This is a genomic window from Lysobacter sp. P5_B9, assembly GCF_054049835.1.
This window is the reverse complement of record NZ_JBFULP010000003.1, coordinates 165752-220350: the sequence shown is the minus strand read 5'-3', so window position 1 is coordinate 220350 and position 54599 is coordinate 165752. Positions and strand designations below refer to the sequence as shown.

At 67.4% G+C, this 54599-nt stretch carries 57 protein-coding genes, 2 tRNA genes and 1 pseudogene (2 of these 60 running past the window's edge); 28 read left to right on the top strand and 32 right to left on the bottom strand.

Annotation, left to right across the window (positions count from 1 at the left end; translation table 11 throughout):
* The 6 genes in view from ACXJJ9_RS08705 to ACXJJ9_RS08680 are tightly spaced (at most 54 nt apart) and all read left to right on the top strand, a layout consistent with a single transcriptional unit that may run on beyond the window.
* Nucleotides 1-181, top strand: partial view of a hypothetical protein gene (locus tag ACXJJ9_RS08705; protein ID WP_457096797.1) — the 3' portion only. It extends 47 nt beyond the left edge of the window; 181 of the gene's 228 nt are visible here — the last part of the coding sequence; its start codon lies off the left edge, out of view; it ends in the stop codon at nt 179-181.
* Nucleotides 182-224: 43 nt separating this feature from the next.
* Entirely contained in the window at nt 225-947 is a 723-nt protein-coding gene (locus ACXJJ9_RS08700) for an ABC transporter ATP-binding protein (RefSeq protein WP_457096796.1), read from the top strand.
* Nucleotides 948-957: 10 nt separating this feature from the next.
* On the top strand, nt 958-2280 hold the full coding sequence (locus ACXJJ9_RS08695; protein WP_457096795.1) for an ABC transporter permease: 1323 nt from the start codon (nt 958-960) through the stop codon (nt 2278-2280).
* A gap of 22 nt (nt 2281-2302) precedes the next feature.
* Nucleotides 2303-3529, top strand: coding sequence for an ABC transporter permease (locus ACXJJ9_RS08690; protein WP_457096794.1), 1227 nt, complete (start codon nt 2303-2305; stop codon nt 3527-3529).
* Between the two features lie 36 nt (nt 3530-3565).
* A complete protein-coding gene (locus ACXJJ9_RS08685; protein ID WP_457096793.1) occupies nt 3566-4912 on the top strand; it encodes a sigma-54-dependent transcriptional regulator in 1347 nt (448 codons plus the stop codon).
* Between the two features lie 54 nt (nt 4913-4966).
* Entirely contained in the window at nt 4967-6286 is a 1320-nt protein-coding gene (locus ACXJJ9_RS08680) for a sensor histidine kinase (protein WP_457096792.1), read from the top strand.
* A 12-nt stretch (nt 6287-6298) separates the two neighbouring features.
* Here ACXJJ9_RS08680 and glmU read toward each other — a convergent pair whose 3' ends face one another.
* A complete protein-coding gene (gene glmU, locus ACXJJ9_RS08675) occupies nt 6299-7669 on the bottom strand; it encodes a bifunctional UDP-N-acetylglucosamine diphosphorylase/glucosamine-1-phosphate N-acetyltransferase GlmU (RefSeq protein WP_457096791.1) in 1371 nt (456 codons plus the stop codon).
* A 57-nt stretch (nt 7670-7726) separates the two neighbouring features.
* On the opposite strand from glmU, the gene ACXJJ9_RS08670 reads away from it, so the two are divergent.
* Nucleotides 7727-9760, top strand: a complete 2034-nt coding sequence (locus ACXJJ9_RS08670) for a hypothetical protein (protein WP_457096790.1) — start codon at nt 7727-7729, stop codon at nt 9758-9760.
* Nucleotides 9757-10140, top strand: coding sequence for a GtrA family protein (locus ACXJJ9_RS08665; protein WP_457096789.1), 384 nt, complete (start codon nt 9757-9759; stop codon nt 10138-10140). Before ACXJJ9_RS08670 ends, ACXJJ9_RS08665 begins: the two co-directional genes overlap by 4 nt.
* 110 nt (nt 10141-10250) lie before the next feature.
* On the opposite strand, the gene ACXJJ9_RS08660 is transcribed toward ACXJJ9_RS08665, so the two are convergent.
* From ACXJJ9_RS08660 to ACXJJ9_RS08605, 12 genes are all read right to left on the bottom strand, one after another.
* On the bottom strand, nt 10251-10673 hold the full coding sequence (locus ACXJJ9_RS08660; RefSeq protein WP_310055523.1) for a F0F1 ATP synthase subunit epsilon: 423 nt from the start codon (nt 10671-10673) through the stop codon (nt 10251-10253).
* A gap of 98 nt (nt 10674-10771) precedes the next feature.
* Nucleotides 10772-12172: a F0F1 ATP synthase subunit beta gene (gene atpD / locus ACXJJ9_RS08655; protein WP_457096788.1), complete on the bottom strand. Its 1401-nt coding sequence runs from the start codon at nt 12170-12172 to the stop codon at nt 10772-10774.
* A gap of 67 nt (nt 12173-12239) precedes the next feature.
* Nucleotides 12240-13103, bottom strand: coding sequence for a F0F1 ATP synthase subunit gamma (gene atpG, locus ACXJJ9_RS08650; RefSeq protein ID WP_457096787.1), 864 nt, complete (start codon nt 13101-13103; stop codon nt 12240-12242).
* An 83-nt stretch (nt 13104-13186) separates the two neighbouring features.
* Nucleotides 13187-14737, bottom strand: coding sequence for a F0F1 ATP synthase subunit alpha (gene atpA / locus ACXJJ9_RS08645; protein WP_310055518.1), 1551 nt, complete (start codon nt 14735-14737; stop codon nt 13187-13189).
* 52 nt (nt 14738-14789) lie between these two features.
* On the bottom strand, nt 14790-15317 hold the full coding sequence (locus ACXJJ9_RS08640; protein WP_457096786.1) for a F0F1 ATP synthase subunit delta: 528 nt from the start codon (nt 15315-15317) through the stop codon (nt 14790-14792).
* Nucleotides 15318-15322: 5 nt separating this feature from the next.
* A complete protein-coding gene (locus ACXJJ9_RS08635) occupies nt 15323-15781 on the bottom strand; it encodes a F0F1 ATP synthase subunit B (RefSeq protein WP_457096785.1) in 459 nt (152 codons plus the stop codon).
* Nucleotides 15782-15896: 115 nt separating this feature from the next.
* Complete coding sequence (gene atpE / locus ACXJJ9_RS08630) at nt 15897-16160, bottom strand: F0F1 ATP synthase subunit C (protein ID WP_310055511.1); 264 nt, start codon at nt 16158-16160, stop codon at nt 15897-15899.
* 70 nt (nt 16161-16230) lie between these two features.
* A complete protein-coding gene (gene atpB / locus ACXJJ9_RS08625) occupies nt 16231-17055 on the bottom strand; it encodes a F0F1 ATP synthase subunit A (protein WP_310055509.1) in 825 nt (274 codons plus the stop codon).
* A gap of 10 nt (nt 17056-17065) precedes the next feature.
* A complete protein-coding gene (locus ACXJJ9_RS08620) occupies nt 17066-17434 on the bottom strand; it encodes an ATP synthase subunit I (RefSeq protein WP_457096784.1) in 369 nt (122 codons plus the stop codon).
* Nucleotides 17435-17728: 294 nt separating this feature from the next.
* Nucleotides 17729-19546, bottom strand: coding sequence for a dihydrolipoyl dehydrogenase (gene lpdA, locus ACXJJ9_RS08615; RefSeq protein ID WP_457096783.1), 1818 nt, complete (start codon nt 19544-19546; stop codon nt 17729-17731).
* A 56-nt stretch (nt 19547-19602) separates the two neighbouring features.
* Complete coding sequence (locus ACXJJ9_RS08610; protein WP_457096782.1) at nt 19603-20265, bottom strand: hypothetical protein; 663 nt, start codon at nt 20263-20265, stop codon at nt 19603-19605.
* Nucleotides 20265-21842 carry a dihydrolipoyllysine-residue acetyltransferase gene (locus ACXJJ9_RS08605; RefSeq protein WP_457096946.1) on the bottom strand — a complete coding sequence of 526 codons (1578 nt, stop codon included), beginning with the start codon at nt 21840-21842 and terminating at the stop codon, nt 20265-20267. Before ACXJJ9_RS08605 ends, ACXJJ9_RS08610 begins: the two co-directional genes overlap by 1 nt.
* A gap of 112 nt (nt 21843-21954) precedes the next feature.
* Between ACXJJ9_RS08605 and ACXJJ9_RS08600 the strand changes: the two genes are divergently transcribed.
* Nucleotides 21955-22149: a hypothetical protein gene (locus tag ACXJJ9_RS08600; protein ID WP_310055494.1), complete on the top strand. Its 195-nt coding sequence runs from the start codon at nt 21955-21957 to the stop codon at nt 22147-22149.
* A 99-nt stretch (nt 22150-22248) separates the two neighbouring features.
* Here ACXJJ9_RS08600 and ACXJJ9_RS08595 read toward each other — a convergent pair whose 3' ends face one another.
* From ACXJJ9_RS08595 to ACXJJ9_RS08585, 3 genes are all read right to left on the bottom strand, one after another.
* Nucleotides 22249-23091, bottom strand: a complete 843-nt coding sequence (locus ACXJJ9_RS08595; RefSeq protein ID WP_457096945.1) for a DMT family transporter — start codon at nt 23089-23091, stop codon at nt 22249-22251.
* Nucleotides 23092-23129: 38 nt separating this feature from the next.
* Nucleotides 23130-24122 (bottom strand): MBL fold metallo-hydrolase, encoded by a 993-nt coding sequence (locus ACXJJ9_RS08590; protein ID WP_457096781.1) that lies wholly within the window; start codon nt 24120-24122, stop codon nt 23130-23132.
* 70 nt (nt 24123-24192) lie between these two features.
* Nucleotides 24193-24717 carry a DUF1453 domain-containing protein gene (locus ACXJJ9_RS08585; RefSeq protein ID WP_457096780.1) on the bottom strand — a complete coding sequence of 175 codons (525 nt, stop codon included), beginning with the start codon at nt 24715-24717 and terminating at the stop codon, nt 24193-24195.
* Between the two features lie 211 nt (nt 24718-24928).
* Here ACXJJ9_RS08585 and ACXJJ9_RS08580 point away from each other — a divergent pair, with 211 nt between their 5' ends.
* Genes ACXJJ9_RS08580 through ACXJJ9_RS08570 form a run of 3 tightly spaced genes read left to right on the top strand, consistent with a single transcriptional unit; the run spans nt 24929 to nt 26385 of the window.
* Complete coding sequence (locus ACXJJ9_RS08580; RefSeq protein WP_457096779.1) at nt 24929-25411, top strand: YajQ family cyclic di-GMP-binding protein; 483 nt, start codon at nt 24929-24931, stop codon at nt 25409-25411.
* A 45-nt stretch (nt 25412-25456) separates the two neighbouring features.
* Nucleotides 25457-25849, top strand: a complete 393-nt coding sequence (locus ACXJJ9_RS08575; RefSeq protein ID WP_457096778.1) for a VOC family protein — start codon at nt 25457-25459, stop codon at nt 25847-25849.
* Complete coding sequence (locus tag ACXJJ9_RS08570; protein ID WP_457096777.1) at nt 25846-26385, top strand: DUF1415 domain-containing protein; 540 nt, start codon at nt 25846-25848, stop codon at nt 26383-26385. Before ACXJJ9_RS08575 ends, ACXJJ9_RS08570 begins: the two co-directional genes overlap by 4 nt.
* Nucleotides 26386-26470: 85 nt before the next feature.
* Here ACXJJ9_RS08570 and ACXJJ9_RS08565 read toward each other — a convergent pair whose 3' ends face one another.
* From ACXJJ9_RS08565 to ACXJJ9_RS08550, 4 genes are all read right to left on the bottom strand, one after another.
* On the bottom strand, nt 26471-27289 hold the full coding sequence (locus tag ACXJJ9_RS08565; RefSeq protein WP_457096776.1) for a transporter: 819 nt from the start codon (nt 27287-27289) through the stop codon (nt 26471-26473).
* Between the two features lie 101 nt (nt 27290-27390).
* The gene (locus ACXJJ9_RS08560) at nt 27391-28257 is read right to left on the bottom strand and encodes a hypothetical protein (RefSeq protein WP_457096775.1); all 867 of its coding nucleotides are present in this window, start codon (nt 28255-28257) and stop codon (nt 27391-27393) included.
* A 268-nt stretch (nt 28258-28525) separates the two neighbouring features.
* On the bottom strand, nt 28526-29230 hold the full coding sequence (locus ACXJJ9_RS08555; protein WP_457096774.1) for a pseudouridine synthase: 705 nt from the start codon (nt 29228-29230) through the stop codon (nt 28526-28528).
* 120 nt (nt 29231-29350) lie between these two features.
* The gene (locus tag ACXJJ9_RS08550) at nt 29351-30409 is read right to left on the bottom strand and encodes a class I SAM-dependent methyltransferase (RefSeq protein ID WP_457096773.1); all 1059 of its coding nucleotides are present in this window, start codon (nt 30407-30409) and stop codon (nt 29351-29353) included.
* A gap of 165 nt (nt 30410-30574) precedes the next feature.
* Here ACXJJ9_RS08550 and ACXJJ9_RS08545 point away from each other — a divergent pair, with 165 nt between their 5' ends.
* The 6 genes from ACXJJ9_RS08545 (at nt 30575) to ACXJJ9_RS08520 (ending at nt 36259) form a co-directional block, all read left to right on the top strand.
* Nucleotides 30575-30838, top strand: coding sequence for a hypothetical protein (locus ACXJJ9_RS08545; RefSeq protein ID WP_310055469.1), 264 nt, complete (start codon nt 30575-30577; stop codon nt 30836-30838).
* Nucleotides 30839-31127: 289 nt separating this feature from the next.
* Nucleotides 31128-32690, top strand: a complete 1563-nt coding sequence (locus ACXJJ9_RS08540; protein ID WP_457096772.1) for a hypothetical protein — start codon at nt 31128-31130, stop codon at nt 32688-32690.
* Between the two features lie 660 nt (nt 32691-33350).
* Nucleotides 33351-33424, top strand: a tRNA-Gln gene (locus ACXJJ9_RS08535).
* A 1-nt stretch (nt 33425) separates the two neighbouring features.
* Nucleotides 33426-33493, top strand: a tRNA-Leu gene (locus tag ACXJJ9_RS08530).
* 357 nt (nt 33494-33850) lie between these two features.
* Complete coding sequence (locus ACXJJ9_RS08525; RefSeq protein ID WP_457096771.1) at nt 33851-34975, top strand: slipin family protein; 1125 nt, start codon at nt 33851-33853, stop codon at nt 34973-34975.
* A gap of 57 nt (nt 34976-35032) precedes the next feature.
* Entirely contained in the window at nt 35033-36259 is a 1227-nt protein-coding gene (locus tag ACXJJ9_RS08520) for an RtcB family protein (RefSeq protein ID WP_457096770.1), read from the top strand.
* A gap of 316 nt (nt 36260-36575) precedes the next feature.
* On the opposite strand, the gene ACXJJ9_RS08515 is transcribed toward ACXJJ9_RS08520, so the two are convergent.
* Entirely contained in the window at nt 36576-37364 is a 789-nt protein-coding gene (locus ACXJJ9_RS08515) for an NRDE family protein (RefSeq protein ID WP_457096769.1), read from the bottom strand.
* 60 nt (nt 37365-37424) lie between these two features.
* Between ACXJJ9_RS08515 and ACXJJ9_RS08510 the strand changes: the two genes are divergently transcribed.
* Both ACXJJ9_RS08510 and ACXJJ9_RS08505 read left to right on the top strand, forming a co-directional pair.
* Nucleotides 37425-37709: a DUF4031 domain-containing protein gene (locus tag ACXJJ9_RS08510; RefSeq protein WP_457096768.1), complete on the top strand. Its 285-nt coding sequence runs from the start codon at nt 37425-37427 to the stop codon at nt 37707-37709.
* 42 nt (nt 37710-37751) lie between these two features.
* The gene (locus tag ACXJJ9_RS08505; RefSeq protein ID WP_310055452.1) at nt 37752-38009 is read left to right on the top strand and encodes a DUF3297 family protein; all 258 of its coding nucleotides are present in this window, start codon (nt 37752-37754) and stop codon (nt 38007-38009) included.
* 51 nt (nt 38010-38060) lie between these two features.
* Here ACXJJ9_RS08505 and ACXJJ9_RS08500 read toward each other — a convergent pair whose 3' ends face one another.
* The 3 genes from ACXJJ9_RS08500 to ACXJJ9_RS08490 all read right to left on the bottom strand — a co-directional run bounded on the left by ACXJJ9_RS08500 (nt 38061) and on the right by ACXJJ9_RS08490 (nt 40088).
* Nucleotides 38061-38822: an ABC transporter permease gene (locus tag ACXJJ9_RS08500; protein WP_457096767.1), complete on the bottom strand. Its 762-nt coding sequence runs from the start codon at nt 38820-38822 to the stop codon at nt 38061-38063.
* Complete coding sequence (locus tag ACXJJ9_RS08495) at nt 38819-39754, bottom strand: ABC transporter ATP-binding protein (protein ID WP_457096944.1); 936 nt, start codon at nt 39752-39754, stop codon at nt 38819-38821. Before ACXJJ9_RS08495 ends, ACXJJ9_RS08500 begins: the two co-directional genes overlap by 4 nt.
* A 70-nt stretch (nt 39755-39824) precedes the next feature.
* The gene (locus tag ACXJJ9_RS08490) at nt 39825-40088 is read right to left on the bottom strand and encodes a DUF2798 domain-containing protein (RefSeq protein WP_310055446.1); all 264 of its coding nucleotides are present in this window, start codon (nt 40086-40088) and stop codon (nt 39825-39827) included.
* Between the two features lie 274 nt (nt 40089-40362).
* Between ACXJJ9_RS08490 and ACXJJ9_RS08485 the strand changes: the two genes are divergently transcribed.
* From ACXJJ9_RS08485 to ACXJJ9_RS08475, 3 genes are all read left to right on the top strand, one after another.
* A complete protein-coding gene (locus ACXJJ9_RS08485) occupies nt 40363-40671 on the top strand; it encodes an RcnB family protein (protein ID WP_457096766.1) in 309 nt (102 codons plus the stop codon).
* A 61-nt stretch (nt 40672-40732) separates the two neighbouring features.
* Complete coding sequence (locus ACXJJ9_RS08480; protein ID WP_457096765.1) at nt 40733-41080, top strand: RcnB family protein; 348 nt, start codon at nt 40733-40735, stop codon at nt 41078-41080.
* A gap of 200 nt (nt 41081-41280) precedes the next feature.
* Nucleotides 41281-41841 carry a hypothetical protein gene (locus tag ACXJJ9_RS08475; RefSeq protein ID WP_457096764.1) on the top strand — a complete coding sequence of 187 codons (561 nt, stop codon included), beginning with the start codon at nt 41281-41283 and terminating at the stop codon, nt 41839-41841.
* 75 nt (nt 41842-41916) lie between these two features.
* Here ACXJJ9_RS08475 and ACXJJ9_RS08470 read toward each other — a convergent pair whose 3' ends face one another.
* The 3 genes from ACXJJ9_RS08470 to ACXJJ9_RS08460 form a co-directional block, all read right to left on the bottom strand.
* Nucleotides 41917-42420: a DUF1993 domain-containing protein gene (locus ACXJJ9_RS08470; RefSeq protein ID WP_457096763.1), complete on the bottom strand. Its 504-nt coding sequence runs from the start codon at nt 42418-42420 to the stop codon at nt 41917-41919.
* 206 nt (nt 42421-42626) lie between these two features.
* The gene (locus tag ACXJJ9_RS08465; protein WP_457096762.1) at nt 42627-43130 is read right to left on the bottom strand and encodes an EF-hand domain-containing protein; all 504 of its coding nucleotides are present in this window, start codon (nt 43128-43130) and stop codon (nt 42627-42629) included.
* A gap of 170 nt (nt 43131-43300) precedes the next feature.
* Nucleotides 43301-44569, bottom strand: coding sequence for an aminopeptidase (locus tag ACXJJ9_RS08460; protein WP_457096761.1), 1269 nt, complete (start codon nt 44567-44569; stop codon nt 43301-43303).
* A 215-nt stretch (nt 44570-44784) separates the two neighbouring features.
* Between ACXJJ9_RS08460 and ACXJJ9_RS08455 the strand changes: the two genes are divergently transcribed.
* Entirely contained in the window at nt 44785-45339 is a 555-nt protein-coding gene (locus ACXJJ9_RS08455) for a DUF3016 domain-containing protein (RefSeq protein WP_457096760.1), read from the top strand.
* A 66-nt stretch (nt 45340-45405) separates the two neighbouring features.
* On the opposite strand, the gene ACXJJ9_RS08450 is transcribed toward ACXJJ9_RS08455, so the two are convergent.
* Nucleotides 45406-47079, bottom strand: a complete 1674-nt coding sequence (locus tag ACXJJ9_RS08450; RefSeq protein WP_457096759.1) for a M28 family metallopeptidase — start codon at nt 47077-47079, stop codon at nt 45406-45408.
* 285 nt (nt 47080-47364) lie between these two features.
* On the opposite strand from ACXJJ9_RS08450, the gene ACXJJ9_RS08445 reads away from it, so the two are divergent.
* A complete protein-coding gene (locus ACXJJ9_RS08445) occupies nt 47365-47760 on the top strand; it encodes a hypothetical protein (protein WP_457096758.1) in 396 nt (131 codons plus the stop codon).
* A 59-nt stretch (nt 47761-47819) separates the two neighbouring features.
* Here ACXJJ9_RS08445 and ltaE read toward each other — a convergent pair whose 3' ends face one another.
* Nucleotides 47820-48836, bottom strand: coding sequence for a low-specificity L-threonine aldolase (gene ltaE, locus ACXJJ9_RS08440; RefSeq protein WP_457096757.1), 1017 nt, complete (start codon nt 48834-48836; stop codon nt 47820-47822).
* Nucleotides 48837-48966: 130 nt separating this feature from the next.
* Here ltaE and ACXJJ9_RS08435 point away from each other — a divergent pair, with 130 nt between their 5' ends.
* Nucleotides 48967-49506 carry a DUF6630 family protein gene (locus tag ACXJJ9_RS08435; RefSeq protein ID WP_457096756.1) on the top strand — a complete coding sequence of 180 codons (540 nt, stop codon included), beginning with the start codon at nt 48967-48969 and terminating at the stop codon, nt 49504-49506.
* A gap of 66 nt (nt 49507-49572) precedes the next feature.
* On the opposite strand, the gene ACXJJ9_RS08430 is transcribed toward ACXJJ9_RS08435, so the two are convergent.
* The 3 genes from ACXJJ9_RS08430 to ACXJJ9_RS08420 form a co-directional block, all read right to left on the bottom strand.
* Complete coding sequence (locus tag ACXJJ9_RS08430) at nt 49573-50970, bottom strand: M20/M25/M40 family metallo-hydrolase (RefSeq protein WP_457096755.1); 1398 nt, start codon at nt 50968-50970, stop codon at nt 49573-49575.
* Between the two features lie 118 nt (nt 50971-51088).
* The gene (locus ACXJJ9_RS08425; RefSeq protein ID WP_457096754.1) at nt 51089-51559 is read right to left on the bottom strand and encodes a hypothetical protein; all 471 of its coding nucleotides are present in this window, start codon (nt 51557-51559) and stop codon (nt 51089-51091) included.
* Between the two features lie 108 nt (nt 51560-51667).
* On the bottom strand, nt 51668-53203 hold the full coding sequence (locus tag ACXJJ9_RS08420) for an FAD-dependent oxidoreductase (RefSeq protein WP_457096753.1): 1536 nt from the start codon (nt 53201-53203) through the stop codon (nt 51668-51670).
* Between the two features lie 171 nt (nt 53204-53374).
* Here ACXJJ9_RS08420 and folE point away from each other — a divergent pair.
* Nucleotides 53375-53996 (top strand): annotated as a pseudogene (folE, locus tag ACXJJ9_RS08415) (GTP cyclohydrolase I).
* A gap of 19 nt (nt 53997-54015) precedes the next feature.
* On the top strand, nt 54016-54599 hold the 5' portion of the coding sequence (locus tag ACXJJ9_RS08410) for an RNA polymerase sigma factor (RefSeq protein ID WP_457096752.1). Its footprint extends 136 nt past the window's final position; only the first 584 of its 720 coding nucleotides appear in the window; it begins with the start codon at nt 54016-54018; the stop codon falls past the right edge of the window.

Sequence of the window (54599 nt, the reverse complement as noted above, 5' to 3'; positions counted from 1 at the left end):
GTCCGCGCTGGACCTGGCCGATGCCGTGCCGCTGCGCCTGTCCGACCGGATCGCCCTGGGCCTCATCGAATTCAGCGTCGCGCCCGTCGCGGCCAACAACCCCTTCGTTGTCGCCGCCCCGCGCGGCTGGCGCCGCGGCTACGCGGGCAGCAACGAACTCCCCGACTTCCGCGTGCGTTGAACGCACTCTGTAACCCGATCAAATAACCAAAGGGAATCCCGCCATGCTGCACATGCAAGCCGTCACCAAGGTCTATCGCACCGAGCTCGTCGAAACCCACGCCCTGCGGTCGCTCGACCTGCATGTGCGCGATGGCGAGTTCGTCGCCGTCACCGGCCCGTCCGGTTCCGGCAAGACGACCTTCCTCAACATCGCCGGCCTGCTCGAGGAATTCACCGGCGGCACCTACACGCTCGACGGCCAGGACGTGCGCGGCCTGTCCGACGACGCGCGCTCGAAGCTGCGCAACCACAAGATCGGCTTCATCTTCCAGAGCTTCAACCTGATCCCCGACCTCAACCTGTTCGACAACGTCGACGTGCCGCTGCGCTATCGCGGCTTCAATGCCGCCGAGCGCAAGCAGCGCATCGAGCAGGCGCTGGCGCAGGTCGGCCTGGCTTCGCGCATGAAGCACTACCCCGCCGAACTGTCCGGCGGACAGCAGCAGCGCGCCGCGATTGCACGCGCACTGGCCGGCACGCCGCGCCTGCTGCTCGCCGACGAACCCACCGGCAACCTCGACTCGCAGATGGCACGCGGCGTGATGGAGCTGCTGGAGGAGATCAACGCCGCGGGCACCACCATCGTCATGGTGACCCATGACCCGGAACTGGCCGCCCGCGCGCAGCGCAACGTGCATATCGTCGACGGCATGGCGACCGACATCTCGGTCGAGTCCAGCCTGATGCGAGCGCGCGACCTGGCTGCCTCCATCGAATCCAACTGAGGCCGCGAACATGGCAACCAATGTTGGCTACTACTTCAACCTCGCCCTGCGCAGCTTCCGGCGCAACAAAGTGCTCACCGCGCTCATGGTGCTGGCGATCGCGCTCGGCATCGGTGCGGCGATGACCACGCTCACCGTCTACCACGTGCTTTCAGGCGATCCGCTGCCGGGCAAGAGCCAGAATCTGTACTACCCGCAGATCGACCCCCAGACGCGCGAGGAATACCGACCGGGCGGCGATCCGCCGGGCCAGCTCACGCGCCTGGATGCGGAGGCCCTGCTCAAGGCCAGGCGCGCCGACCGCCAGGCGCTGATGACCGGTGGTGGCGTCGCGGTGCAGCCGCAGCGCGCCGGCCTGCTGCCGTTCGCCGCGGACTCGCGTTACACCAGCGCCGACTTCTTCCCGATGTTCGACGTGCCGTTCCAGTACGGCAGCGGCTGGGACGCCGCCGCGGACGAGGCGCACGCGCGCGACGTGGTGATCTCCAGGTCGCTCAACGAAAAGGTGTTCGGCGGCGGTAACAGCGTCGGCAAGACCCTGCGCCTGGACGGCACCGACTTCCGCGTGGTCGGCGTGCTCGCCAAGTGGCGTCCGGTGCCGAAGTTCTACGACCTCAACACCAGCCGCCATGGCTATGGCGAGGCCGAGCAGGTGTTCCTGCCGTTCACGACCTCGCGCGACCTCGATCTCGGCCGCAGCGGCAACATGAACTGCTACGACAATCGCGCCAAGGGCGTGAGCTCGACCGATGTCGGCGCGCCCTGCGTGTGGGTGCAGTTCTGGGTGCAGCTGGATTCGCCACAGAAGGCGAAGGACTACCGGGCCTTCCTCGAGAACTACTCCGACCAGCAGCGTGCCGCCGGCCGTTTCCAGCGACCCAACAACGTGCAGCTGCGCGACCTCATGGGCTTCCTCCGCCACGAGAAGGTGGTGCCGGACGACGTCAACCTGCAGATGTGGCTCGCGTTCGGCTTCCTGCTGGTGTGCCTGGTCAACACCGTCGGCCTGCTGCTGGCGAAGTTCATGCGTCGCTCGTCCGAGATCGGCGTGCGCCGCGCCCTGGGTGCCTCGCGTGCTGCGATCTTCGCGCAGTGCCTGATCGAAGCGGTGTCCGTCGGCCTGGTCGGCGGCGTGCTGGGCCTCGGCCTCGCAGTGCTGGGCCTGTGGGCCGTGCGCCAGCAACCGGTCGAGCATGCCGCGCTCGCCCACCTCGACCCGGCGATGCTGCTGACGACGTTCGCGCTCGCGATCGTGGCCAGCCTGTTCGCCGGCGCCTTGCCTGCATGGCGCGCGTGCCAGGTCACGCCCGCCATCCAGCTCAAGACCCAATGACCCGGACTGACTGAGGCACGCCATGGAACTTCGTCCCATTCTTTCGACATTGCGCCGGCACAAGACGGCCGCCGCACTGATCGTCCTCGAGATCGCGCTGAGCTGCGCGATCATCTGCAACGCCGTGTTCCTGATCCGGGAGCGCATCAACCGCATCGACATGCCCAGTGGCGTGGCCGAACAGGAAGCGGTGGTGATCAACCTGACCGGCATCGGCACCGACCAGAACGCCGCGGCACTCACCCGCGAGGACCTGGCCGCGATGCGCGCGATTCCCGGCGTCACCGCGGCCGCGTCCACCAACGAGGTGCCGTTCGGCAACTCGTCGTGGAACAGCGGCATCACCCTGACCCCGGAGCAGACCGAATCCACGATCAACGCGACGACCTACTTCGACAGCGGCGAGCTCGGCAAGGCACTCGGCGCCAAGCTCATCGCCGGCCGCAACTTCAACCCCGACGAATACGTCGATTACGACCCGGACAAGGACTTCAGCGAGGCCATGCCCGGCGCCGTGATAATCACCAAGGCCGTGGCCGACAAGCTGTATCCGGGCAAGAACCCGGTCGGGCAGGTGTTCTACTTCGGCGACAACAAGCCGCTCACGGTGGTCGGCGTGTTCGAGACGCTGGTGCGCCCATACTTCGGCCCCAAGGAGATGGTGCCGGACTACACCGTGCTGCTGCCCGCGCGCATGCCGTACAACGTCGGTGGCTATTACGTGCTGCGCACGAACCAGCCCGGCGAGCGCGAGCGCGTGCTCAAGGACGCGGTGAAGGTGCTGGAGAAAAACAGCCCCAACCGCATCATCCTCGACCACAAGACGCAGGAGCAGATCCGCACCGAGTTCTTCCAGCAGGACCAGTCGATGGTGTGGTTGCTGATCGCGGTCTGCATCGCGCTGCTGGTGGTGACCGCGCTGGGGATCGTCGGCCTCGCCAGCTTCTGGGTGCAGCAGCGCACCAAGCAGATCGGCGTGCGCCGCGCGCTGGGTGCTACCCGTGGCCAGGTGCTGCGCTACTTCCAGACCGAGAACTTCCTGCTCGCCACCCTCGGCATCGTCATCGGCATGATCGGCGCCTACGGCATCAACCAGTTGCTGATGAGCTCGTACGAACTCCCGCGACTGCCGGCGCTGTACCTGCCGGTCGGAGCGCTGGTGCTGTGGGCGTTGGGCCAGCTGTCGGTGCTGGGCCCGGCGCGGCGCGCCGCCGCCGTGCCGCCCGCGGTGGCCACGCGCAGCGTGTAGTCGAACAGCGTGCTGTCGAACAGGTAACCTGTGCCGATGCCTACCGTCCTTGTCATTGACGACAATCCCTCCGTAGCCACGGCCCTGGAAACCCTGTTCTCGCTGCACGACATCGACACGCGTGCGGTGACAACGCAGGAAGACGGGCTCGCGCTGCTTGCGCGCGAGCCCATCGACCTGGTGGTGCAGGACATGAACTTCCATGCCGACACGACGTCGGGCGAGGAAGGGGTCGAGTTGTTCGCGAAGATCCGTGCGGCGCATCCGGACCTGCCCGTGATCCTGCTCACCGCGTGGACCCACCTGGAATCCGCGGTGGACCTGGTCAAGGCCGGTGCCGCCGATTACCTGGCCAAGCCCTGGGACGACCGCAAGCTGCTGGCCACGGTGAACAACCTGCTCGAACTGTCGCAGGCACGGCAGGAACTCGCTCGCCACCGCAGCGGCGAGCGGCGCCGTCGCGATGCGCTGGCGCGCGAGTTCGACCTGCGCGGACTCGTCTACGCGGACCCCGCGAGCGAAGCGGCGTTGGCGCTGGCCTGCCAGGTGGCGCGTTCGGATTTGCCGGTGCTGATCACCGGGCCGAACGGCGCCGGCAAGGAGAAGTACGCGGAAATCATCCATGCGAATTCGGCGGTGAAGAGCGGCCCCTTCGTCGCGCTCAACTGCGGCGCCTTGCCGGGCGAACTGATCGAAGCGGAACTGTTCGGCGCCGAGGCCGGTGCATACACCGGCGCCAACCGCGCGCGCGAAGGCAAGTTCGAGGCCGCCGATGGCGGCACCCTGTTCCTCGACGAAATCGGCACCCTGCCGCTCGCCGGGCAGGTCAAACTGCTGCGCGTGCTCGAGACCGGCCGCTTCGAGCGCCTCGGCGGCAACCGCGAGCGCACGGTGAAGGTACGCGTGATCAGCGCGACCAACGCGGACCTGTCCGCGCTGATCGCGGCGGGGCATTTCCGCGAGGACCTGTACTACCGTCTCAATGCGATCGAAGTGCGCCTGCCGCCCCTGGCGCAGCGCAGCGACGACATCCTTCCGCTGGCGCGCCATTTCCTGCCGCCCGGCAAACAGCTCGACGGCGACGCCGAGCACGCCCTGCTCGCGCACGCGTGGCCCGGCAACGTGCGCGAGCTTCGCAACACCATCCAGCGCGCATCGCTGCTCGCGCGCGGCGAGAAGATCGGCGTCGCCGACCTGGGCCTGCCCGCGGCCACCACGCGTGCGCTCGCCGCAGGCAATGGCGGCGATGAACCCGATCGCGCCAGCATCGAAGCCGCGCTGGCGCGTGCCGGCGGCGTGGTTGCGCAGGCGGCGAGCGACTTGGGCCTGTCGCGACAGGCCCTGTACCGGCGCCTCGAGCGCCTCGGCATCGACCGCCCATGACCAACCGCGCGCACCCGCAGTCCGCAGGCCGCCGTGCGGCGGCGGGAGCCACGCATGCGTAGCCTGCGCCAGCGGCTGCCATTGAGCCTGCAATTCGCCGCGCTCGCGCTGGCCTACATGATTGCCGCGGTGGCACTCACCCTGCTGCTGTCGCGCTGGCTGCGCAATCCATGGCTGGCGGGCGGGATCGTCACCGTGGTGCTGCTGCCGTTGCTCGTCTATCACGTGCGCCGCGCCTTCGCGCCGATGAACTCGCTGTTCCGCGCGCTCTCCGGCACCGTGGCGAGCTACCGCGACGGCGACTTCGCCTTCGGCCTGTCCTGGCACGGCGGTGGTGACCTGGGCGCGCTGGTCGCCAGCCACAACGAGCTGGGCGACGCGTTGCGCGAACAGCGCCAGGCGCTGGTGCAGCGCGAGCTGCTGCTCGACACCATGGTGCAGAACACGCCGGTGGCGATGCTGCTGGTGGATCCGTCGCGCCACATCGTCCTGGGCAACATCGCTGCACGCAAGCTGCTCGGCGAAGGCAAGCGCCTGGAAGGCCTGACCTTCGACGCGTTGCTCGAACACGCACCCGAGGCGCTGCGCGAAGCCTTCGAACGCGGCGGCGACGGCATGTTCACCGTCGGTGACGCCGACAACGAGGACATCTACCACCTCGCCCGCCGCCACTTCCGCCTCAACGGCCGCCGCCACGAACTGGTGCTGCTGCGCCTGCTCACCGCCGAGCTGCGCCGGCAGGAAGTGCAGACCTGGAAGAAGGTGATCCGCGTGATCAGCCACGAGTTGAACAACTCGCTGGCACCGATCGCGTCGCTCGCGCATTCGGGCGCGGAACTGCTGCGCCGCGGCCAGCTCGAGCGCCTGCCTACCGCGCTGGCGACGATCGAGGACCGCGCGCGCCATCTGGAAGGCTTCATCCGCGACTACGCCCGCTTCGCCAAGCTGCCGTCGCCGCGACTGGAATCGATCCCGTGGCCACGCTTCGTCGCACAGCTGCGCTCGCAGGTGGAGTTCACCTACGACGGCCCGGAATCACCGGATGCCATCGCCCGCATCGACGTCGCGCAGCTGGAGCAGGCGCTGATCAACCTGCTCAAGAACGCGCACGAATCCGGGTCGAAAGCCGGGGACGTGGCGTTGTCGCTGCGCCGCCTGCCCGAATACTGGCGCGTCGATGTGCTCGATCGTGGCAGCGGCATGAACGAAGCGGTGCTGGCGAATGCGCTGCTGCCGTTCTATTCGACCAAGCGCCATGGCACCGGGCTCGGGCTGGCGCTGGCGCGCGAGATCGCCGAAGCCCACGGTGGTCGCATCGCCCTGCTCAACCGCGACGGCGGCGGGCTGTGCGTATCGCTGGTGCTGCCGGCCTGACGCGGGTCGCGGTTACTTCGGCGGCTTCACCGGCCGCTGCCAGCCTTCGACCGACACCTGCTTGCCGCGCGCGACGCTCAGCTTGTCGGCGGGCGCGTCCTTGGTGATCACCGAACCCGCGCCGACCGTGGCGTTGCGTCCGATCGTGACCGGCGCCACCAGCGACGAGTTCGAGCCGATGAAGGCGCCGTCCTCGATGGTGGTCGTCGACTTGTTCACGCCGTCGTAGTTGCAGGTGATGGTGCCGGCGCCGATGTTGACGCCACTGCCGACCACGGCATCGCCGAGATAGGCCAGGTGGTTGGCCTTGCTCGACACGCCCAGCCGCGCGTTCTTGGTTTCGACGAAGTTGCCGATGTGCACGCCGTCGGCCAGCACGGTGCCCGGGCGCAGGCGTGCGAACGGACCGACCAGCGCCGCGCCTTCGACGACGACGCCGTCGAGGTCGCAATGCGCGCGCACCTCCGTGCCGGGACCAAGGGTGACGTCCTTGAGCCGGCAGAACGGGCCGATGCGCACGCCGTCGGCGAGCTTCACTTCGCCTTCGAAAACGACATCGGCATCGATCTCGACGTCCATGCCCACCGTCACGGTGCCGCGGATGTCGATGCGCGCCGGATCCGCCACGCGCGCGCCCTGCAGGCACAGCGCCCGCGCGGCGCGCTTCTGGAAGGCGCGCTCGAGCTGCGCCAGCTGCCAGGGGTCGTTGGCGCCCTCGGTTTCGATCGGATCGGCGACGTGCACCATTTCGGCGGCATCGAACTCGGTCGAGGCGGATGCGAACACGTCGGTGAGGTAGTACTCGCCCTGCGCGTTGTCGTTGCGCAGGTGTTCGAGCCAGCGGCGCAGCGGCTCACCGTCGGCAATGATGATCCCGGTGTTGACGGTCTTGATCCCGCGCTGGTCCTCGTCGGCATCCTTGTGCTCGACGATGCGGCCGACGCGGCCTTCAGGGTCGCGCAACACCCGGCCGTAACCGGTGGGGTCGGCGAGGTCGGCAACGAGCACGGCGATCCGGCCGGGCGCGGACATCAGCCGCTGCAGCGTCTCCGACGTGATCAGGGGCACGTCGCCGTACAACACCAGCACGCGCGCGTCCTGCGGCACATTGGGCATCGCCTGCTGCACGGCATGGCCGGTGCCCAGCTGCTGCTCCTGCTCGGCCCACGTCAGGTCGTCCTGGCCGGTGAATGCGGCCAGCACCGCTTCACCGCGGTGGCCATACACGACATGGATGCCCGCCGGGTTCAGCGCACGCGCGCTGTCGATCACATGCGCAAGCATCGGCCGGCCCGCGATCTTCTGCAGCACCTTGGGCAGGCTCGACTTCATGCGCTTGCCCTCGCCGGCCGCGAGGATGATGACGTGCAGAGGTGCCGACATGGGAAGTCCGTGCTGATGGAATGGCTGCATTTTAGGACGCACTGATAGCATGCGGCGATGATTAGTGCCGCGCCCGTTCCCGCCCCTGAACAAGCCATCGAGGAGCCGGGCTCCGCATCATGGGCGCGCGCATTGCTGTGGATCGGCGCGCCGCTCTGCCTCGTGGGACTGGTCGTCGATCACTTGGGCGCGCAATGGCACGGCGGACGCTTCGCCGGACTGATCGTGCTGTCACTGCTGGCCCTCGCCGCCGCTGGCGTGCTGCGTCGCGTGCTGGGCTGGCGACTGGCGAGCGGGCTCGCCCTGGCATGGCTGCTGGCGGTGGTCTTCTACGCCGGCGTCGTCCCGGCGCTGGCGACGATGCTGTTCGCATCAGGAGCACTGGCCCTGGGCGGCCTGCTGCAGCGGGAAGCACCGCCCACGCTGCGCGTCGCCTGCGGCTTCATCCTCCTGGCCGGTGCGCTGGGCTGGCTGCTGCCCTTTCCGGTGCACTACGGCGCCGCCTACGCCGGACTCTGCCTCGGCCTGGCAGCCTGGCAATGGCGCGCGCTGGCGGCTTCGTGGCGTGCGATGGCGACCCAATGGCACGCCGCCCTCGACGCGGCGCCGCGTGCGGCCGCCTTCGCCGTGCTCGTCCTCGGGCTCGCCAGCACCGGCTGCTGGATCCCGACCATGCAGGCGGACGATGTCGTCTATCACCTGCGCCTGCCGTGGCAATTACTGGCACAGCACCACTATCCGCTCGACCCCGCGCTGCACATCTGGGCCTTGGCGCCCTGGGCGGGTGACGTCCTGCAGGCCGTGCCGCAGCTCATCGCTGGCGCTGAGGCGCGCGGCAGCATGAACGCGCTATGGCTCGTGCTGGCCGCGACCGCGGTGTGGCGCATCGCTTCACTATTGGGAGGCACCGCGCGCACTGCGTGGTTCGCCGTCGCCCTGTATGGCAGCCTTCCGCTGACGGCCGGGCTTGCCGGCAGCATGCAGAGCGAGACACCGACGGCCGCGTTGTTGGCGTGGCTGGTGGTACTGATCCTGGAACCCGCGCCGCGCACGCCACGAGTGCGCATCGGCGCGGTACTCGTCGGCGGACTTCTGGCGTTGAAACTGTCGTCGGCGGTATTCGCGGTGTTGCTGTTGCCGTGGGCGCTGTGGCGGCATCGCCGCGTGCCTGCGCCGCTCACGCTGGCAGGCGCGTGCGCCATCGTGCTGGCGATCGGCGGCTCCAGCTACGCCTATGCGGCCGGAATCGCGCGCAACCCGTTCCTGCCCTTGTTCAACGCGTGGTTCCGGTCGCCCTACTTCGATCCGGTCAACTTCGACGATGCGCGCTGGCATGCCGGCTTCGACGTCGCGCTGCCATGGAACCTGACCTTCCACACCGATCGCTACCTCGAGGGGTTCGCCGGTGGCGGCGGCTTCGTGTTCGTCGCCCTCGCCGGCGCCTGGGTACTGGCGTTCCTGCATCGCCGCACCGCGGCGATGGCGCTCGCGACGACGGCCCTCATCGTGGCGCCGCTTGTCCCGATGCAATACCTGCGCTACACCTTCCCCGCAACGGTGCTGCTGCTGCCGTTGCTGTCGGTAACGGCGTTCCGGATCGATCCACGCCGCGCCGCGTGGCTGCTCGCGGGCGTGTGCGTGCTCAACCTGGCATTCCAGGCCAATGGTTTCTGGCTGCTGCGCGTGGGGCAGGTGAAGATGTCGATCGTGGAAGCCGGGCGCGACGAGCCCGCGTTCCGCGCCCGCGTGCCGGAACGCAACCTGATCGCCGCTATTCGCGGCACCGATCATGGCAACGTCCTGGCCCTGGACGCGGAGCGTCCCTATGTCGCGGAACTGGGCGTGCGCGGGCGCAGTATTTCGTACTACGACCGCAGCCTGCAGCGTGCCGCGCAGTCCGCGGAGGCGCAGGCCGACGGCAGCGCCTGGGTGGACGTGCTGCATCGCGCCGGCATCACCGACGTGTTGCTGCGACCCGCGAAGACGACGACCGCCCAGCGCGCGGCGCTCGACCGCCTGCACGCCACGCGCCGGCAGGTCGAAGGCGATGTCGAGTGGTGGCACGTACCGGCGACGGAGGCGGCGCGATGAGCCTGTTGCGCCAGGGCAGTCACTACATTGCGATCGGGCTGCTGCAGTACGTGGTGGACTGGGGCGTGATGGTGACCCTCAGCCATTTCGGGCTGTCGGTGGAGCTCGCGAATATCGCCGGGCGCGTGAGTGGCGCCATGCTCGGGTTCTGGCTCAACGGCCGCATCACCTTTGCCGGCGAATCCAGCGCCCTGGGCCGGCGCYAGCTGCAGCGCTTCGTGCTGCTGTGGCTGATGACGACGACCCTGAGCACGCTGGCCGTGGGTGCCGTGGAGAACGCCGCTGGCCTTGGCTGGGCGTGGGTGGCGAAGCCGGCGGTCGAACTGGTGCTGGCCGCGATCAGCTTCAGCGTGTCGCGCCATTGGGTATATCGGCGCTGATACCGAACCTTCTCCGCCACGGTCCGCACCCGCCACGGCCGACCTGAAACAAAAACGCCGGCAATCGCCGGCGTTTTTTACTCATGCAGCTTTACTGATGCAGCGCTCGCTCAGTGCTTCATGCTCTTGCGCAGGCGCTCCAGCGCCTGCAGCTGTGCCAGGCTCATGGCGAGCTGGGCTTCGGCTTCCTGCGCGCTCATCTTCGGATCCTTGCGTGCCAGCACGCGCTCGGCTTCTTCCTTGGCCTTGCGGACCGAGGCTTCGTCGATGTCCTGCGCGCGGATCGCGGTGTCGGCCAGCACGGTCACGACCTGCGGCTGCACCTCGAGGATGCCGCCCGATACCGCGAAGTCCAGCTGTTCGCCACCCGGCAGGGTCACGATGACCTTGCCCGGCTTCAGGCGGGTGATCAGCGGCGCGTGGCGCGGCGCGATGCCCAGCTCGCCCATTTCGCCGGTGGCGACCAGGAGTTCGGCTTCGCCGTGGAAGATTTCGTCTTCGGCGCTGACGATGTCGCAACGGAAGGTGGTCATGTGTCTCTCTTTCGTAGGGCGGATTTGAACCCGCCGCTCTTCAATCGGTATTGCTGCCACTCGCAAGGCGGGTCGGGACCCGCCCTACGCCATCGCGCTTACGCCGCGATCTTCTTGGCCTTCTCGACCGCTTCTTCGATCGAACCGACCATGTAGAACGCCTGCTCCGGCAGGTGGTCGTATTCGCCATCGACGATGCCCTTGAAGCCGCGCACGGTGTCCTTCAGCGACACGTACTTGCCCGGCGAGCCGGTGAACACTTCGGCGACGTGGAACGGCTGCGAGCAGAAGCGCTCGACCTTGCGCGCGCGCGACACGGTCTGCTTGTCCTCTTCCGACAGTTCGTCCATGCCCAGGATCGCGATGATGTCCTTGAGTTCCTTGTACTTCTGCAGCGTCGACTGCACGCGGCGCGCGGTGTCGTAGTGCTCGTTGCCGATCACGTTCGGGTCGAGCTGGCGCGAGGTGGAGTCGAGCGGGTCGATGGCCGGGTAGATACCCAGCGAGGCGATCTGGCGCGACAGCACGACGGTGGCGTCGAGGTGGGCGAAGGTGGTCGCCGGCGACGGGTCGGTCAGGTCGTCCGCGGGCACGTACACGGCCTGGATCGAGGTGATCGAACCAGTCTTGGTCGAGGTGATGCGCTCCTGCAGGACGCCCATTTCCTCGGCCAGCGTCGGCTGGTAACCCACGGCCGACGGCATGCGGCCGAGCAGCGCCGACACTTCGGTACCGGCCAGGGTGTAGCGGTAGATGTTGTCGATGAACAGCAGTACGTCCTTGCCCTTGCCCGAGGCGTCCTTCTCGTCGCGGAAGTACTCGGCCATGGTCAGGCCGGTCAGCGCGACGCGCAGGCGGTTGCCCGGCGGCTCGTTCATCTGGCCGTACACCATCGCCACCTTGTCGAGGACGTTGGAGTCCTTCATCTCGTGGTAGAAGTCGTTGCCCTCGCGGGTACGCTCGCCCACGCCGGCGAACACGGACAGGCCCGCGTGCGCCTTGGCGATGTTGTTGATCAGTTCCATCATGTTGACGGTCTTGCCCACGCCGGCGCCGCCGAACAGGCCGACCTTGCCGCCCTTGGCGAACGGGCACATCAGGTCGATGACCTTGATGCCGGTTTCCAGCAGCTCGTTGGTCGAGGACTGGTCTTCGTACGACGGCGCGGCGCGGTGGATTTCCCACGCGTCCGAATGCACGACCGGACCGGCTTCGTCGATCGGGTTGCCGAGCACGTCCATGATGCGGCCGAGCGTGCCGGCGCCGACCGGCACCGAGATCGCCTTGCCGGTATTCTCGGTGACGAGGTTGCGCTTGAGGCCGGCGGTCGAACCGAGGGCGATCGTGCGCACGACGCCGTCGCCGAGCTGCTGCTGCACTTCCAGCGTGATGTCGGTGCCCTGCACCTTCAGTGCGTCGTACACCTTCGGCACGCTCTCGCGCGGGAACTCGACGTCGACGACTGCGCCGATGATCTGAACGATCTTGCCCTGGTTCATTGCCATAGCCTCTTGATAACTCTTGATTACTTGGTGTGGTGACGCGTGCTGGATTTGACCGGAACGATCAGACCGCGGCCGCGCCGCCGACGATTTCGGAGATTTCCTGGGTGATCGCCGCCTGGCGGGCCTTGTTGTAGACCAGTTGCAGCGTGCCGATCAGCTTGGTGGCGTTGTCCGACGCCGACTTCATCGCGACCATGCGCGCGGCATGCTCGGAGGCGACGTTTTCCAACACCGCCTGGTATACGACCGACTCGATGTAGCGCGTCAGCACGTGGTCGAGCACGGTCTTCTCGTTCGGCTCGTAGATGTAGTCCCAGTCGTGGTGCGCGACCTGCGTCTCCGCCGGCGGCACCGGCAGCAGCTGGTCGAACGTCGCGCGCTGGACCATCGTGTTGACGAAGTCGTTGTAGGCCAGGAAGACCTTGTCGACCGTGCCTTCGCCGTACGCGTCGGTCATGGCCTTGATCACGCCCACCAGCTGTTCCAGGTGCGGCGTGTCGCCCAGGTTGGTGACCGAGGCGAGCATGTTGACCTTGACCCGGCGGAAGAACACCGAGGCCTTCACGCCGACGGTGACGACATCGACTTCGACGCCCTGCTCCTGCCACTTGCGGATCTCGCCGAGCAGCTTGCGGAACAGGTTGTTGTTGAGGCCGCCGGCCTGGCCACGGTCGGACGACACGATCAGGTAGCCGACGCGCTTGGTGTCCTTGCGCTCGATCAGGTACGGATGGCGGTAATCGGTGTTGGCCTGGGCCAGGTGTCCGATCACCTGCTTCATCGCGCGCGCGTAGGGGCGCGACGCCTTCATCCGATCCTGCGCCTTGCGGATCTTGGAGGCCGAGACCATTTCGAGCGCGCGCGTCACCTTGCGGGTGTTCTGCACGCTCTTGATCTTGGTTTTGATTTCGCGTCCGCTTGCCATCTTTCTTCTCGGTAGGGCGGGCTCATTGCCCGCCGTTTCGATATCGCTTCATCGCGAAGGTGGGCCAGGGCCCACCCTGCGAATTACCAGGTGCCCGTGGCCTTGAACTCTTCGATGCCCTTCTTGAAAGTGCCTTCGATGTCGTCGTTCCAGTTGCCGGTGCTGGCGATGGTGTTCATCAGCGCGCCCTGGGTGTTGGCGAAGTGCGCGTGCAGCGCGGATTCGAACGCACCGAGCTTGGCGACCTGGATGTCGTCCATGTAGCCCTTGTCGACGGCGTAGATCGACAGCGCCTGGTCGGCGATCGACATCGGCGCGTACTGCTTCTGCTTCATCAGTTCGGTGACGCGCTGGCCGCGCTCGAGCTGCTTGCGGGTGGCTTCGTCGAGGTCCGAGGCGAACTGCGCGAACGCGGCGAGCTCACGGTACTGGGCCAGCGCGATGCGGATGCCGCCCGACAGCTTCTTGATGATCTTGGTCTGGGCGGCGCCACCGACGCGCGACACCGAGATACCGGCGTTCACGGCCGGGCGGATGCCGGCGTTGAACAGGTCGGTTTCCAGGAAGATCTGGCCGTCGGTGATCGAGATCACGTTGGTCGGCACGAACGCCGAGACGTCACCGGCCTGGGTCTCGATGATCGGCAGTGCGGTCAGCGAACCGGTCTTGCCCTTCACCGCGCCGTTGGTGAACTTCTCCACGTACTCCTCGGAGACGCGCGCGGCGCGCTCGAGCAGGCGGCTGTGCAGGTAGAACACGTCGCCGGGATACGCTTCGCGGCCCGGCGGGCGGCGCAGCAGCAGCGAGATCTGGCGGTAGGCCACGGCCTGCTTGGACAGGTCGTCGTAGATGATCAGCGCGTCTTCGCCACGGTCGCGGAAGTACTCGCCCATGGTGCAGCCCGCGTAGGGGGAGACGTACTGCATCGCGGCCGATTCCGACGCCGAGGCGGCGACGACGGTCGTGTAGGCCATCGCGCCGTGCTCTTCGAGCTTGCGCACGATGTTGGCGATGGTCGAGTTCTTCTGGCCGATCGCGACGTATATGCACTTAATGCCGGAGTGCTTCTGGTTGATGATCGCGTCGATCGCCATGGCGGTCTTGCCGGTCTGGCGGTCGCCGATGATCAGCTCGCGCTGGCCACGGCCGATCGGGATCATCGCGTCGACCGACTTGTAGCCGGTCTGCACCGGCTGGTCGACCGACTTGCGCCAGATCACGCCCGGGGCAATGGTCTCGACCGGGGCCGAGAGCTTGGCTTCGATCGGGCCCTTGCCGTCGATCGCTTCGCCGAGTGCGTTGACGACGCGGCCGAGCAGTTCCGGGCCGATCGGCACTTCGAGGATGCGGCCGGTGGTCTTGGCGGTGTCGCCCTCGCGCAGGTGCTCGTAGTCGCCCAGGACCACGGCGCCGACCGAGTCGCGTTCCAGGTTCAGTGCGAGCGCGTAGGTGGCGTTGGGCAGCTCGATCATTTCGCCCTGCATCACGTCGGCGAGGCCGTGGATGCGCACGATGCCGTCGGACACCGAGGTGACGGTGCCTTCGTTGCGCGCTTCGGCGGCCAGCTTGACCTTCTCGATGCGGGTCTTGATCAGTTCGCTGATTTCGGACGGGTTGAGCTGCGTGGTAGCCATGGGTGGTTCCCTTGAGCCGGCGTTGCCGCCGACATATGCAAAAAGAAAATATTTAGTTCGTAAGCGCGGACTGCAGGCGACCGAGCTTGCCCTTGAGCGAGCCATCGATCACCACGTCGCCGGCGTCGATCACGGCGCCGCCGATCAGCGAGGCGTCGACCGCGGTCTCGATCTCGACGTCGCGGCCGAGACGCTTCTTCAGCGCGGCCTTGATGCCTTCGAGCTCGCCGTCACCCATCGCGGTGGCCGAGGTGATGCGCGCCTTGACCACGCGTTCCGCTTCGGCACGCAGTTCCTCGAACAGGCCGGCGATTTCCGGCAGCAGCGCGAGGCGGCGGTTGACGGCCAGCAGGTCGAGGAAGCTGCGCATCGCATCGCTGGCACCGTCGATCGCGAGCAGCGAGACGGCGTCGGCGTTGGTCAGCTTCGGGCTGCCGAGCAGGCCTGCGACCTGCGGGTCGGCGGCGACGCGCGCGGCAAACGCCAGCGCGTTCGACCACGGTGCGTAGGCACCGGTGTCGCGCGCCAGCGCGAACGCGGCGCGGGCGTAGGGACGTGCGAGGGTGAGGGCCTGGCTCATCGGTCTCAGATCTCGGCGGCGAGTTCGTCGAGCAGCGCCTTGTGGGCGTTGGCGTCGATCTCGCGGCGCAGCAGCTTCTCGGCACCGGTCACGGCCAGGTTCGACACCTGCTTGCGCAGGTCTTCCTTGGCGCGATTGGCCGCGGCGACGATCTCGGCTTCGGCCACGGCCTTCTGGCGGCTGGCTTCGGCGATGGCGTCGTTCTTGGCCTGGTCGATGATCTGGTTGGCGCGCTGGTGGGCCTGCTCGATGATCTCGTTGGCCTTGGCACGGGCCGTGCGCAGTTCGCCTTCGGCGGTTTCCTGCGCCTGCGCCAATGCGCGCTGGCTGTTGTCAGCGGCAGCCAGGCCTTCGGCGATTTTCTTTTGGCGTTCTTCGAGCGCCGCGTTCAGCGGCGGCCAGATGAACTTCATCGTGAACCATACAAGGAGCACGAAGGAAAGCATCTGACCGAAGAAAGTCATGTTGATATTCACGACGCGTCCTCGACGGATTTCTTCATGCCGGTGCGACACATGCCGCACCGGCCTTCAAGACCACGCCCGAAGGCGTGGCGGGAACAGCTGGCTGGAATCAGCCTTACTTCACCGCGCTCAGGAGCGGGTTGGCGATGCCGAAGAACAGCGCCACGGCCAGGCCGATGATGAACGCCGCGTCGATCAGGCCGGCCAGCAGGAACATGCGGCCCTGCAGCACCGGGATCAGCTCCGGCTGGCGCGCAGCGGATTCGAGGAACTTCGAACCCATGATGGCGATGCCGAGGCACGCGCCGAGGGCGCCGAGGCCGATGATGATGCCGATGGCGACGGCGGTCAGGCCCTGCACGTGAGCGATGAATTCCATGGTGGTTCTCCAGCGATTGTCTAAGGGGTGAAGCGGTGGAAGGAAAAAACTGGGTTAATGCGGTTGCCTGTCAATGGCTCTCACGCGCACCGGCGATGTAGACGACGGTGAGGATCATGAAGATGAAGGCCTGCAGCAGGATGATCAGGATGTGGAAGATGCCCCACGCCGTATTGGCGAGCACACCCGGCAGGAAGGTCACCCAGCTGGTCATCAGGCCGGCGATGAGCATGAAGACGAGCTCGCCGCCGTACATGTTGCCGAACAGTCGCATGGCCAGCGAAATCGGCTTCACCAGCCACTCGATGACGTTCATCACCAGGTTGACCGGGGCCAGCAGGATCGCGCCGAAACCATGCGCGTGGAACGGCGCGGTGAGCAGCTCCTTGCCGAAGCCCATGCCGCCCTTGGCCGACCAGGCATGGCCGATCAGGATGAAGAAGACCGAGACCGACAGGCCGAGCGTGGTGTTGAGGTCGGCGGTCGGCACCGAGCGGAAGAAGGTGTGGTGGGCGGCTTCTTCGCCGCCAACGAGCTTGATCAGCGTACCGGGAAGATCGAGCGGGAGCAGGTCCATGGTGTTCATGAACACGACCCACATGAAGATGGTCAGCGCCAGCGGCGTGACCGAGCGGCGGTCGCCGTGGAAAGTGTCGCGGACCTGGCCGTCGACGAACTCGACGATCAGCTCGACGAACGCCTGGCCCTTGCTCGGCACGCCTGGCGTGGCCTTGCGCGCGGCGAGGCCGAACCACAGCACGAACAGCAGGCCGAGCGTCAGGGCGACGGCCCAGGAGTCGAAATTGAACTGGCCACCCAGCGCCAGACCCGAATTGTGGGTCAGGTGGTGCTGGATGTATTCGGTCAAGCCGCCCGCACTGCTAGATTCACTCACGAAACGACACCTATCGTCTGATCGAATTGGCCAGGACCAAGGCCAGCGTGGCTGCAATGACGCCAGCCAACAGGGGAACACCGGGAAGGCGGAACACTGCCAATGCGACCACTACCGTGACCAGCACCAGCAACCACTTCAGCGCCATCCCCACCAGCAACCGCGCAAATGCGGTCCCCGCGGGGCTGACCCCACCACCCAGCGCCACCATCGCGGCGACCCAGGCGGCCAAGGTGACCGCACCGCCACCGACCAGTGCGGCCAGCGACCAGGGCAGTCCCTTGGCGAGGAAGGCCAGCGCCACCAGCACGGTGGCGACGGCCTGCCAGGCTATCGCGCGCTGTGCCAGCCGCCGTCCTGCGGCGACTGAATTCGACACGCGATGGCTCGGGAAGGTGGACGAAGTGGGCAGAAAACCGCCCTGCGAAGCCGCAAAAGTATAGCAGGGAACTTTTCCGCGGCAACCGCGAAAGGCCGGTTTCCCGCGGCCACGTCGGGGGGCTGCCCCTGCTACCCGCCGGCCCGAAATGGGGGGAAACGAGGGCGGCCCGTTCATGGAACCTTTGCCGGAACCCCGGGTCGGACCCAACAGGCCCGCCCCTTCCTCGTCGACACAGGCAGGCCTGCGAAGCCCTGGTTCCGAGGCCGGGGCTTCGCCTTTTCTGCCGCGGGATTACTTCTTCTTCGGGATGTAGAGGTCGGTGATGGTGCCGTCGTAGACCTCGGCCGCCATGCCCACCGATTCGCTCAGGGTCGGATGCGGGTGGATGGTGTGGCCGATGTCGTGGACCTCGCAGCCCATCTCGATGGCGAGACCGATCTCGCTGATCAGGTCACCGGCATGCACGCCGACGATGCCGCCGCCGATGATGCGATGCGTGTCCTCGTCGAAGACCAGCTTGGTGAAGCCTTCGGTGCGGCCGATGCCGATCGCGCGACCCGACGCGGCCCACGGAAACTTGCCGATCCCGACCTTCAACCCCTTCGCCTTCGCTTCGGTCTCGGTGACGCCAACCCAGGCGATCTCCGGATCGGTGTAGGCGACCGACGGGATCGCACGCGCCACCCATTCCTTCTTCTCGCCCGCAGCAACTTCGGCCGCGAGCTTGCCTTCGTGCGTGGCCTTGTGCGCGAGCATCGGATTGCCGACCAGGTCACCGATGGCGAAGATATGCGGCACGTTGGTGCGCATCTGCCGATCGACCGGAATGAAGCCCCGCTCGGTGACGTTCACCCCCGCCTTGCCGGCGTCGATCTTGCCGCCGTTGGGCGCGCGGCCGACAGCGACGAGCACGCGGTCGAACACCTGTGCATCGATCGCCGCGGGCTTGCCGGCCTCGGCATTCTCGAACGAGACCTTGAGGCCGTTATTCTGCGCCTCGGTGCCATTGGCCTTGGTGCGCAGGTGCACCGCGACGCCCTGCTTCTTCAGGCGATCGGCGAGCGGCTTGACCAGGTCGAGGTCGGCGCCCGGCATCAGCTGGTCCATGAATTCAACCACGGTGACCTCGCTGCCGAGCGCGCGGTACACCGTCGCCATTTCCAGGCCGATGATGCCGCCGCCGACGACGAGCAGCTTCTTCGGAACATCGACGAGGTCGAGCGCATCGGTGGAATCCATGACGCGCTTGTCGTCCCAGGGGAAGCCCGGCAGCTTCACCGCCTGCGAACCGGCGGCGATGATGCATTGCTCGAAGCGGACGAGCTTCTTGCCGTCCTTGCCGTCGACTTCCACTTCGTTGGGCGACACGAACTTGCCGACGCCCTCGACCACGCGCACCTTGCGCTGCTTGGCCATGCCGGTCAGGCCCTTGGTGAGCTGGCCGACGACCTTGTCCTTGTACTCGCGCAGCTTGTCGAGGGTGATTTTGGGCTTGCCGAAATCGATGCCGTAATCGCTGGCGTGCGCGGCCTCATCGACGACCGCGGCGGCATGCAGCAGTGCCTTGGACGGGATGCAGCCAACATTGAGGCAGACGCCGCCGAGCGTGGCGTAGCGTTCGACCAGCACGGTATCCAGGCCGAGGTCAGCGGAGCGGAACGCAGCGGTGTAACCACCAGGACCCGCGCCGAGGACGAGCATGCGGCATTCGAAGTCGGCCTTGCGGCCACTGCCTGCCGCCGGAGTCGGCGCGGGTGCTGCAGGTGGCGCGGCTTCGATCGGCTTGGCCTGTGGCGCAGGAGCCGCGACGGGCGCGGAAGCTGGTGCGGCCTGTGAGGCGGCAGCCTTGGGGGCTTCCGCCGCCGCGCCTGCGGGTTCGAGGATGGCCACGACGCTGCCTTCCGAGAGCTTGTCGCCGACCTTCACCTTCAGCTCGACGATCTTTCCCGCCGCCGATGCCGGCACTTCCATCGTCGCCTTGTCGGATTCCAGCGTGACCAGGCCCTGGTCCTTCGTCACCGTGTCGCCGACGGCGACCAGCAGTTCGATCACCGGCACGTCGTCGTAACCGCCGATATCCGGGACCTTCAGTTCAATCGTGCTTGCCATGGCCGCTTCCGTTCAATGCGTGGTGCGCCGACGGCATGCCGCCGGCGCGAAGGGTTTCACGGTGTCGCCGTCGCCGCTGTCGTCGCCGGCGCCGCCATCGCATCGAGCACGACGCGCATGCGGTCCAGCGATTCGCCGATCTGGCGCCAGCGCTTCTCGCGCTTTCCGTCGCCTTCGTCGCTGGCTTCGATGAGGAGATCGATCTGGTCGCGCAGCAGCGCTCCCAGCTCGCAATCGGGCCTGAGGCCGCTGACGCGCAGGTCGCCGGCGACAAACAACCAGGTATCGCCTTCGCTGAAGGGCGCCGTGACGCCTTCCGGCACGGCCAATGCCAGGGCCTGGCGCCAGTCCGCGACCAGGCGGGTCGCGATCGCGGCAGGAATCGGCGCCTCGGTGAATTCCGGCGCGCGCGTGGTGCGCAGGACCAGCTTGTCGCCTTCCCATGCATGCACGCGCTCGTCGGCGACGGCGCGGCGCAACAGCCAGTCGCCACCGTTGGGGTCGGCCACCAGCAGCACGCCGCTTTCCACGCCGAGCTTGGGCAGCAGGGTGACGCTCAGCGTGGGCTGCGTTTCACCGGCGAACATTTTTTCGGTGGCGGTGCCGTAGTTCTCCGTCGCCGGCGGCCAGCCGCGCCCCAGGGCGAGCTTGCACTGTGCGTCGTCGGCGCGCGCCAGCGGCGCCAGCAGCAGTGCGGCGAGCAGGACGGCCGCCCGCATCACAGCAGCACCCGGCGCATGTCCGCGAGCAACTGCGCGAGATAGGCGGTGAAACGCGCGGCGGCGGCGCCATCGATGACGCGATGGTCGTAGCTCAGCGACAGCGGCAGGAGCAGGCGCGGCGCGAACTGCTTGCCGTCCCAGACCGGACGGATCGCCGACTTCGACACGCCGAGGATCGCGACTTCGGGCGCGTTGACGATCGGGGTGAAACTGGTGCCGCCGATGCCGCCCAGCGAGCTGATCGAGAAACAACCGCCCTGCATGTCGGCGGGGCCGAGCTTGCCGTCGCGCGCTTTCTTCGCCAGTTCGGAGGTTTCCTGCGCGATCTGCAGCACACCCTTCTTGTCGCAGTCGCGCACGACCGGCACGACCAGGCCATTGGGGGTGTCGGCGGCGAAGCCGATGTGGAAGTACTTCTTCAGCGTGAGGTTCTCGCCGCTGGCATCGAGCGAGGCGTTGAAGTTCGGGTATTTCTGCAACGCGGCGACCGACGCCTTCATCAGGAAGGCGAGCATCGTGAGCTTGATGCCCGCCTTCTCGTTTTCCTTGTTGAGCGCGACGCGCAGCTCTTCCAGGTCGGTGATATCGGCATCGTCATGCTGGGTGACGTGCGGGATCATCGCCCAGTTGCGCGCAAGGTTGGCGCCGGAAATCTTCTGGATGCGCGACAACTCGCGCGTTTCCACTTCACCGAACTTGCTGAAGTCGATCTTCGGCCACGGCAGCAGGTTGAGCCCGCCACCGCCGGCAGCGGCCACCGGCGCGCCGGCGACGGCGCCGCCCTGCAGCACCGACTTCACGAACTTCGACACATCGTCCTTGCTGATGCGGCCACCGCGTTCGCTGCCCTGCACCCGGGCGAGGTCGACGCCGAGCTCGCGGGCGAACAGGCGCACCGCGGGGCTGGCGTAGGGCACCTTGCCGGGCAGCAGTTCATCGGCGGTGAAGGCCACCGGCGGCGACGCGGGCGTGGACGCCTTTGGCGGAGCCGCTTCCGGATCGATGCCCGGGCGCGCGGCGGGCATCGCGGTCGCGTCCTGCCTGTCGATCGACTGCTGCGCGATCTTGTCGGCCTGCGCCGGTACGGCGACCGGCTCGACCCGGGTCGCGGTCTCCGCGGCCATGCTGGTGGCCTGCGGCGCGGCGGGTTCGGCGCGCGGCGCCTCGGCCGGAGCGGACGTGGCCGCCGCGCCGGCATCGGTCGGCTCGATCAACGCGACCACGCCGCCTTCCGACAGCTTGTCGCCGACCTTGACCTTGAGCTCGCGCACCACGCCGGCGAACGGCGCGGGCACTTCCATGGTCGCCTTGTCGGACTCCAGCGTGACCAGGCCCTGATCGGGTTTGACCGTATCGCCCACGGCGACCAGCAGTTCGATCACCGGCACGTCGTCATAGCCCCCGATGTCGGGGACGCGTGCTTCCTTCAACTCAGCCATGGGGGCTCCGCCAACGCGAAAGCGCTTATTGTGGCCGTTGGACGGGGATGCGCCAACCGGAAGCCTCGTCCGGACCCGGCATTGGTTACGTATTCCTGCAGCCAGGTCACGCTTGGCCGACCCGCCCGGGGCGATCCGTTCTCCCGATTGGCCCGCGGATGGCCGTCACGCGCCTGAGGATTTCACAAAGTCTTTCCACGTGCGGGCTAGCCTGCCTGCGCTGCTTTCCAGACGGAGCCCCCTGCCGATGACCACCAAGCTCGACAAGCCGATCCGCCGCGAGATCGTGATCGAAGACAAGCCCTACACCCTGACCATCGACGGCGACGGGCTCAAGCTCGTCGAAAAGGGCCGGCGCAATGGCCAGGAGGTGCGCTGGCGCGACCTGGTCAACGGCGACACCGCGCTCAGCGCCGCTTTGGGCGCCAGCACCGGCGGTTGACCCGCGCCGCCGAAGGCGGGCCCGCCACAGGTCGGCGCCAAGCGCGCCGGCAACGCCCCGGATCAGTACGCAGGAATGCCCAGGAACGCCGCCGCGCGGTCAGGGATGTTCGGCCTCCGCGTGCACGCGTTCGCGACGCAACAGGTACAGGCCACTGGCGACGATGATCGCCGCGCCCAGCCACGTCACCGAGTCCGGCAGCACGCCCCACAGCGTGGCATCGAGTAGCACGCCCCACACCAGCGCGGTGTATTCCAGCGGTGCGATCAGCGACGCCTCGCCGAGGCGGAACGCTTCGGTGATCGTGTACTGGCCCAGCGCACCGGCGACGCCGATGCCGGCGATCACCCACGCGTCGCCCATGCGTAGCGACACCCATTGCGGCGCCGCCAGCAGGCCCGAACCCAGCGCCATGAACAACAGCAGCCACACCATCAGCGCCTGCGTGCTGTCGGTGCGGGCGATGATGCGCACGGTGATCGCCGAGACCGCGTAACCGAACGCGGCGATCAATACCGCCAGCCCCGCCAGGCTCATCACGCCCTCGCCGGTGGGGCGCAGCACGACCAGCACGCCGAGCAGGCCTATTCCTATCGCAGTCCAGCGCCGCGGTCCCACGTGCTCGCCCAGGAACGGCACCGACAACGCCGTGATCATCAGCGGCGCGACGAAGAAGATCGAATACGCCGTCGACAACGGCAGCGTGCGCAGCGCGTAGACGAAGCCCGTCATCATCATGATGCCGAGTACGCCGCGCATCAGGTGCAGCGACCAGCGCACGCGGAACAGCCCCGCCGCTCCCCCGGTCCACAATGCCCACGCCAGCACCAGCGGCAGCGACGAGGCACCGCGGATCGCCGCGACCTGGAACGGCGGGTAATGCGCGCTGAGTGTCTTCAGCCCGGCGTCCATCAGGCAGAACAGCAGCACCGCCGCCAGCATGTAGGCAATCGCGTGCAGCTGGCGTCCTTTATCTGTGGTCACTTCATGTCCTTGCGGCAGTAGCGGTTGCGGCGCTCCGGTGGCGCGCGCAGCACCTGGAGGTAGTAGTCGAGCAGGGAATCCGCCAGCGCGTCGTCCTGCGCCGGAATCAACGTGCGCGCATCCCGCAGCCAACCGGCCTTGCACGCAGCGGCCCCAGCATCGCTCGCCGCGCACTCCAGCAGGTGGTCGAAGGCCACGCGGTAAGCCGCGAACTGCGCATGATCCATCACCGCACCATGGCCGGGCACCAGGCGGCCGAAGTCGATCGCGTCCAGCCGCGCCAATGCCTGCCGCCATCCGTCACTGCATGCGGTGTCGAACAGCGGCACCGGCAACGTAACCAGGTCGCCGGCCACCAGCGTGCGCGTGGCCGGGTCGAGCAACCATACATCGCCGCCGCTTACCGCGTTGCGCTCCAGGCCCAGATGCAGGCGACGCCCACCCAGCGACACGTCCTGCGGCGCCGTCACCACGCGGGTCGGCCGCAGGCGGTCGCCACTGTCGATCCGGGCGACTTCCTCGCGCCAGCCGGCCAGCACCTGGGGAGAAGCGGTGCCCGGCCGCGCGATCAGCGCCTGCAGCTGCGCGCGATAGTCGGCGAGAAAGCCGTGCAACGCGTCTTGCATGGCATCGCTGGCATACACCTCGGCTCGCGGATAGCGCGTGCGCAGGGCCGCGTTGCCGGCGACGTGATCGAGATGCCAGTGCGTGTTGATGATCGCCACCACTGGCGCGCCGCTCGCGTCCGCGGCGGCGAGGATCCGGTCGGTGTGCTGCGCATGGCGGCCGCTGTCGACCACCACCAGCGCGTCCCGGCCACGCAGCAACACGGTGTTGCCGTCCGGTTGCGTGCCGGCCACGAAGGCACCCGGCAACAGCGATATTCCCGCGGCGACGGGCTCACCCGGCAGGGGCGCCGGCGATGACGGCACGACGGCGCAGCCGGACAGCACCACCATCATCAGCATCCATTTCACGACGCTACGCATGGCCGCTCCTGCATGAAGTCCACGCCCGGCAAACTGCCGCAGCGGCAGCGCCAGACCAATAGGCCGCAGGTCACGCTGCCCGGCGCAGGCGCGATCGCAGGCCCCACGCGTAGGCCAGGTAGTGGCCCAGCAATACGCCGCCCACCGCCAGCACGCTGCCCTGCTGCGACAGCCAGGCCCCGTGCGCCTCGCTGACCCAGGCCTGTTCCATCCGGTACAGGCCATAGGCAATGCGCGCGGCGACGACCAGGGTCAGGGCCAGCACCAGCCAGCGGTTCGGCGTGTAGTACAGGCCCTGCGGCGTGACTTCGAAGCGCGTCAACAGCAGGCCAATGCACCCAAGCAGCATCCCCAGCGCCACGCCCGCTGTTGCGTGCGCCAGCGCGGCTTCCACCCAGTGCCCCGTCAACCACGCGCCCAGCAGGAACACGCATGCCGACACCAGCAGCGCCCAGGCGTTGAGCCCGGCCACCCAGGCGATCGCGCGCCGGCGCGCGCGTCCCATGCGGTAGCGCTGCCAGAGCGCGAAAGGCCACAACAGCAGCCACAGCAGCACCAGCGCGGCGACCAGCAGCGGCAGCAGCAACAGCGGCACGCTCAGTCGCGCAGGCTGGCGATGTCGATCACGCGCATGTCGGCCTTGAGCATGCGCTCGGCGGCGCGCCAGCGGTCACGGCGGCATGGGCGGGCGTGCGGTGCATGGCGCTTCCTCACGTGGGGGACGGCAAGTCTATCCAGTGCCAACGCGGCTTGCGTTACCCTTTTGCCCCCACGAATGCACAGCAGCCGCAGAACAGGAGTTCCCCATGCCTTCCTTCGACGTCGTCTCCGAAGTCAACCAGCACGAGCTGACCAATGCCGTCGACCAGGCCAACCGCGAGCTGTCCACCCGCTTCGACTTCAAGGGCGTCGACGCCAGGTTCGCGCTCGAGGACCAGGTGATCAACCAGTCCGCGCCGAGCGACTTCCAGCTCAAGCAGATGGAAGACATCCTGCGCGCCCGGCTGATCGCCCGCGGCATCGATGCGCGCTGCCTCGAATTCGGCGCCGTGGAAAGCAACCTCGCCGGAGCGCGGCAGAAGATCACGGTGAAGCAGGGGATCGAGCGCGACCTCGCCAAGAAGATCCAGGGCTCGATCAAGGACGCCAAGCTCAAGGTCGAAAGCCAGATCAACGGCGACAAGCTGCGCATCACCGGCAAGAAGCGCGACGACCTGCAGGCGGCGATCGCACTGCTCAAGGCGTCCGAATACGAGCGGCCGCTGCAGTTCGACAACTTCCGCGACTGAGCGCCGCACATCCGTGCATTGTTTTCGCGCACGAGGAGGCATGCCATGGCGATACAACTCGACCACCTGCTGGTGCCCTCGCGCGACCGCCATGCCGCGGCGAAACTGCTGGCGGACGTGCTCGGCGTGCCATGGTCGGAAACCGGCATCGGCCCGTTCTGCCCCGTGTACGTCAACGACGGGCTGACCCTGGACTTCGATACCGCCACCGGGCCGTTTCCGGTCCAGCACTATTGCTTTCGCGTCGCCCCGGACGAATTCGCGGCCATCCTCGGACGCATCCGGGCGGCCGGCATCGCCTACCGCAGCACGCCGCACGGCACCACGGACATGCAGGTCAACACACAGCACGGCGGCAGCATCGTGTACTGGAACGAACCCGACGGCCACGTCTGGGAGCTGTTGACCGTCAGCTACGCGCGCCAGCCGCGACCATGAGCGGCGACGACCCCATCGCCCTCACCCGCCGCTGGCTGGAGCGCGCGGTGATCGGCCTGAACCTGTGCCCGTTCGCGAAGGCGGTGTACGTGAAGGAGCAGGTGCGCTTCGTGCTGAGCGAGGCGCGCGACAGTGACGCCCTGTACCAGCAGCTGCATGCCGAGCTGCTGTGGCTGCGCGACGCCGACCCGCAACAGACCGACACCACGCTGATCGTGCATCCGCACGTGCTGACGGAGTTCCTCGACTACAACGACTTCCTCGACCTCGCCGATGGCCTCGTTGCGGAACTCGGCCTGGAGGGCGAGATCCAGATCGCGAGCTTCCACCCGGACTACCAGTTCGCCGGCACCGCGCGCGACGACGTCGGCAACTGCACCAACCGCTCGCCCTATCCCACCCTGCACCTGCTGCGCGAAGCCAGCGTCGAGCGCGCGGTGGCCGCGTTCCCCGATCCGGATGCGATCGTGGCGCGCAACATCGCCACGCTGGAGCGACTCGGCAACGAAGGCTGGCGCGCGCTGCTGAAGCCCTGAGCGAGGCGATGCGGCAATGAAAAACGGCGGCCATCGGCCGCCGTTTTCATGCAGATCGGGCTGCGACACACACACATCGCCGCGATCAGAAACCCGCGCTGAAACTCAGGCCGCCGCCCCAGTCCGGACTGCCGGCGGACAGGCCCATGAGCGCATACACCTGCATCTTGCTCGTGCTCGACGTCGCGAAGGTGTAGAAGCCGGTGACTTCACTGCGGTCGTCGGCGTCCGCTGACGTCGGCTCGCGGTAGTCGTACACCGCGCCGATGCTGTTGTCGCCGAGCTTGTGGCTCACACCGATGTTGCCGTTGAGCACCGAGTCCACTTCGATGAAGTCGGAGTCACCCAGGTAGGTGTAGCCCACGCCGCCGAACAGCGTCGTGGCCGCACCCACGCTGCGGTAGACGTCGATCGCCGCGCCGAAGTCGTTGGCACCGGTGCCCAGGCCCTTGTCTTCGTCGGCGGTCGCGATCTTGACGTTGCCGGTGAGATCCACGCCCCACGCGCCCTGCAGCGGCATTGCATAGATCGCCGCCAGGCGCAGGTCGCCGATGCCGGCGGTGATGCCGGTAGTCGGTGCAATCGGTTGGCCGCCGCCACCCCCGCCGCCATTGCCATTGCCATTACCGCGGCCGCGCCCCTTTGGATTGGTGTTCTCCACGCTGCCCAGACCCGGCACGACATTGGCGTCGCCATCCACGCGCACCCACGGCAGGCTCGCCCGGAAGACCCAGTCGCCCGTGGTGTACTTGCCGCTGAACGGCACCGACAGGATCTTGGTCGTGGTGTCGCTGTCGTAATCGCCGGAACTGTAGTCAACGCCGACGGCGTAGCTGAAACCGTCGTCGGCGTGCGCCATGCCCGCCGCCAGGAGCAGGGCCACCAATACTGCAGAACGCGTCATCAAACCTTTCCTCTTCCTGTTTGCCTCAGGCCGAAACCTTCGACCCGGATACAACGCGGGCGCCACGAAGGCGCCCGTGTGTCTGCTTGTGATGCCGTCGCTCAGGGGCGACCGACACGCTCGGGCTTGCTCGGGCGTTCCGGGCGGTCCGGACGATCGATCTTCGCCGGGCGCTCGACCTTGGCCAGGCGCTCGACCTTGTCCGGCTTGCCGGTGACGCGATCGACCTTGGCGACGCGCTCGGGCTTGGCGCCCTTGCCGTGGTCTTCGTGCGCGACCTTCGTCGCATCCCGGCCCTTGGCGGAGGCATCGTCGGCCACCGCGACGGCGCCGTCTTCAGCCGAGGTGCCGTCTTCAGCCGATGCGAAGGCGCGGCCGCTCTTGACCTCGCCCAGGCTCTTGAAACCCAGTTCCTTGGCGATCTGGCCCCAGCCCATGCCATCCGCGCGCATCTGCAGGACGCCGCCGTTGTAGCTCGTGGTCGTGGTGGTGGTGCCATCGGGGTTGGTCACCGTGGTGGTGGTCGCGGTGCCAAGCAGGGCTTCGTTGAAGCTTGCCGCCTTGCCGCCATCGACCAGCGCCTGGGCCAGGCCCAGCGAGTGGTCGACTTCGCCCCAACCCATCGGGCCGTTGGCGTTGGCCACGACGCTTTCCACCGTCACCGTCTCCATCTTCGGCGAGCCGTCGGGATTGGTGGCGAGGGTGCCATCGGGATTCTTGGCCTGCTGCGTGGTGGTGGTGACCACGGTGAAGTCGCCACCGGTGCGCAGCGCGGTAATCGCGTCGCCCGCGGCCACTTCATCGCCAGTGAAGAGCGTGCCCGCGTATGCGTCGACCAGACGATCCTTCGGAACGACCGCGTCGGTCTCGACGGTGTCCGGCGGAACATCCTGGGCGAAGGCCGGCGTCGCCGCGGCGAACAGGGCCGCGGCCAGCGCGGCGAAGAGCACGGTGTTCTTTGCAGTCATTGCAGCGATCCTCGTCATTGAGTCGAAGCCGCCATGTCGTTAGTCGAAGCCGCCGGCGGCGCGGGACAGATGCTAGGCGCAGGCGATGCACCGGCAACGACCGTTCAGGCGCGTATTCAGGCCGGATTTCGGAAACACCGCGCTGCGCGTGATGGCCGCCGCAATTCGGTTCGCCGGCCGCGGAAAATCGCGCATGCGAAGGGTGACCGGGTTCACGGCCACTTTCGTTCATCGGCGTGATGCACGCGTGAAATGTGCAGCAACGCAGCTACGCGTTGCCGAACAGGCGCTCCCGATCCGCCTCGCCCAGGGCACGCCACTGCCCCGCCGGCAGGTCATCGAGCGCCAGCCCACCGATGCGGCTGCGATGCAGCGACAGGACGTGGTTGCCCACCGCGGCGAACATGCGCCGCACCTGGTGATAGCGGCCTTCGATGAGGGTGAGGTGGGCGAGCCGCGGTTCCACCGCTTCGAGCCGCGCGGGCGCGAGCGGCGTGTTCTCCGCCTCCAGCAACAACGTGCCGCTGGCGAACAGCGCGGCTTCGTCACCGCGCAGGTCGTTCGCCAGGGCGGCTTCGTACACCTTGGGCAGGTGCGCCTTCGGCGAGACGATGCGATGCAGCAGCGCACCGTCATCGGTCAGCAGGAGCAGGCCACTGGTATCGCGATCGAGCCGGCCCACCGTCGACAGCAGTGGCGAACGCAGGCGGAAGCGCGGAGGCAGCAGGTCGTAGACGATGCGGCCGGGGTCCTTGGTCGAGCAGGTATAGCCCACGGGTTTGTGCAGCATCAGCAGCAGGCCCGCGGGCGGATCGAGCGGCTCGCCGTCGATGCGGATGGCGTCGTGCGCGACCTGGTCGTCGGCATACAGCACTTCGCCGGCCGCATCCGTGATCATGCCGGCGCGGAACATCGCGGCGACATCCTTGCGGCTGCCGTAGCCGAGGTTGGCGATTAGTTTTATTAGTTTCATTTTTTTAGAAAGCCCGGGTATTTGTTTCTATCACCCGCGCGCGCGGCATCGAGTATGTTGCCGCGTCGTGTCAGTGGCGGGCGCCCGCGCGCGCGGCATCGACCATGTTGCCGCGTCGGGTCAATGGCGGGCGGCCTCGAACACCTTGAATCCGCGGTCCTGCGCGACCGTGCGCACGCTGGCAAACTTTTGCGCCAGGAGTTCCGCTTCGTATGGCAGGTGCCGGTTGGCGACCATCCACAGGCGGCCCCCGGGGTTCAGCGCCTGCGCCGCGACCGTGATGAAACGGCGGCCGATGTCGGGACGGTCGGCGCGGCCCTGGGCATGGAAGGGCGGGTTGCTGATGATCGTGTCGTAGCGCCTGCCCAGGCCGGTGGTGACGTCATGCCAATGGAACTCCAGCGCCACGCTTCCCGCGCGGGAGGCGAGGTTGGCGCGCGCCAGTTCGAGCGCCCGGTTTTCGGCTTCGTACAGGTCCAGCGAGGCGATGCGCGGGCAGCGCGCCAGCAACTCGTTGGCGAGGTAGCCATATCCCGCCCCCAGGTCCGCGGCGGCGCCCTGCAGGTCGCCCGGCAGGTGCGCGGCCAGCAGGGCCGACGCCGGGTCGACCCGGTCCCAGGCGAACACGCCGGGCCGGCTCAGGAAGCGGCCACCGGCGATCGCGCGCGGCGCATCCAGGCCCAGCCATGCCTCGAACAGCGCCGCATCCGCGGGTCCGTCCAGCGGCGCGGTCCAGAACACGCGGCACTTGCTCTTCGACAATTGGCCCAACGGCCCGGCGAGCCTGGCCAGGTCCGCCTCACCGGACTTGGCGCCCTCATCGTTGCGCACGCACGCCAGCACGCGCCCGCCCGGTGCCGTGCGCGCGATCGCGCGGGCATACAACGCTCGCGCCTCCTCGCGCTGGCGCGGCGGCAGGACGAGCACCAGCGGGTGGCGCGAGTCCGCATCCGCTTCCACCAGCGCCAGGCCCGAGCGCTGCAGCGCGTCGGCGTCCGGCTTGAAGCTCTGTTCGCACAGCAGGCCGGGCAACGCCGGTTGGTGCAGCGGCCAGCCATCACGGGCACGCAGGAACAGTGCCCCGCCCTCGCGCGGCCACGACAGGGAGCCGTCGGCCAGCGGAAGCAGCAGGGTTTCGAGCGCGGAATCGGGACCGTCGGCGTACACGCGCGGCTTCATCTGATAAACCAGCGCGGATTCTACAGGGCGTGTTCTACAGGGCGTGTTCTACAGGGCGTGTTCTACAGGGCGTGTTCTACCGGTGTGGCCCTCGCCGCTCCCGTTAACGCGGCACCAACATTGCCGAGGGCATGATCGAATCCGCTGTTCAATCGGGAGATCACGATGCGTGCATTATTCGTCGGTGGTTCGGTGGACAACGCCGAACTCGACCTCGATACCGATCGCCCACCTCTGCATTACCCCGAAAACACCGGCGCCGGCCAGTCGCGCTATCGCCTGCACCACGTCGGCGTGCGCGACCAGGGCGACATCGCCTACGTGGTGTACGCAGCACCCGACCTCCCCGACGAAATGGTCAGCACTGTCAGCGACGAACGCAACTACCCGCGCCGTTTCCATGCCACCCCGGCCCTGATGGCGCGCTGATTCCTACCCGCGGCACGCGCGAAACCGGCGGCGTCTGACCATTGTTGTCGGCAAGCGCGGCCGTGGATGCGGCAGATAAGGACGTGGCTAGACTGGACCAGTCCTGACTGGACCAATCCTGGAATGGGGAGCGGCAATGCGCGTGCAGGCGGCGATGCTTTCCACGGTACGTCTGGGCACCGGAGCCCTCGTTCTTGCGCTGGCCGCCTGTGGTGGCGGTGGCGGCGGATCCGGGGGCGGCATGCCCCCTCCGCCAAATCCACCCCCTCCCCCGCCCCCGCCTCCGCCGATGACCGACGCGCAGTTCCTCGTGTCCGCGCCGTCGCCCTTCACGCTCAACTGCGACGGCATGGCCGCCGCCGGAACGCTGTACCAGAACGCCGAGGTCGAGCCGTATGTCGCCGTCGACCCGGGCAACCCGGCGAACCTGATCGGTGTGTGGCAACAGGACCGCTGGTCGAACGGGTCCTCGCGCGGCCTGATGAGCGCGAGCTCGGCCGATGGCGGCCAGACGTGGACGCGCACGCCGTTGCCGGTATCGCGTTGCGGTGGCGGCACGTTCGCCAATGGCGGCGACTACGCGCGCGCCACCGATCCGTGGGTCACGTTCGCGCCCGACGGCAGCGCCTACGCGATGGGCCTGGTGACCACGGGCGGTTCGTTCGAACCCGGTTCCGTCAATGCCATGCTCGTAATGCGTTCGACCGACCGCGGCCGCAGCTGGAGCGCACCGACGACTCTCATCCAAGATGGCGAAGGCTTTTTCAACGACAAGAACACGATCACCGCCGACCCGTTCAACGCGGCCTTCGTCTACGCCACCTGGGACCGTCTGGTCGCGGGCGACGCGGGCGGACCGACTTATTTCACGCGTACCACCAACGGTGGCGCCAGCTGGGAGGCGGCGCGCGCGATCTATGACCCGGGTGCTGCGAGCCAGACCCTGGGCAATGTCATCGTGGTCGCGCCCAACGGCACGCTCGTCAACCTGTTCACCCAGATCGACCGCGTGTCCGCCACCGTTACGGCGGCGCACCTCGACGTGATCCGCTCGCCCGATCGCGGCGCGACGTGGTCGCCGCCCACGCGCATCGCCGACCTGCTGGCGGTGGGAACGCGCGACCCGCAAAGCAACATCCCGGTGCGCGATGGCTCCGACCTCGCCCAGATCGCCGTGGCGCCCAGTGGTCATCTCTTCGTCGTGTGGCAGGACGCGCGCTTCAACAACGGCACTTTCGATTCGATTGCGATCTCGCGGTCCACCGACAACGGCGTGACCTGGTCGGCGCCGTCGCGGGTGAGCGCCGCGAACGTGGCGGCGTTCACGCCCTCCGTGCACGTGCGCGCCAACGGCGATGTCGGGGTGAGCTATTACGACCTGCGCAACAACACCGCCGCGGCCAGCCTGCCGGCCGATTACTGGCTGGCGCGGTCCGGCGATGGCGGACTGACCTGGACCGAAACGCACGTGGCCACGGCCTTCGACCTGACCACGGCGCCGCAGGCGGGCGGTGCGTATTTCCTCGGCGACTACCAGGCCCTGGTCAGCCGCAGCAACGTATTCGTCCCGTTCTTCGTCAAGACCAGCAACGGCGACCTGACCAACCGCACCGATGTCTATGCCGCGCCGGCCATTACCGTCACCGCGCAGAACGTGTCGCCGGTGTTGCAGTCCGTGTTCTCCCGACGCATGCGCGCGCCCGAAATCCAGTCGCGCTCCGAACCTCCCGGCTTTCGCATCGACGCCGACCTGCGCCGCGACGTGAGCGCGCGCGTCGAACGCAACATGCGCTGGCGCGTGCCGGCATGGGGCGAGGCCACGATGCAGGCAGCACCCACATCACCGCCTTGACCAGACCTCGCGTTGCGATGGTGTGGTGACACCGGAAGAAGTCCGCCACCTGTTTCGATGACACAAGACGACCGTTCGTCGGATTGACCCTTGCAAGAAAAAAAACACGCGCGTAAGGTGCGCGACCTTCGCCATCGCGCGACATTTTTCACAACACGAACTTCCATGACGACCTTCTTCCACATCGCGAACCCGACTGCACTGCGGCCTTACGGCCACGGGCCGGCCGCGTGCGGCTTGCCGCGTGACGAACGCGCGCAGAAGGGCTTCATCCAAGACTGATCCTCGCCAGCGGAGATCGGTCACCCCGATCTCCCGAGGCAACGCGAACGCCCTCGGGTTCCCACCCGGGGGCGTTTTGTTTTTGCCGTTCGCAAAGGGACTACGAAGGCTTATCGCGATTGCATCGCGCTCCCCGAAGCATCCGGACAGTGCTGGTCCGAGGCAGGGAAAGCCGCGAAAGCGCTTCATGCGCTGTGCCTGGATGCTTCGGCACGGGCGGCAGGCGGATGCACTCGCGCACGGATTGGCGTCTTCGACGAGACGCCAATGCGGAACATCGCTCGAACGGTTCACAGCGGTACGGGTTCACACACCCGTCCGGTGCGCGCGGCGCTGCCGTGGCGTATGCCGAGGATCGGGAGAAGGTGTTTCGCGAGCGGACGATAGCTCAGAGGCAAGAGTAGCGGCACTTGATGCCGACGGTCGCCGGTTCGAATCCGGTTCGTCCACCACTGGATAGCTCAGTCGGTTAGAGCATCGGTCTTAAACACCGAGAGTCGCGGGTTCGAGTCCCGCTCCAACAACGACCTGTCAGTCGTTACAACGGGCGAAAGCCCACCAGGAAACGCCCCGTGCGGCGTTTCGCCAAACGCCGCGCCACGTGTGCGGCGTGCAACGGAACACCGCAGCGGTGAAGTCGCCGGGCCTGCGCCCTCGAGGCAAGCCGGCGATCGCTGGAAACGTGGGACGGCAGCCGCATCGCCGTCCCTGCGAAGAACGCGATCGTCGCCTTGCGGACAGCGCGCAACGCTCCGCGGCTTCGGCGTCAGGGGCGCTTCCACCTATTCCTTTCCACTTCCCGTGAAGTGGATCCGCGAGAACCGATTCATCGCGCCCCAAGCGAATCGGACCATCAGAGCCAACAAGGAGAATTTCCAATGTTCTGGACCAAGAGGGTCGTGATTGGTGACGGCGAGCGCGGCCTGGTGTACCGCAACCGTCAATTCGCAGGCGTGCTGGCGCCGGGCGTGTACCGCTGGTTCGACCCGCTCACGCGCGTCGAAGTGAATGTGCACAACATCGCCAGGCCCGAGTACAGCGGCAGCGATGCCGATGTGCTGATCGCCACGCTGGGCGGCAAGCTCGACGAGACGTTCGTGCTCGCCAACCTCGGCATGGACGAAGTCGGTCTCGTGCTGAAGAACGGCAAGCTCGAGGATGTGCTCGCCCCGGGTACGCGCAAGCTGTACTGGAAGGGCCTCGTGCCGGTCCAGGTGCAGGCGGTGTCGCTCGCGAACGGCCTCGAGGTCGAGGCCGGCGTGGTCAAGCGCCTGCGCCAGCTCAATGTGCTCGAGCGCATCACCGTGTCGTTGATCGTGCCCGAGGAGAACGCCGGCCTGCTGTTCATCGACGGCAAGCTGGTACGCACGCTCGCCCCGGGCGCCTACGCCTTCTGGAACTTCCAGAAGAACGTGGGTGTCGAGCTGGTCGAGTTGCGCGTGCAGTCCATGGAAGTCTCGGGCCAGGAGCTGTTGACCCGCGACAAGGTGAGCCTGCGCGTGAACCTCGCCGCGAGCATCCGCGTCGCCGATCCGGTGGCCGCGCGTACCAAGGTCGCCAAGTACGGCGACTACGTGTACCGCGAGCTGCAGTACGGCCTGCGCAAGGCGATCGCCGCCAAGACGCTGGACGAACTGCTCGGCGACAAGGCCTCGCTCGACGCCGACATCTTCGGCTACGTGCGCGGCAGCGTGGTGCAGCTGGGCATCGAGGTGCTCGGCGTCGGCGTCAAGGACGTGATCCTGCCGGGCGAGATGAAGGACATCCTCAACAGCGTCGTGCAGGCGGAGAAGGCGGCCCAGGCCAACGTCATCCGTCGCCGCGAGGAGGCGAACGCCACGCGTTCGCTGCTCAACACGGCCAAGCTCATCGAGGAGAGTCCGGTGCTCATGCGTTTGAAGGAGCTGGAGGCTCTGGAGAAGGTGACCGAGAAGATCGACAAGTTGACCGTGTTCGGCGGCCTGGACGGCGTCATGAAGCACCTGGTCAGCCTGAAGCAGTAATCTCCACGCGACGGGACGGATCGCGTCGCGTGGAATCTTTCAATGAAGGGATTCCCCATGAACACGCAACACAACCACTACGAGTTCCTCCACGCCGAGGGCGCCACCACGCCGATCAAGGGCTGGGTGCATGGCGTGCCTGTCGAGGACAAGGCGCGGCAGCAGCTGCGCAACATCGCCACCCTGCCGTTCGTCGGCCCGTGGGTCGCGGTGATGCCCGACGTCCACCTTGGCATCGGCGCCACCGTCGGTTCGGTCGTGCCGACCAAGGGCGCGATCATCCCGGCCGCGGTCGGCGTCGACATCGGCTGCGGCATGGCCGCGGTGCGGACCACGCTGCACGCCAACGAGCTGCCCGACGACCTGGCGCTGCTGCGCAATTCCATCGAACGCAGCATCCCGGTCGGCAACGGCCCGGGCGGCGACCACCGTCGCATTCCCGACAGCGTCGAGACGAAACTGGCGCAGTCGGACCTGATGGCGCGGCTCGCGGTGATCCGCGACAAGCACCCGAAGATCCGTCCGGACAAGGTCGACAAGCAGATCGGCACGCTCGGCGGCGGCAACCACTTCATCGAGATCTGCCTCGACGAGGCGGACCGCGTGTGGGTGATGCTGCACTCGGGTTCGCGCGGCACCGGCAACATGGTCGGCACGTACTTCATCGAGCTGGCGCGTCGCCAGCTGGAGAAGCGCGTGCTCGGCTTCCACCTGCCGGACCGGGACCTCGCGTTCTTCCTCGAAGGCGAGGCGCTGTTCGGCGAGTACGTCGAGGCGGTGTCGTGGGCGCAGGACTACGCGCGGGCCAACCGCGAGGCGATGATGGCGCGGGTGCTGCATGAGATGCGCCATCGCCTGCCGAAGTTCCAGCTGGACAAGGAAGCGGTGAATTGCCACCACAACTACGTCCAGCGCGAGGATCACTTCGGCGAATCGCTGCTGGTCACGCGCAAGGGTGCGGTCAGCGCACGCGAGGGCGAGCTCGGCATCATTCCGGGCAGCATGGGCACGCGTAGCTACATAGTGCGCGGCAGGGGCGACGCCGACAGCTTCCACAGCTGCAGCCACGGAGCCGGCCGCGTGATGAGCCGTACCGCCGCGCGGGCGCAGATCACCCTGAAGCAGCACCGCGAGGCCACCGCGCATGTCGAATGCCGCAAGGACGCGGGGGTGATCGACGAATCACCGGCCGCCTACAAGGACATCGACGCGGTGATGGCGGCGCAAAGCGACCTGGTCGAAGTCGTGCACACGCTGCGCCAGGTGGTGTGCATCAAGGGATGAGGCCCTCTCCCCGCTTGCGGGGAGAGGGTGCCCCGACGGGGCGGATGAGGGGGAGCGAGCGCAGCGAGCTGCTTTGCTCTTCTGGTTCTCGCCAAAACAAGAGCAGCTCGCTGCGCTCGCTTCCCCTCTTCTGCCCTTCGGGCATCTTCTCCCCGCAAGCGGGGAGAAGAATTCACGTTCCTCCTCTTCTGCCCTTCGGGCATCTTCTCCCCGCAAGCGGGGAGAAGAATTCACGTTCCCGCTCACTCCCCTAAAGGTGCTTCCTTCGGGGCGTCTGCCTTTCGGGCAGCTTCTCCCCGCAAGCGGGGAGAAGAATTCAACCGAGGCGGGGCAGCGCGGCGAAACTGTCACCCTGCGGCACGCCATCCGGCCCGAAACGGCGCTCGGCGAAGACGATCGCATCCGCCCCGACCAGGACGATGGTGCTGCAACGCGTGCCGTAGCGTTCCCCGCGCACGAACGGCGGCGACAACCAGCGCTCCATGTCCAGGCCCACGCCGGTGTCCGGTAATGCCGCGTCGGGCGCCGGCAGGGTATCGGCCAACGCGACAAACAGCGGCTCCAGCGCCGCCGCATCCACTTCATGCGAAGACACCGGTGAATCCAGCCAGGCCCGCAAGGCCCGCGTGGCATGGCCGCTCTTGGGCCAGGGCGCATCGAACGCGCCGTTGGACATCGCATGCACGCCCGGCGACACCACACCCGACCCGGCTTCGGGATGGTTGGTGGCGAACATCAGCGCGTCGCCATCCCAGCACAGCAGGTTGTAGCGGCCGTGTTCCTTGGCGATCGGCGCCAGCCGCGCGGCGTAGGACGCCGCACCTTCGTCGCCGCGGGCGAAATCGCGCACCAGCGCACCGCGCGATCGCGGTGCGGTTTCCGGATTGCGCCCCACGCGCACGTTCGTCACCGCCGCCAGGCGCCCGCGCGTGGACACCTGCAACCAGCTGCCACCCGCCTCCAGGTCGCGGCCGCCATAGACATCCGGCTGCTCCGGATCGGGTGCCGCGGCCGATGCAGGGCGCGCATGCAATTCATCGCGGTTGGCGATGAGGGCGAGCGCATAACGCGGATGCTGCTGCCAGGCGGCGGCGATCAGGCACATGTGCGCATGATAGGCGCCTTCACGCCTGCAATCGCGCGCGCAATGGGACACACTGCGCGCATGACCGTGTATGTCGACGACGCCGTGCATGCCTGGCGTGGCGAGCGCTGGGCGCACCTGATGGCGGAGACGCTGGAGGAACTCCACGCCATGGCGGCCCGTCTCGGCATCCCGCGCCGCGCCTTCCAGAACAAGAGCAGCGGCGCGCACTACGACGTCACCACGGCGTTGCGCGCGCAGGCCATCGCCCTCGGCGCTGTCGCGATATCGCGCCACCACGACCGCGCGCAGGTGAAGGCGGTGATCGCCCGCGCCAAGGCGCAGGGCAATGGCGAGGCACCCTAGTTACAATGCCGGCCGCACCGCCTCCTTGAACCGAGCACGATCATGTCCGAGACGCCCCCCGACCACCTCTCCAACGACCCGCGCAGCAAGTTCTACGACGAAGCCGTGCTCGAACGCGGCATCGGCATCCGTTTCAACGGGGTCGAACGCCACAACGTCGAGGAGTACTGCATCAGCGAGGGCTGGGTCCGCCTGCCGGTGGGCAAAGCGCTGGATCGCCGCGGCCAGCCGATGACGATGAAGATGAATGGCACGGTCGAGGCCTGGTTTCTCACTCCGGCTGGTGAAACGAAAGAATGAACGAGGGCGGGCGCGGGCCCGCCTTTGTTTTGCGGGAACCGCACCCGCAATTCACGCCTTGAGCTTGTACCCGGTACGGAAGATCCAGGCGATCAGGGTCATGCACAGCGCCAGGAAGCCCAGGATCGCCGCCGTGCTCACCACGACGTTGACGTCGCTGACCCCGTAGAAGCTCCATCGCATGCCGCTGATCAGGTACACCACCGGGTTGAACAGCGCGACCTTCTGCCACAACGGCGGCAGCATGCTGATCGAGTAGAACGCGCCGCCGAGGAAGGTCAGCGGGGTCAGGATGAGCAACGGAATCACCTGCAGCTTCTGGAAGCTGTCCGCCCACACGCCGACGATGAAGCCGAACAGGCTGAAACTCAGCGCCGTCAGCACCAGGAAGCAGCCCATCCAGAACGGATGCACGATTGCGTAAGGCACGAAGAAACGCGCGGTGACCAGGATCAGCGTGCCCAGCATCAGCGACTTGGTCGCCGCCGCGCCAACGTAGCCCAGCAGGATCTCGCTGGTGGACACCGGCGCCGACAGCAGTTCGTAAATCGTGCCCGACCACTTGGGCAGGTAGATGCCGAACGAGGCATTGGAGACGCTCTCGTTGAGCAGGGAGAGCATCACCAGGCCCGGGATGATGAAGGCGCCATAGCCGACGCCGTCGACATGGCCCATGCGCGAACCGATCGCCGCACCAAACACGATGAAGTACAGCGACGTCGACAACACCGGCGACAGGATCGACTCCATCAGCGTGCGGAAGGTGCGCGCCATCTCGAAGCGGTAGATCGCACGGATCGCGTGCACGTTCATGCGCGCCCCCCGTTGCGGTGCACCAGGCTGACGAAGATCTCCTCCAGCGAACTCTCGCTGGAATGCAGGTCCTTGAAGTCGATGCCGTGCTCGTTCAGGCGCCGCAACAGCGTGGCGATGCCGGTCTGTTCCTGCTGGGTGTCGAAGGTGTACACGAGCGCATGGCCTTCGCCGGCGATTTCCAGGTTGAAGCCGGCGAGCCCGTCGGGCAACACGGCCAGGGGTTCCTGCAGCTGCAAGGTCAGCTGTTTCTTGCCGAGTTTGCGCATCAGCACGTGCTTGTCCTCGACCACGATCAGCTCGCCGTTGCTGATGACGCCGATGCGGTCGGCCATCTCCTCGGCTTCCTCGATGTAGTGCGTGGTCAGGATGATGGTGACGCCGGCTTCGCGGAGCCTGCGCACCATCTGCCACATGTCGCGGCGCAGCTCGACATCGACACCGGCGGTGGGTTCGTCGAGGAACAGGATCTGCGGCTCGTGCGCCAGCGCCTTGGCGATAAGCACGCGCCGCTTCATGCCGCCGGACAGCGCCATGATCTTGCTGTCCTTCTTTTCCCACAGCGACAGGTCGCGCAGGACTTTTTCGAGATGGGCCGGATCCGGCGCCTTGCCGAACAGGCCGCGGCTGAAGCTCACCGTCGCCCACACCGTCTCGAAAGCGTCGGTGGACAGCTCCTGCGGCACCAGTCCGATCTTCGCCCGCGCCGCGCGGTACTCGCGCACGATGTCGTGCCCGCCGGCGAGGACGGTACCCGTGCTCGCATTGACGATGCCGCACACGATGCTGATCAGCGTGGTCTTGCCGGCGCCATTGGGCCCGAGCAGGGCGAAGATCTCGCCGCGACGGATGTCGAGGTCGACGTGCTTGAGCGCGACGTGGCCGGACGCATAGGTCTTGCTCACGTCGCGGACGGAGATGACGGCATCCACGCGAGGTACTTCCACCGGGGCAACCGGCTGATCGTAATCGACGCGCGGTGCGGGGCCGTGGGCCATGGGCTCAGCCGAGTTCGCCGAGGCTGCGGGCGGACGCCGCCGGCGCAACGCCCGTGAGCCGCGCCAGCCCCCCGCGCACCAGCGGCACGGTGATCCACGCCACCGGCAAGGCAACGGCGAAGGCGAGGCCCCAGTTGTTCAACCACACCTGCAGCAGGCCGGGCTCGAAGCCGTGGTGGAAGGCGGACATGGCGAAGCTGATCGTGGCGGACATCACCGTGACCATGGAGGGGACAAAAGCGAACTGGGCCTGGCGCGGCGTGAGCATGGCGGGCGTCTCGGCGGGGGATGCAGCTAGGCTAGTGGCTGCAGCGGGCGCTGATAAGCCGTCGCGCGAGGGAAGAATCATCCCGGTCACGGGGCAATCGGCCAGGTCCGCGGGGCTACGCCCGCGCCAATGCCTGCATGAATGCGGGCCAACCCCATGGCGCGCAAAACGGCGATGGCGGTCAAGTTTCCCGAACTTCGGGCTATGACCCGCCCCACCTCGCCATAACGGCCACCTAACATCGCGCCACGGAAACCATCACTCGGGGGAAAACATGAAACGACTGCTACTGGTTGCTTCGCTCGCGCTGTTGTCGCTGTCTTCGGTGGCCTTCGCCAAGGGCCACGGCAAGGGCCACGGTGGTGACCACGGCGATCATCCGCCGGGCAACCATTACGGCTGGCACAAGGGTGAACACATCGACGTGGTCTACCTGCAGCCGCGGTACTACGTCGAGGACTACCGCGTGGTCCACCTCGCACCGCCGCCGCCGGGCCATCGCTGGATCCGTCATCCCGACGGGCGCTACATCCTGGTCGCCGTGGCGACCGGCATCATCGCCGACATCCTGCTGAACCACTGATCCGCTGATCCTCCGTGCGATGCCGACCGGCATCGCACGCTCCGCAAAAGGAAGGACCCCAATGAGACGCCTGCTCCTGGCCGCCTCGCTCGCATCGCTGCTGCTCACCACCTCGGTGGCACTGGCCGACGGGCACCATCATCGTGGTGGCGACCGCCACCATCACGACCACGATGACGACGATGACGACGACGATGGCTACCGGTACAAGCACCGGCACCGCGACTACCACCGCGGCGAGCGCATCGAAGTCGTGTACATGGAACCGCGTTACTACGTCGAGGATTACCGCGACTACGAACTGCGCGAGCCGCCTCGCGGCCATCGCTGGGTGCGTACCGAAGACGGCCGCTTCATCCTCGTCGCCGTGGCCACCGGCATCATCGCTGACATCCTGCTGCACCACTGAGCGGCACAACGCAAAGAACAGAAGCCCCGTGAATGCGGGGCTTCTGCTTTTCACCGGCATGCATTGGTGCTGCGCGCGTCGGCCTTGAGAGGCGTTGCCGCGAGCGCGTATATCCCCCGGTCGGGGGAACACGGCGTCGCGCGGCGGGTTTCGCACGACAATGCGCGGCGAGGGAGCCTCCACCTACCAGGAGTCCCACCATGTCCAGATCGATAGTGGCGCTCGCCGCGCTGGCCGCCGCGATCAGCGCATTTGCGGCTGCGGCCGCGACGGCCGACAAGGCCACCGCCGCCGATCAGAAGCTGATCAAGAGCGCGATGCAGGCCGCGCCCGCCAAGGTGTCAGCCAATGCCACCATCGTCGAGATGGGGAAAGACGGCATGCGCACCGTGCGCGCCGGCAGCAACGGTTTCACCTGCATTGCCGACAATCCCGTTACCCCCGGCCCCGATCCCATGTGCATGGATGCGGCCGCCATGGAATGGGCAAACGCGTGGGTGGGACACAAGGAGCCGGCCGCCGGCAAGATCGGTTTCATGTACATGCTGGCGGGCGGGACCGATGCCAGCAACACCGATCCGTATGCCGATAAGCCCAGCGCGAACAACCATTGGGTCAAGACCGGCTCGCACGTGATGATCGTGGGCGCCGAGCCGGCGTTCTACGACATGTATCCGAAAGATGCCGATCCGGATACGTCGGTGCCCTACGTGATGTGGCCCGGCACGCCGTACCAGCACCTGATGATCCCGGTGAAGTGACGCCCGCAGTGACGGGCGTTTAGTGCGCTTGTCCCCGCCGTCGCCGGCCGTGGCCGGCGACGAGGCGCGCCGGCTTCAACCGCCGAGGAAATCCGTCTTGCCGATGCCCACGCCGTTCCGGCGCAGCAGGTTGTAGGCGGTGGCGGCGTGGAAGTAGAGGTTGGGCAGCACATAGGTGAGCAGGTAGCCCTGCCCATCGAACTTGAGTTCGCCGGCACGGGTCTTGAACGACACCGCACGGGTCTCGCTGCCTTCGAACTGTGCCGGGGTAAAGCCCTCAAGGTGCGCAATCGCGCCGGCGATGCGTGCATGCAGTTGTTCGAAGGTGGTTTCGTTGTCCTCGACGCTGCGTGGCTCTACCCCCGCCAGGCGCGAGGCGCCGCGCGTGGCCATGTCAGTGGCGATCTGCACCTGCCGCACCAGCGGCAGCATGTCGAAGATCAGGCGCGACTGCAGCAGCGTGTCCGGATCCGCGCCCTTGTCGCGCGCGTGCGCTTCGCCCTTGGCGAGGACCTGGTCGAGGTTGCGCAGGGCGCGCACGAACACGGGAACGGAAGCGTCGTACATGGACAGGGACATGGCGGTCACCGGATGGAGGAAGGAGCGAAGGTTACCGCTTCGCCCCGTTCACGATTAGACCGGAAATCCGGGACGCCCCATCCCATGGACGGGCCGCGGCCGGCATCGGCTGCACCGGAATCTCGCGCGCAGGCGGTTCCGGTGCAGGCGATTCGGGTCTGGCGGCGTGGCCAGCACGAGGGGTATTCCACATCCTGCAGTCGCGCTTATGGCGTTTTGTCCGACTTCATCCTGGTGGCATGGCCCGCTGCCATTTCCTCACGCGAAAGACTGCCATTCCCGTCGGTATCCATTTCCGAGAACATCTTCTTCGCGCCGGCGTCGTGCTCGGCCGCGGACAGCATGCCGTCGCCATTGGTGTCCATCTTCGCGATCTTCTCCGCCGACGACATCTCGCCATGACTCGGCGCGTCCATCGCGGCGTCGTTCATGGTCTTGACCTCCTTGGTCTTGGCGGTTGCCTTCATATGCCGCGCGTCCATTTCCTGGGCGGTGACGTTGCCGTCGCCATTGGCGTCCATTTCGCCAAACATCTTCGTCACGGCCGCGGCGTGTTCCTGTGCCGATATCTTGCCGTCGTTGTTGCTGTCCATCATCTTGAACATGTCGCCGCCCTCGTGATGGGCGATGGCCGCCGTGGCGACACCGCACAGCAGCACGGTGGCGGCGGTGCGGATCGTCATCGACCGGCGTTGTTTCATATTGTTCATGCGCATTCTCCGTGGTCGCGCACCAGGCGCGAGGAAATCCCCGCGCGGAGCATGCCCGCGGTGGAGTGAGCGCCCTGTCATCGCAGGCGTCGCGTTGCGCGCATCAAACTGAATGCGCCCAAAAAGAGCCCCGCGACCGCGGGGCTCTGGAATTCCGGCGCAATGACAGATCAAAGCTTCAGCGAGCCGCTCTCGACGATCGGCTTGCCATCGAGCGTCACCGTGCTGCCGGGCAGGAACAACACGAGGCCATAGGGCACCGAGTTGTTGCCGCCGGCCCAGACGTTGACACCGGTGCCGACGGTTACCGAGCCGGCTGGAACCCAGGTGCCGATAGCACTGGTGGCGGCCAGCTTCACGTTCGGATTGATGCCGAAGTCGACGAAGCCCAGATCGTTCTTGCGCGCGTCGTCGACGGCGTCGTATTCGGCCTTGAGGTCGGCATAACCCGGGCCCTCGCCGGTCATCGCTGTCACCTTGCCGCCGCTGACCGTCAGCGTGAGGTTGTTGACTTCCTTGCCGCGGAAGTAGGTGCGCGATTGCACGACCTTGCCTTCGGCGCTGCCGGCGACGGGAGTGGAATAGACCTCGCCGGCGGGCAGGTAGGTCGATGCCGCAGCGGCACCGGCCTTCATGTCCTCGGCTGAGGCCACGCCATCGTTCACCAGGACCGGCCGGCCCTTCAGGCTCAACTTCAGGTCGGTGCCATTCGGATTGGTGATATGCACTTCGTTGCCGGCCGCAAGCGCCGTCTTGACCTGGGCCCCACGCGTCTGCAGTTCGCTGTAGTCGAGGTTGACGCCGCTCCAGAACGTCTTCGCCAGTTCGTCCTCGCTCATGCCGTAGCGTTCAGCGCGCCACGAGGTGGGATACAGGTTGTTGCCGAGTTCGACCGTGCGCACGTTGCGGAGGAATTTCTGCATCACCGGCTCGTCGGCCTTGCCGCGCGCGGCACTGCGCTTGGGGTCGGCGCCTTCGAACAGGTTTTCGGTCGTGTTGTTGGCCAGGGCGATGTTCACGTTGACCATATCGGCCAGCTTGCTGCCCACCGCGTCCATCTGCGTGTCGTACTTCTCCGGCACATCGAAGAACATGCGCTTGGCGAGGCGGTCGCTGCTGTAGGTCACCAGCGGGAAGGCGCCCACCTTGCGCACGTTGACCGCCAGGTCCTCCATCAGCTCCGCATCGCTCGGGCGGCCGCTGATGAGTACGATCTCGCCCTCCTTCACTGCGGCGCTCTGGGTGACCACGCGCTGGGCGAGCTGTTCGAGATCGGTGTAGGCCGTCTTCGCCGGTTCGGCGGCGGGCGTGGCCGGCGCAGTGGCCGGCGTGGCGGTGGCGGCAGGCGCATTGGCTTCGGGCGATTGCGAACGTTGGCAGGAAGCGAGTGCGGCAACGACAGCCAGCGCGAGCGCGGTCGCGAGGAATGGAGGTTTCATGGCACGGGTTCCAGAGGCCCGGACGGGCGGAGCAATCGGGGGAACGCGCCGCTGCTGCGCTAACGGCCACCACCGGTCGGGAGAGTGCCGCGCGTGGCCCGCATGGGTTCCGATGATCTCCTCACCCGATCGGGGGAGGCGAGGCGTGCGCGTTGCGGCACGGTTGGGCAGGGCGGGTGGACAATGAATCCGGTCCCGCTACGACGAGGTGCATCGTGCAAGGTCGAATCGTCCTCACCCTGGCATGCCTGCTGGCCGCGGCCGGCGCCTCGGCGCGGATCAGCAACGTCACGGATCCCGATGCCCCCCGCAGCCTGCCGGCGCAGGGCCCGGTCAGCGTGCAATGGGAAGATCCTGCCCAGTTCTCCGAGATCCGCTACAGCCACAACCCCAGCGAGTCGCGCCGCGGCCACTGGGTGGAGCAGCTGGCGAGCTACCTGCGCGAACAGGCGCAGGCGCGCCTGCCGGCGGGCGAACGCCTCGAGGTCGTCATCACCGACATCGATCGCGCCGGCGATTTCGAGCCGCAACGCAGCATCAACCTCCAGGACACGCGGGTCATCCGCGAGCTCTACCCGCCGCGAATCGAACTGCGCTTCCGCCGCCTCGATGCCGGCGGCGGCGTGATCGCCGAAGGCGAATGCAAGCTCACCAACAGCGCCTTCCTGCATACCGGCCGGCCCGACAGCGATGCGCTGCGATACGAGGAAGACCTGATCGACACCTGGGTGAAGCGCGAGCTGCCGGCACCCGCCCGCGCCGGATCGTGATCCCCTGAAACACGAAGCCCCGCATTGCGCGGGGCTTCGTGGCGTTGGCGTTGGCCGTACGCGGGATTACTTGCGGTCCGCCGCACTCGCATCGCGCGCAGCGCGGAACTCCGAGTCCTGCGCCCAGTTCGGCCACTGCGTCGAATTGGCGAGGTCGCTGCCCAGCGTGTAGAGGACCTGCAGGTCGCGCGCCATGCCGGTGAACGGCCAGCTCGCTTCCCATTCGTCGGCCGGCTGGTGGTAGCGGTCGCGGGTGTAGCTCTCGCTCCACGCCTTGCTGGCGGCAACGCCACCCTCGATGCGGTCGTCGCCCGAACCGTACGAGATCGCCGGCACGCCGCGCTTGGCGAACGGGAAATGGTCGGAGCGGAAGAAGTGGCCGGCTTCCGGCTTCGGGTCCGGCGAGTACGTCATGTTCCACTTCGCCGCCGTGGCGACCAACTGGTCGATCAGATCGAGCTTGGCACTGCCGGAGATGTTGAAGTCGCGCGCCGGTCCGTGCGGATCGAGCGCGTCCATGTTGATCACGCCCACGGTCTTGGCGAGCGGATACAGCGGCTTGGACGAGTAGTACTCCGAACCGAGCAGGCCCTTCTCTTCCGCGGTGACGTTGAGGAACACCAGCGAGCGCTCGGGCTTGTTCTTCGCATGCGCGAAGGCGCGACCCAGTTCGATCAGCGCGGCGGTACCGGTGGCGTTGTCGACCGCGCCGTTGTAGATGCGGTCGCCCTTGGCATCGGGCTGGCCGACGCCGAGGTGGTCCCAGTGCGCGCTGTAGATCACGGTCTCGTCGGGACGCTTGCTGCCGTCGAGGCGGCCGACCACGTTCTGCGACGTGATCACCTTCGAATCGACGTCGTAGTCCGCGCTGAAGTTCGCGCCCTTGAGTTCGACCGGCTTGAAGTCGCGCGTCTGCGCCTGCTTCTTCAGCGCGTCGAAGTCGAGGCCCGCCTGCTTGAACAGGCTCACGGCGAAGTCGCGCTGGATCCAGCCTTCCAGCGGCGCGTGCGCCGCGCGCGGATCGTCGCGCACCACGTCGAACATGGTGTTGGTGTTGGAGTTCTTGACGGTGGCCCAGCCGTACGACGCCGGATCGGTCTCGTGCACGATCAGCAGGCCCGCGGCGCCCTGGCGCGCGGCTTCCTCGTACTTGTAGGTCCAGCGGCCGTAATAGGTCATCGCCTTGCCGCCGAAGTCGCCCTGCCCGGTTTCGAAGTCGGGATCGTTGATCAGGGCGACGATGATCTTGCCCTTGACGTCCATGCCCTTGAAGTCGTCCCAGTTACGTTCCGGCGCCTTGACGCCGTAGCCGACGAACACCAGCGGCGCATCCTTGATGGTGACGTGCTTGTCGCCGTTAAGCGCGGCGCGCACGGCGATCTGCTCGCCCTGCGTCAGCGCCTGGGCCTTGCCGCCCTCGCTCATCGACAGCATCGGCGTACCGGTGATCTCAGCGCGCAGCAGCGGCACGGCCTGGGTCCAGGTGCGCTTGCCGTCCTTGATGTCGCCGCCGGGCTGCAGGCCCGCGGCCTGCATCTGCACGGAGACGTAGGCGACGGTCTTGGCTTCGCCAGCGGTGGCCGGACCGCGGCCTTCAAACTCGTCCGAGGACAGCACCTTCACTTCTTCCGACAGGCGCTTGGGATCGAACGTCGGTGCCTTCGGGGTGGCGGCCAGCGCCGGCTGCAGGGCGAGGGCAATGGAAACGGACAGCAGGGAAACGGCGAGCGATTTGTTCATTCGGCACCTGGAAGGAACGCTGGCTGGCAGCGGGCGAGCGGTAGCAGGCGATGGTAGCAGCGGGACTCCGCCGGCGAAGCGATGACTGAAGGCATACCCGTGTCGCCTGATGCGGCATGGTTTTTCGTGCCCGTCGTCACGGCGCCATCGCACGCCGCACACGCCGGCACCACCTGGTTGAGGCGTTGCCGAATGCACTGCGATGGCTGAATGGTTTTCACGGCGCATTAGTACCCGCGCGCCTAGGCTGCATGCATGGCCCGGCGGGCTCGATGGAGAAGGACGATGCGCAGACCCCTGTTCGTTGTCGCCATCGCTACGCTCCTGCTGCCCTCCGTATTGGCCGCACAGCAGCCGGAGGCAGACAGCAAGGAGGCTGCGCACGTTGCCGAGCCGCAGGCCACCCCGGCCGCGACGCCAGGCAACCACGCATCATCCCGAAGCCTGATGCGCATGGTGATGGGCGCGCTGATCCAGTCCGCTGAGCAGCAATCCACCAGCAAACAGGCCGCCAGCCAGCTCGATTCCGGCAAGCGCGATCTCGGCAAACACGATTCCGGCAAACGCGATCCCGGCAAGCACGCTTCCGGCAAGCACGATCCCGGCGTCAGCGCCAAGGCGGATCCGGCGGCACGGACGGAGGCCGCCGTCGAGCAGATCGCGGTGCGGTCCGAACCCTAGTCGCGAACCCTAGTCGCGAACCCTAGTCGCGAAGCCTAGTCGCGAGCCGCGCGACGCCGTCAGCGCGCAGCGAAGCGCCGGAACGCCTCGATGGTGCGGGCGATGCCGTCGTCGTCGACATCCAGATGCGTGACCAGCCGCACCCGCGGCGTGTAGCCGATCGACAGCCGGATCGCGGCGGCGTCCATCTGCTGCTTCAGTTCCGCCATGCGCGTGCTCGCGACATCGATGAACACCATGTTGGTGTGCTGCCCTGCGAGCGTGATGCCGTCGAGGCCGCGCAGGCCGGCGGCCAGCGTGGCCGCGCGCCGGTGGTCGTCGGCGAGCCGCGCGACATGGTGGTCCAGGGCATGCAGGCAGGCGGCGGCCAGCAGACCGGCCTGGCGCATGCCGCCACCGGCGACCTTGCGCCAGCGCCGCGCTTCCCGGATCAGCGCGCCGCTGCCCAGCAGCACCGAACCGACCGGCGCACCCAGTCCTTTCGACAGGCAGACCGACACGCTGTCGAAGTGGCGGGCGATCTCGCGCACCGGCACGCCGTCGGCGACCGCGGCGTTGTACAGGCGCGCGCCATCCAGGTGCAGCGCCAGGCCGTGTTGCTGGCACAGCGCGCGTGCATCACGCAGGTAGTCGTGCGGCAACGCCCGGCCGTGCCAGGTGTTCTCCAGGCACAGCAGGCGCGTGCGGGCGAAGTGCGGATCATCCGGCTTGATCGCCTGCGCCACGACGTCGAGCGGCAGCGTGCCATCGCCCGCCTGCACCAGCGGCTGCGGCTGGATCGAGCCGAACACCGCGGCGCCACCGCCTTCATACCGGTAGGTGTGTGCGTCCATGCCGACGATGTATTCGTCACCACGCTGGCAATGCGCGAGCAGCGCCAGCAGGTTCGCCTGCGTGCCGCTGGGCGCGAACAATCCCGCCTCGAAGCCGAGCTCGTCCGCCAGCCGCTGCTGCAGCGCATTGACCGTCGGATCCTCGCCGTAGACGTCGTCGCCGACCTCGGCGCGCGCCATCGCTTCGCGCATCGCCGCCGTGGGCCGGGTGACGGTATCGCTGCGCAGATCAATCCAGTTCATGGGGGTGTCCCGACAGGTGCAGGCGCGCAGGATAGCCGCTTGCGCGGGCCTGCCGGCGGAGCGCACGGCGTGAACACGGCATCCGTGCGCACCGGGGTTTATGCTGCGCGCGTCCACCGAGGGACACGCGATGAATACGCACTCCGAATACGACCCCGACGACAACTTCGCCCGCGCCTTCGGTGCGGAATCCGTGCTCGACGAGGACGCGGCGCTCGAGGCCGTGGCCTGGCAGTTGCTGCTGCTGATCAATCCCGGCGACGAGGATGCGGCGATGCAGCAGTTCGCGACCTGCCGCGATGCGCTCGACGAAGGCACCGATCCGGTGGAAGCGTTGCGCGACGCCATCGACTGGAAATCCGGCTTCTTCATTGCCGGCGACGATCCGGCCGGCCTGATCGACGTGCTCAACGAACTCGCCTCGCGCTACGACCTGCGCATCGACTGGGGCGTGGAGGATCCGACCGACGAGGACTTCCTCGACGACGCCGAAGTGCCGGCGCTGATCGGCACCGCCTTCGATCGGCTGCGCGAGCACCACTACACGCTGTGGACCTGGGAAACCGGCGGCGAGGACCACGCCGGCTGGATCACCCGGCAGCAAGACGACGAGGCATTGCCACTGGTGGCCGGGGCGCTCGGCTTCCACGTGCGTCCCGGCGCCGGGTAGTCGCGCCGGGTAACTCGCATCATGCGCAGGACGGGTGCGCGCACCCGTCCTGCGGATCGCGGCCGGTTACCCGGCCAGCTTGCTCAGCATGCGCACCCAATGGTCGACGTCGTCGCCGAGGGCCTTCACCGGCAGGCGTTCGTCGCGGCCGTGCGCGCGCATGTCGTCGGGCACGATGCCCCAGGAGCCGTCGACGCCATAGACCGGGATGCCGTTCACGCGGAACGGACGCGCGTCGCTGGCACCGGTGCTCATCTCGGGGATCACCGGCACCTTCGGGAACATCGCGTGCACGCTGTCGGTGTAGGCCTTGAGGACGTCGGGACGCAGCGGCGAATCCAGCGACGCCACGGCGTCGTCGAGGCGCGTCACTTCGACCTTGTCGCCGGCGATCTTCTGCAGCTCGTCGCGGATCGCGTCGGGCGACACGCCGGGCAGGATGCGGCAGTTCACCGTCGCCTTGGCCATCTGCGGCAACGCGTTGGGGGCGTGGCCGCCGGTGAGCATCGTCGCCACGCAACGCGTGCGGGTCAGGCCCACCTCGCCGACGTCGGCTTCGATCGTGTCGGCTGCGGCGCCGTTGGCCGGGTCCTTGAGCCAGGCGCGCATCGCATCGCCTAGCGCACCGGGCTCGCTCTTCTGGCGCTCGCCGAAGTAGGCGCGCGTGGTCGGGTTGAGCGCCGGTTCGAAGCGATAGCCGGCCAGGCGGTTGAGTGCGTCGGAGAGCTGGTAGATCGCGTTGTCCGGACGCGGCTTGGAACTGTGGCCGCCAGCGTTGTGCGTGGTGAAGGCGTAATCGGCGTAGGTCTTCTCCGCGGTCTGGAAGGTGAAGCCGAGCGGACGCTTGTCCGGGCCGAAGCCGCCGCCACCGCCGTCGGCGTTGAGGCCGTATTCGGCGTCGAGCATCGCCTTCCATTCGGTGGCACCGAGCAGCGCGCCCTTGCCCGTGGTTTCCTCGTCGCCGGTGAACAGCACAAGGATGTCGCGCTTGGGCTTGAAGCCCTTCGCCTTGAGTTCCAGCAGTGCGGTGGTCACTGCCACCACGCCCATCTTGTCGTCGCTGGTGCCGCGACCGTAAAAGTAGCCGTCCTTCTCGAGCAGGGTGAACGGGTCCACCGACCAGTCCTCGGCCTTGGCTTCGACCACGTCCATGTGCGCCATGAGCAGGATGGGTTTGGCCGTGGCCTTGCCGGCCGCCGGCCAGCGCACGATCAGCGCCGCGGTGTGGTTTTCCGGCGTGGCGTCATAGGGCATCACACGGATGTCGCTGTCGGCCCAACCCGCGGCCTTGTACTGGCCGGCGAGGTACTGCGCGAGCTCGGGCACTTTGCCGCGCCCGGCTACGGTCGGTGTTTCGATGGCCTGCTTGAACAATTCACGCGCCTTGGCATGCCACGGATTGTCCGCAGGTGCGGCAACGGCGGAACCGGCGAACAGCGCGGTGGCGAGTATCACGGTACGCATCAAAAATCCCCCTGGATGGAAACGACAGGCCGAAAGCGCGGTTATACCGTGGGCGCCGGCGGCGAAATGTGCGGTGGAGCCGGCATGGCTTTGCCGGATGTGGTGGCTGCGGCGTCGATCAGGCCGCGTCCCGCGTGTCGCGATAGCCCTTTCCCGACAACGACAGCAGCAATCCGGCGATGCTGGCCACGCCGATGACCAGGTGCATGGTGCTGGCGCCCGAAACTCCGGCCAGCGCCAGCGGTTTCAGCGCGGTGACACCGCGCTGCATGAGGAAATGCAGCACCGCCAGCGCATACATCAGCGGAATCAGGGCGCGGTAACGCAGCAGGACGACAACGAAGACCAAGCCAAGCAGCACCTGCTCCAGCCCCATGCGTGCCATCAGTCCGATGATGTTCTGCGCCGCACCGGCAGGGTAGCTGGCGAGCGGCATGGTCGACACCGACTGCGCGCCGCCGTCCGCGCGCAGGATGTGCACCAAGCCCAGCGCAATCTTCATCAGCGCCAGCGGGACGAACAGCCACAACGCCAGCGCATGCCCGCGAAAGCGGTTGTCGGCGCGCGCGGGAAAGATCCTGTCCAGCATCGATGACCCCCTCGGCGGCGCAGGGATGGCGTCGCAAGCGCTCGAGTATTCCCACAGTGCGGGGCACGCGCGTGTGCCGGTAGTCCCGCTGGGGCGAGGACGTCACGGCTACAGTTGTGCCTCGATCGTCAGGTTCTCCAGGTCCCGTCCCAGCGACGCTGCCGCCACCAGCTGGCCCGCGCGGAAATAGCGGACCGTGCAATCGTGCGCGGCCGGGCTGCCATCGAGGCTAACCTCATCCCAGCCGTTGCCGTGGCCTACGTAACGCAGGTCCAGGCCGTAGTGATGGGTCCAGAAGAACGGCACGTCGGTGAAGGGCTGCGCGGCGCCGAGCAGGTTCGCCGCCGCGGCCTGGCCCTGGCGCTGTGCATGTACCCAATGCTCGACGCGCACCAGGTCGGCGCCGTGCCGGTAGCGCGCGACATCCCCGGCCGCGTAGATGCCGGGCAGAGAGGTCTGCAGCTGGGCGTCGACAAGGATTCCATCCTCCACTGCGAGTCCGGCGGCGGCGGCGAGCGCGGTGCAGGGCCTGACACCGGCGCCCACGATCACCACGTCGGCGTGGATGCGGGAGCGGTCGGACAACGACAGCGTCTTGCCATCGAAGCCTGTCGCGGTCGTCTGCAAGTGGAACACCACGCCGTTCGTGGCGTGCAGCGCGGTGAGGAAGTGGCCCAGTTCGTGGCCGAGCACGCGCGCCATCGGCACGTCTTCCATCGCCACGACATGCACCTCGAGGCCGCGCGAGCGCAGCGCGGCGGCGGCCTCCAGGCCGATGAAGCCGGCGCCGATCAGTGCCACCGACGTCGCGCGACCCACGGCAGCGATGATCGCGCGCGCATCCCCCAGCGAGCGCAGCAGATAGACGTTCGGCAGGTCGAAACCAGGCACCGGCAACCGCACCGGTTCCGCGCCGGTGGCCAGGAGCAACGCGTCGTAGCCGATGGGCTCGCCGGAGCGGATGGTGACCTGGCGCAGTCCGGTGTCGAGGCCGGTGACCTCGCAAGCCAGGTGCAGGTCGATCCGCTGTTCGCTGTAGAACTCGGGACCCTGCAGTGGAATCCACTCTTCCGGCGCAGTTCCGGCGAGATAGTCCTTGGACAGATTGGGGCGATCGCAGGGTGGCGCGCTGTCGGCGCTGAGCATCGTCAAAGCCCCGGCAAACCCCAGCTGGCGCAGCCGCTGCGCCGCAGCGAAGGCCGCCGCACCGCCCCCGACGATCACGATGCGCCGGGGGTGCTCGCGCGCAGGCGCAGGCGCAGGCGCGGGCGCGGGCGCGGGCGCGGCAATACTGCCGCTTGGCGCGGACTGTGCGCGCACGAATGCGCGGTCACCGACTATTTCGACTTGCCAGGTCGCCAGCGCCGCGAACGCGGGCGCCTTCAAGGCGATGCCGGTGCGCAGGCTGAAACAGGCGTGATGCCAGGGACAGTGGACCTCGTCGCCGACCACCAGGCCTTCGGCCAATGGCCCACCGTAATGCGTGCAACTGCCGCTGACGGCGAAGAGGCCGTCACCGCGCCGCACCAGCAGCACGGGAGCGCCGTCGACGTGACCGGCGAGGACGCCCGTGATGGGCACGTTCGCCAGGGGCACGCCCTGTGCCAGCTCGGGGCCGGTCGGAACGGTGTCGGGCTGCGCCATGGCATGACTCCTCGCGTCCGCGCGGCCGCCGGCATGCGGCCCTATGCATTGGATGCCTGGACCGGCGGCAGGTTCCGGCCGGCATGGGTCGAGCGTACTCCTGCCTGCCGGGAACCTCTTCCGCACTCGTGCATCTGTTCGGATAACCCTCGCTGATTGAGACCCGCCCCGATGCTCGATGCCCGCCTGCATGTCGTGGAAGCGCCCGCTTCGCCTCCCGCAACGACCGAGGATGCGCGGCCCTCGCGACAGGAGGCCGAAGCCGCGGTCCGCACCCTCATCCGCTGGGCCGGCGACTCCCCCGCGCGAAGGCCTGCGCGAAACCCCTGCGCGCGTCGTTCGTGCCTACGAGGAGTGGTTCGGCGGATACACGCTCGATCCCGCGGACCTGCTCGGCCGCACCTTCTCGCGCGACGGCTACGACGACATCGTGTTGCTGCGCGACATCCCGGTGCGTTCGGTGTGCGAGCACCACATGGCCGCGATCCGCGGCGTCGCCCATGTGGCCTACCTGCCGGGCGAGCGCGTCGTGGGCATCTCCAAACTCGCGCGCCTGGTGGATGCCTATGCCCGGCGCCTGCAGATCCAGGAGCGCCTGACCGCGGAGATCGCCGACACCCTCGCCAACGTGCTGCAGCCACGCGGCGTGGCGGTGGTCATCCAGGCCTCGCACGAATGCATGACCTCGCGGGGCGTGGGCACGCCCGGTGTCGGGATGGTGACGCGGCGGCTGCTCGGCCAGTTCGAGCAGGAGCCGTACCGGCGTGACATCCTCGCGGCGTTGTCCGCGTGATCCGCAAGAGGCAGTTGCCATGATTCTCCCAGACGCCCGTCATGCCCTCGACTACGACGCACTCGCCGAAGCCACGCTGGTCGGCCTGGTGCAGCGCGGCGACCGCCTGGCGTTCAACCAGGTCATGCGGCGCTGCAACCAGCGCCTGTTCCGGGTTGCGCGCGGCGTGGTCAACGACGACGCCGAGGCCGAAGACGTGGTCCAGGAGGCCTACGTGCACGCATTCGAGAAGATCGCGACATTCCGCGGCGATGCATCACTGCTCACCTGGCTCACCCGCATCGTGCTCAACGAGGCCTACGGGCGGCTGCGCCAGCAGCGCCCCAGCGTCGGCATCGAGCAGATCGACGCGACGCACGCCGACGACAGCCGCGTGGTCGCATTCCCATCGAAGTTCGGCAACGAGGATCCCGCCGCCGCCGCCGCGCGCGAGCAGGTGCGTCGCCTGGTCGAACACGCGATCGACGCCCTGCCCGAACCGTTCCGCATCGTCTTCGTCATGCGCGAGATCGAAGGCTGCACGGTGGAGGAAACCGCAGCGAGCCTGGAACTGCGCAGCGAAACGGTGAAGACACGGCTGCACCGCGCGCGCCGGCTGCTGCG

Coding starts and splice junctions, on each gene's coding strand:
- ACXJJ9_RS08560 (WP_457096775.1), bottom strand. CDS start 28,257: ATGACTGCAAAGAACACCGTGCTCTTCGCCGCGCTGGCCGCGGCCCTG.
- ACXJJ9_RS08505 (WP_310055452.1), top strand. CDS start 37,752: ATGTCCGAGACGCCCCCCGACCACCTCTCCAACGACCCGCGCAGCAAG.
- ACXJJ9_RS08570 (WP_457096777.1), top strand. CDS start 25,846: ATGAGCGGCGACGACCCCATCGCCCTCACCCGCCGCTGGCTGGAGCGC.
- glmU (WP_457096791.1), bottom strand. CDS start 7,669: ATGTCGGCACCTCTGCACGTCATCATCCTCGCGGCCGGCGAGGGCAAG.
- ACXJJ9_RS08565 (WP_457096776.1), bottom strand. CDS start 27,289: ATGACGCGTTCTGCAGTATTGGTGGCCCTGCTCCTGGCGGCGGGCATG.
- ACXJJ9_RS08430 (WP_457096755.1), bottom strand. CDS start 50,970: ATGCGTACCGTGATACTCGCCACCGCGCTGTTCGCCGGTTCCGCCGTT.
- ACXJJ9_RS08610 (WP_457096782.1), bottom strand. CDS start 20,265: ATGCGGGCGGCCGTCCTGCTCGCCGCACTGCTGCTGGCGCCGCTGGCG.
- ACXJJ9_RS08660 (WP_310055523.1), bottom strand. CDS start 10,673: ATGACCACCTTCCGTTGCGACATCGTCAGCGCCGAAGACGAAATCTTC.
- ACXJJ9_RS08695 (WP_457096795.1), top strand. CDS start 958: ATGGCAACCAATGTTGGCTACTACTTCAACCTCGCCCTGCGCAGCTTC.
- ACXJJ9_RS08640 (WP_457096786.1), bottom strand. CDS start 15,317: ATGAGCCAGGCCCTCACCCTCGCACGTCCCTACGCCCGCGCCGCGTTC.
- ACXJJ9_RS08690 (WP_457096794.1), top strand. CDS start 2,303: ATGGAACTTCGTCCCATTCTTTCGACATTGCGCCGGCACAAGACGGCC.
- ACXJJ9_RS08420 (WP_457096753.1), bottom strand. CDS start 53,203: ATGGCGCAGCCCGACACCGTTCCGACCGGCCCCGAGCTGGCACAGGGC.
- ACXJJ9_RS08520 (WP_457096770.1), top strand. CDS start 35,033: ATGAACACGCAACACAACCACTACGAGTTCCTCCACGCCGAGGGCGCC.
- ACXJJ9_RS08500 (WP_457096767.1), bottom strand. CDS start 38,822: ATGAACGTGCACGCGATCCGTGCGATCTACCGCTTCGAGATGGCGCGC.
- ACXJJ9_RS08510 (WP_457096768.1), top strand. CDS start 37,425: ATGACCGTGTATGTCGACGACGCCGTGCATGCCTGGCGTGGCGAGCGC.
- ACXJJ9_RS08545 (WP_310055469.1), top strand. CDS start 30,575: ATGCGTGCATTATTCGTCGGTGGTTCGGTGGACAACGCCGAACTCGAC.
- ACXJJ9_RS08670 (WP_457096790.1), top strand. CDS start 7,727: ATGATTAGTGCCGCGCCCGTTCCCGCCCCTGAACAAGCCATCGAGGAG.
- ACXJJ9_RS08450 (WP_457096759.1), bottom strand. CDS start 47,079: ATGAACAAATCGCTCGCCGTTTCCCTGCTGTCCGTTTCCATTGCCCTC.
- ACXJJ9_RS08525 (WP_457096771.1), top strand. CDS start 33,851: ATGTTCTGGACCAAGAGGGTCGTGATTGGTGACGGCGAGCGCGGCCTG.
- ACXJJ9_RS08590 (WP_457096781.1), bottom strand. CDS start 24,122: ATGCGTAGCGTCGTGAAATGGATGCTGATGATGGTGGTGCTGTCCGGC.
- lpdA (WP_457096783.1), bottom strand. CDS start 19,546: ATGGCAAGCACGATTGAACTGAAGGTCCCGGATATCGGCGGTTACGAC.
- ltaE (WP_457096757.1), bottom strand. CDS start 48,836: ATGAACTGGATTGATCTGCGCAGCGATACCGTCACCCGGCCCACGGCG.
- ACXJJ9_RS08555 (WP_457096774.1), bottom strand. CDS start 29,230: ATGAAACTAATAAAACTAATCGCCAACCTCGGCTACGGCAGCCGCAAG.
- ACXJJ9_RS08550 (WP_457096773.1), bottom strand. CDS start 30,409: ATGAAGCCGCGCGTGTACGCCGACGGTCCCGATTCCGCGCTCGAAACC.
- ACXJJ9_RS08580 (WP_457096779.1), top strand. CDS start 24,929: ATGCCTTCCTTCGACGTCGTCTCCGAAGTCAACCAGCACGAGCTGACC.
- atpG (WP_457096787.1), bottom strand. CDS start 13,103: ATGGCAAGCGGACGCGAAATCAAAACCAAGATCAAGAGCGTGCAGAAC.
- ACXJJ9_RS08470 (WP_457096763.1), bottom strand. CDS start 42,420: ATGTCCCTGTCCATGTACGACGCTTCCGTTCCCGTGTTCGTGCGCGCC.
- ACXJJ9_RS08460 (WP_457096761.1), bottom strand. CDS start 44,569: ATGAAACCTCCATTCCTCGCGACCGCGCTCGCGCTGGCTGTCGTTGCC.
- ACXJJ9_RS08465 (WP_457096762.1), bottom strand. CDS start 43,130: ATGAACAATATGAAACAACGCCGGTCGATGACGATCCGCACCGCCGCC.
- ACXJJ9_RS08435 (WP_457096756.1), top strand. CDS start 48,967: ATGAATACGCACTCCGAATACGACCCCGACGACAACTTCGCCCGCGCC.
- atpA (WP_310055518.1), bottom strand. CDS start 14,737: ATGGCTACCACGCAGCTCAACCCGTCCGAAATCAGCGAACTGATCAAG.
- ACXJJ9_RS08600 (WP_310055494.1), top strand. CDS start 21,955: ATGACCACCAAGCTCGACAAGCCGATCCGCCGCGAGATCGTGATCGAA.
- ACXJJ9_RS08425 (WP_457096754.1), bottom strand. CDS start 51,559: ATGCTGGACAGGATCTTTCCCGCGCGCGCCGACAACCGCTTTCGCGGG.
- ACXJJ9_RS08485 (WP_457096766.1), top strand. CDS start 40,363: ATGAAACGACTGCTACTGGTTGCTTCGCTCGCGCTGTTGTCGCTGTCT.
- ACXJJ9_RS08540 (WP_457096772.1), top strand. CDS start 31,128: ATGACCGACGCGCAGTTCCTCGTGTCCGCGCCGTCGCCCTTCACGCTC.
- atpD (WP_457096788.1), bottom strand. CDS start 12,172: ATGAACCAGGGCAAGATCGTTCAGATCATCGGCGCAGTCGTCGACGTC.
- ACXJJ9_RS08595 (WP_457096945.1), bottom strand. CDS start 23,091: ATGCTGGCGGCGGTGCTGCTGTTCTGCCTGATGGACGCCGGGCTGAAG.
- ACXJJ9_RS08490 (WP_310055446.1), bottom strand. CDS start 40,088: ATGCTCACGCCGCGCCAGGCCCAGTTCGCTTTTGTCCCCTCCATGGTC.
- ACXJJ9_RS08700 (WP_457096796.1), top strand. CDS start 225: ATGCTGCACATGCAAGCCGTCACCAAGGTCTATCGCACCGAGCTCGTC.
- ACXJJ9_RS08680 (WP_457096792.1), top strand. CDS start 4,967: ATGCGTAGCCTGCGCCAGCGGCTGCCATTGAGCCTGCAATTCGCCGCG.
- ACXJJ9_RS08480 (WP_457096765.1), top strand. CDS start 40,733: ATGAGACGCCTGCTCCTGGCCGCCTCGCTCGCATCGCTGCTGCTCACC.
- ACXJJ9_RS08635 (WP_457096785.1), bottom strand. CDS start 15,781: ATGACTTTCTTCGGTCAGATGCTTTCCTTCGTGCTCCTTGTATGGTTC.
- ACXJJ9_RS08575 (WP_457096778.1), top strand. CDS start 25,457: ATGGCGATACAACTCGACCACCTGCTGGTGCCCTCGCGCGACCGCCAT.
- ACXJJ9_RS08475 (WP_457096764.1), top strand. CDS start 41,281: ATGTCCAGATCGATAGTGGCGCTCGCCGCGCTGGCCGCCGCGATCAGC.
- atpE (WP_310055511.1), bottom strand. CDS start 16,160: ATGGAATTCATCGCTCACGTGCAGGGCCTGACCGCCGTCGCCATCGGC.
- ACXJJ9_RS08445 (WP_457096758.1), top strand. CDS start 47,365: ATGCGCAGACCCCTGTTCGTTGTCGCCATCGCTACGCTCCTGCTGCCC.
- ACXJJ9_RS08685 (WP_457096793.1), top strand. CDS start 3,566: ATGCCTACCGTCCTTGTCATTGACGACAATCCCTCCGTAGCCACGGCC.
- ACXJJ9_RS08515 (WP_457096769.1), bottom strand. CDS start 37,364: ATGTGCCTGATCGCCGCCGCCTGGCAGCAGCATCCGCGTTATGCGCTC.